General features: G+C 54.5%; 55 protein-coding genes and 4 pseudogenes (1 of these 59 cut by a window edge). 37 read left to right on the plus strand and 22 right to left on the minus strand.

Annotated features, from left to right (window positions below; all coding sequences use genetic code 11):
• Positions 1–232: transposase (locus AC2FIM_RS13500; protein ID WP_496729103.1), on the minus strand; the 232-nt coding region annotated here is incomplete at its 3' end.
• A 130-nt stretch (positions 233–362) separates the two neighbouring features.
• On the opposite strand from AC2FIM_RS13500, the gene AC2FIM_RS13505 reads away from it, so the two are divergent.
• The 5 genes from AC2FIM_RS13505 (at position 363) to AC2FIM_RS13525 (ending at position 6,680) form a co-directional block, all read left to right on the plus strand.
• A complete protein-coding gene (locus tag AC2FIM_RS13505) occupies positions 363–2,093 on the plus strand; it encodes a sensor histidine kinase (protein WP_496678090.1) in 1,731 nt (576 codons plus the stop codon).
• Positions 2,090–3,430: a sigma-54-dependent transcriptional regulator gene (locus AC2FIM_RS13510; RefSeq protein ID WP_142637615.1), complete on the plus strand. Its 1,341-nt coding sequence runs from the start codon at positions 2,090–2,092 to the stop codon at positions 3,428–3,430. The genes AC2FIM_RS13505 and AC2FIM_RS13510 overlap by 4 nt, the downstream gene beginning before the upstream one ends.
• Before the next feature lie 126 nt (positions 3,431–3,556).
• On the plus strand, positions 3,557–4,567 hold the full coding sequence (gene dctP, locus AC2FIM_RS13515) for a TRAP transporter substrate-binding protein DctP (protein ID WP_496678087.1): 1,011 nt from the start codon (positions 3,557–3,559) through the stop codon (positions 4,565–4,567).
• A gap of 68 nt (positions 4,568–4,635) precedes the next feature.
• A complete protein-coding gene (locus tag AC2FIM_RS13520; RefSeq protein ID WP_496678085.1) occupies positions 4,636–5,268 on the plus strand; it encodes a TRAP transporter small permease subunit in 633 nt (210 codons plus the stop codon).
• Positions 5,269–5,279: 11 nt separating this feature from the next.
• Positions 5,280–6,680: a TRAP transporter large permease gene (locus AC2FIM_RS13525; RefSeq protein ID WP_142637621.1), complete on the plus strand. Its 1,401-nt coding sequence runs from the start codon at positions 5,280–5,282 to the stop codon at positions 6,678–6,680.
• A gap of 596 nt (positions 6,681–7,276) precedes the next feature.
• Here the strand turns inward: AC2FIM_RS13525 and AC2FIM_RS13530 are convergent.
• From AC2FIM_RS13530 to AC2FIM_RS13540, 3 genes and pseudogenes are all read right to left on the minus strand, one after another.
• The gene (locus AC2FIM_RS13530; RefSeq protein WP_142637623.1) at positions 7,277–7,762 is read right to left on the minus strand and encodes a GNAT family N-acetyltransferase; all 486 of its coding nucleotides are present in this window, start codon (positions 7,760–7,762) and stop codon (positions 7,277–7,279) included.
• 327 nt (positions 7,763–8,089) lie between these two features.
• Positions 8,090–8,620, minus strand: a pseudogene (locus AC2FIM_RS13535) (HupE/UreJ family protein).
• Positions 8,621–8,629: 9 nt separating this feature from the next.
• Positions 8,630–9,319, minus strand: a complete 690-nt coding sequence (locus tag AC2FIM_RS13540; protein WP_271949858.1) for a hypothetical protein — start codon at positions 9,317–9,319, stop codon at positions 8,630–8,632.
• Positions 9,320–9,732: 413 nt separating this feature from the next.
• Between AC2FIM_RS13540 and AC2FIM_RS13545 the strand changes: the two genes are divergently transcribed.
• The 6 genes from AC2FIM_RS13545 to AC2FIM_RS13570 all read left to right on the plus strand — a co-directional run bounded on the left by AC2FIM_RS13545 (position 9,733) and on the right by AC2FIM_RS13570 (position 18,503).
• On the plus strand, positions 9,733–10,011 hold the full coding sequence (locus tag AC2FIM_RS13545) for a TRAP transporter small permease subunit (RefSeq protein WP_496678082.1): 279 nt from the start codon (positions 9,733–9,735) through the stop codon (positions 10,009–10,011).
• A complete protein-coding gene (locus tag AC2FIM_RS13550; protein ID WP_496678080.1) occupies positions 10,008–11,294 on the plus strand; it encodes a TRAP transporter large permease in 1,287 nt (428 codons plus the stop codon). Before AC2FIM_RS13545 ends, AC2FIM_RS13550 begins: the two co-directional genes overlap by 4 nt.
• Before the next feature lie 389 nt (positions 11,295–11,683).
• A complete protein-coding gene (locus AC2FIM_RS13555; RefSeq protein WP_496678077.1) occupies positions 11,684–13,711 on the plus strand; it encodes an oxidoreductase in 2,028 nt (675 codons plus the stop codon).
• Between the two features lie 479 nt (positions 13,712–14,190).
• On the plus strand, positions 14,191–15,216 hold the full coding sequence (locus AC2FIM_RS13560) for an ABC transporter substrate-binding protein (RefSeq protein ID WP_496678075.1): 1,026 nt from the start codon (positions 14,191–14,193) through the stop codon (positions 15,214–15,216).
• Positions 15,217–17,433: an ABC transporter permease gene (locus AC2FIM_RS13565; protein WP_496678073.1), complete on the plus strand. Its 2,217-nt coding sequence runs from the start codon at positions 15,217–15,219 to the stop codon at positions 17,431–17,433.
• Complete coding sequence (locus tag AC2FIM_RS13570; RefSeq protein WP_271949869.1) at positions 17,430–18,503, plus strand: ABC transporter ATP-binding protein; 1,074 nt, start codon at positions 17,430–17,432, stop codon at positions 18,501–18,503. Before AC2FIM_RS13565 ends, AC2FIM_RS13570 begins: the two co-directional genes overlap by 4 nt.
• A 574-nt stretch (positions 18,504–19,077) precedes the next feature.
• On the opposite strand, the gene AC2FIM_RS13575 is transcribed toward AC2FIM_RS13570, so the two are convergent.
• The 3 genes from AC2FIM_RS13575 to AC2FIM_RS13585 all read right to left on the minus strand — a co-directional run bounded on the left by AC2FIM_RS13575 (position 19,078) and on the right by AC2FIM_RS13585 (position 21,190).
• Positions 19,078–19,869, minus strand: a complete 792-nt coding sequence (locus tag AC2FIM_RS13575) for an inositol monophosphatase family protein (protein WP_271949871.1) — start codon at positions 19,867–19,869, stop codon at positions 19,078–19,080.
• Positions 19,870–20,318: 449 nt separating this feature from the next.
• Entirely contained in the window at positions 20,319–20,666 is a 348-nt protein-coding gene (locus AC2FIM_RS13580) for a cupredoxin domain-containing protein (RefSeq protein ID WP_416383926.1), read from the minus strand.
• Complete coding sequence (locus AC2FIM_RS13585; RefSeq protein ID WP_271949873.1) at positions 20,666–21,190, minus strand: DUF4142 domain-containing protein; 525 nt, start codon at positions 21,188–21,190, stop codon at positions 20,666–20,668. Before AC2FIM_RS13585 ends, AC2FIM_RS13580 begins: the two co-directional genes overlap by 1 nt.
• Positions 21,191–21,329: 139 nt before the next feature.
• Here AC2FIM_RS13585 and AC2FIM_RS13590 point away from each other — a divergent pair, with 139 nt between their 5' ends.
• The 10 genes from AC2FIM_RS13590 to AC2FIM_RS13635 all read left to right on the plus strand — a co-directional run bounded on the left by AC2FIM_RS13590 (position 21,330) and on the right by AC2FIM_RS13635 (position 27,555).
• A complete protein-coding gene (locus AC2FIM_RS13590) occupies positions 21,330–22,283 on the plus strand; it encodes an AraC family transcriptional regulator (RefSeq protein WP_271949875.1) in 954 nt (317 codons plus the stop codon).
• An 81-nt stretch (positions 22,284–22,364) separates the two neighbouring features.
• Complete coding sequence (locus AC2FIM_RS13595) at positions 22,365–22,499, plus strand: hypothetical protein (protein WP_271949877.1); 135 nt, start codon at positions 22,365–22,367, stop codon at positions 22,497–22,499.
• Between the two features lie 83 nt (positions 22,500–22,582).
• A complete protein-coding gene (locus AC2FIM_RS13600) occupies positions 22,583–23,002 on the plus strand; it encodes a group III truncated hemoglobin (RefSeq protein ID WP_271949879.1) in 420 nt (139 codons plus the stop codon).
• On the plus strand, positions 22,999–23,739 hold the full coding sequence (locus tag AC2FIM_RS13605) for a DUF2189 domain-containing protein (protein ID WP_271949881.1): 741 nt from the start codon (positions 22,999–23,001) through the stop codon (positions 23,737–23,739). The genes AC2FIM_RS13600 and AC2FIM_RS13605 overlap by 4 nt, the downstream gene beginning before the upstream one ends.
• Positions 23,740–24,030, plus strand: a complete 291-nt coding sequence (locus AC2FIM_RS13610; protein WP_142637649.1) for a TehB-like domain-containing protein — start codon at positions 23,740–23,742, stop codon at positions 24,028–24,030.
• The gene (gene ccoN / locus AC2FIM_RS13615; protein WP_271949884.1) at positions 24,020–25,639 is read left to right on the plus strand and encodes a cytochrome-c oxidase, cbb3-type subunit I; all 1,620 of its coding nucleotides are present in this window, start codon (positions 24,020–24,022) and stop codon (positions 25,637–25,639) included. Before AC2FIM_RS13610 ends, ccoN begins: the two co-directional genes overlap by 11 nt.
• A 6-nt stretch (positions 25,640–25,645) precedes the next feature.
• Positions 25,646–26,377: a cytochrome-c oxidase, cbb3-type subunit II gene (ccoO, locus tag AC2FIM_RS13620; RefSeq protein ID WP_271949886.1), complete on the plus strand. Its 732-nt coding sequence runs from the start codon at positions 25,646–25,648 to the stop codon at positions 26,375–26,377.
• The gene (locus AC2FIM_RS13625) at positions 26,374–26,541 is read left to right on the plus strand and encodes a cbb3-type cytochrome c oxidase subunit 3 (protein ID WP_271949887.1); all 168 of its coding nucleotides are present in this window, start codon (positions 26,374–26,376) and stop codon (positions 26,539–26,541) included. The genes ccoO and AC2FIM_RS13625 overlap by 4 nt, the downstream gene beginning before the upstream one ends.
• A complete protein-coding gene (gene ccoP / locus AC2FIM_RS13630) occupies positions 26,532–27,404 on the plus strand; it encodes a cytochrome-c oxidase, cbb3-type subunit III (RefSeq protein WP_496678065.1) in 873 nt (290 codons plus the stop codon). The genes AC2FIM_RS13625 and ccoP overlap by 10 nt, the downstream gene beginning before the upstream one ends.
• Before the next feature lie 25 nt (positions 27,405–27,429).
• Complete coding sequence (locus AC2FIM_RS13635) at positions 27,430–27,555, plus strand: hypothetical protein (protein ID WP_496678063.1); 126 nt, start codon at positions 27,430–27,432, stop codon at positions 27,553–27,555.
• A gap of 33 nt (positions 27,556–27,588) precedes the next feature.
• On the opposite strand, the gene AC2FIM_RS13640 is transcribed toward AC2FIM_RS13635, so the two are convergent.
• Positions 27,589–28,053 carry an RrF2 family transcriptional regulator gene (locus AC2FIM_RS13640; RefSeq protein ID WP_496678061.1) on the minus strand — a complete coding sequence of 155 codons (465 nt, stop codon included), beginning with the start codon at positions 28,051–28,053 and terminating at the stop codon, positions 27,589–27,591.
• A 106-nt stretch (positions 28,054–28,159) separates the two neighbouring features.
• Between AC2FIM_RS13640 and AC2FIM_RS13645 the strand changes: the two genes are divergently transcribed.
• Positions 28,160–28,417 carry a hypothetical protein gene (locus AC2FIM_RS13645; RefSeq protein ID WP_496708187.1) on the plus strand — a complete coding sequence of 86 codons (258 nt, stop codon included), beginning with the start codon at positions 28,160–28,162 and terminating at the stop codon, positions 28,415–28,417.
• Positions 28,350–28,979 (plus strand): annotated as a pseudogene (gene katE2, locus AC2FIM_RS13650) (catalase KatE2); the annotation flags it as partial. The gene AC2FIM_RS13645 and the pseudogene katE2, both read left to right, overlap by 68 nt.
• A 124-nt stretch (positions 28,980–29,103) precedes the next feature.
• Here the strand turns inward: katE2 and AC2FIM_RS13655 are convergent.
• The 3 genes from AC2FIM_RS13655 to AC2FIM_RS13665 all read right to left on the minus strand — a co-directional run bounded on the left by AC2FIM_RS13655 (position 29,104) and on the right by AC2FIM_RS13665 (position 31,156).
• Entirely contained in the window at positions 29,104–29,676 is a 573-nt protein-coding gene (locus tag AC2FIM_RS13655; RefSeq protein WP_271949897.1) for a TetR/AcrR family transcriptional regulator, read from the minus strand.
• On the minus strand, positions 29,673–30,191 hold the full coding sequence (locus AC2FIM_RS13660) for a dihydrofolate reductase family protein (protein ID WP_496708183.1): 519 nt from the start codon (positions 30,189–30,191) through the stop codon (positions 29,673–29,675). Before AC2FIM_RS13660 ends, AC2FIM_RS13655 begins: the two co-directional genes overlap by 4 nt.
• A 92-nt stretch (positions 30,192–30,283) precedes the next feature.
• Positions 30,284–31,156: a LysR substrate-binding domain-containing protein gene (locus AC2FIM_RS13665; RefSeq protein WP_496708182.1), complete on the minus strand. Its 873-nt coding sequence runs from the start codon at positions 31,154–31,156 to the stop codon at positions 30,284–30,286.
• A gap of 102 nt (positions 31,157–31,258) precedes the next feature.
• On the opposite strand from AC2FIM_RS13665, the gene AC2FIM_RS13670 reads away from it, so the two are divergent.
• Positions 31,259–32,827 carry a trimethylamine methyltransferase family protein gene (locus AC2FIM_RS13670; RefSeq protein WP_496732065.1) on the plus strand — a complete coding sequence of 523 codons (1,569 nt, stop codon included), beginning with the start codon at positions 31,259–31,261 and terminating at the stop codon, positions 32,825–32,827.
• An 82-nt stretch (positions 32,828–32,909) separates the two neighbouring features.
• Here the strand turns inward: AC2FIM_RS13670 and AC2FIM_RS13675 are convergent.
• The 6 genes and pseudogenes from AC2FIM_RS13675 to AC2FIM_RS13700 form a co-directional block, all read right to left on the minus strand.
• A pseudogene (locus AC2FIM_RS13675) lies at positions 32,910–33,142 on the minus strand (IS6 family transposase); the annotation flags it as partial.
• 139 nt (positions 33,143–33,281) lie between these two features.
• Positions 33,282–34,946, minus strand: coding sequence for a Na/Pi cotransporter family protein (locus AC2FIM_RS13680; protein ID WP_496708180.1), 1,665 nt, complete (start codon positions 34,944–34,946; stop codon positions 33,282–33,284).
• 304 nt (positions 34,947–35,250) lie between these two features.
• Positions 35,251–36,603, minus strand: a complete 1,353-nt coding sequence (gene pbfA, locus AC2FIM_RS13685; RefSeq protein WP_281995489.1) for a (R)-1-hydroxy-2-aminoethylphosphonate ammonia-lyase — start codon at positions 36,601–36,603, stop codon at positions 35,251–35,253.
• A gap of 107 nt (positions 36,604–36,710) precedes the next feature.
• The gene (phnY, locus tag AC2FIM_RS13690; RefSeq protein ID WP_271949908.1) at positions 36,711–38,174 is read right to left on the minus strand and encodes a phosphonoacetaldehyde dehydrogenase; all 1,464 of its coding nucleotides are present in this window, start codon (positions 38,172–38,174) and stop codon (positions 36,711–36,713) included.
• A 3-nt stretch (positions 38,175–38,177) separates the two neighbouring features.
• Positions 38,178–39,422 carry a phosphonoacetate hydrolase gene (phnA, locus tag AC2FIM_RS13695; protein ID WP_496732068.1) on the minus strand — a complete coding sequence of 415 codons (1,245 nt, stop codon included), beginning with the start codon at positions 39,420–39,422 and terminating at the stop codon, positions 38,178–38,180.
• Between the two features lie 19 nt (positions 39,423–39,441).
• Positions 39,442–40,629 (minus strand): 2-aminoethylphosphonate--pyruvate transaminase, encoded by a 1,188-nt coding sequence (locus AC2FIM_RS13700; RefSeq protein WP_496708179.1) that lies wholly within the window; start codon positions 40,627–40,629, stop codon positions 39,442–39,444.
• 119 nt (positions 40,630–40,748) lie between these two features.
• Between AC2FIM_RS13700 and AC2FIM_RS13705 the strand changes: the two genes are divergently transcribed.
• The gene (locus AC2FIM_RS13705) at positions 40,749–41,639 is read left to right on the plus strand and encodes a LysR substrate-binding domain-containing protein (RefSeq protein WP_142637687.1); all 891 of its coding nucleotides are present in this window, start codon (positions 40,749–40,751) and stop codon (positions 41,637–41,639) included.
• A gap of 32 nt (positions 41,640–41,671) precedes the next feature.
• On the opposite strand, the gene AC2FIM_RS13710 is transcribed toward AC2FIM_RS13705, so the two are convergent.
• The 3 genes from AC2FIM_RS13710 to AC2FIM_RS13720 all read right to left on the minus strand — a co-directional run bounded on the left by AC2FIM_RS13710 (position 41,672) and on the right by AC2FIM_RS13720 (position 45,957).
• Positions 41,672–43,693, minus strand: coding sequence for a putative 2-aminoethylphosphonate ABC transporter permease subunit (locus AC2FIM_RS13710; protein WP_142637689.1), 2,022 nt, complete (start codon positions 43,691–43,693; stop codon positions 41,672–41,674).
• Positions 43,690–44,805 (minus strand): putative 2-aminoethylphosphonate ABC transporter ATP-binding protein, encoded by a 1,116-nt coding sequence (locus AC2FIM_RS13715; RefSeq protein ID WP_281973207.1) that lies wholly within the window; start codon positions 44,803–44,805, stop codon positions 43,690–43,692. Before AC2FIM_RS13715 ends, AC2FIM_RS13710 begins: the two co-directional genes overlap by 4 nt.
• Positions 44,806–44,937: 132 nt before the next feature.
• Positions 44,938–45,957, minus strand: a complete 1,020-nt coding sequence (locus AC2FIM_RS13720; protein ID WP_271949918.1) for a putative 2-aminoethylphosphonate ABC transporter substrate-binding protein — start codon at positions 45,955–45,957, stop codon at positions 44,938–44,940.
• A gap of 498 nt (positions 45,958–46,455) precedes the next feature.
• On the opposite strand from AC2FIM_RS13720, the pseudogene AC2FIM_RS13725 reads away from it, so the two are divergent.
• Positions 46,456–46,689 (plus strand): annotated as a pseudogene (locus tag AC2FIM_RS13725) (transposase); the annotation flags it as partial.
• A gap of 49 nt (positions 46,690–46,738) precedes the next feature.
• Here AC2FIM_RS13725 and AC2FIM_RS13730 read toward each other — a convergent pair.
• Entirely contained in the window at positions 46,739–47,578 is an 840-nt protein-coding gene (locus AC2FIM_RS13730) for an EamA family transporter (RefSeq protein WP_496708178.1), read from the minus strand.
• 571 nt (positions 47,579–48,149) lie between these two features.
• Positions 48,150–48,368 carry a hypothetical protein gene (locus AC2FIM_RS13735; RefSeq protein ID WP_496708177.1) on the minus strand — a complete coding sequence of 73 codons (219 nt, stop codon included), beginning with the start codon at positions 48,366–48,368 and terminating at the stop codon, positions 48,150–48,152.
• Positions 48,369–48,657: 289 nt separating this feature from the next.
• Between AC2FIM_RS13735 and AC2FIM_RS13740 the strand changes: the two genes are divergently transcribed.
• The 11 genes from AC2FIM_RS13740 to AC2FIM_RS13790 form a co-directional block, all read left to right on the plus strand.
• Positions 48,658–48,843: a hypothetical protein gene (locus AC2FIM_RS13740; RefSeq protein ID WP_142637697.1), complete on the plus strand. Its 186-nt coding sequence runs from the start codon at positions 48,658–48,660 to the stop codon at positions 48,841–48,843.
• Positions 48,844–48,864: 21 nt separating this feature from the next.
• Complete coding sequence (locus AC2FIM_RS13745; RefSeq protein ID WP_142637699.1) at positions 48,865–50,013, plus strand: TRAP transporter substrate-binding protein; 1,149 nt, start codon at positions 48,865–48,867, stop codon at positions 50,011–50,013.
• A gap of 114 nt (positions 50,014–50,127) precedes the next feature.
• Positions 50,128–50,640: a TRAP transporter small permease gene (locus AC2FIM_RS13750; protein ID WP_281973202.1), complete on the plus strand. Its 513-nt coding sequence runs from the start codon at positions 50,128–50,130 to the stop codon at positions 50,638–50,640.
• 12 nt (positions 50,641–50,652) lie between these two features.
• Entirely contained in the window at positions 50,653–51,981 is a 1,329-nt protein-coding gene (locus tag AC2FIM_RS13755; RefSeq protein ID WP_142637703.1) for a TRAP transporter large permease, read from the plus strand.
• Positions 51,982–51,993: 12 nt separating this feature from the next.
• Positions 51,994–53,301 (plus strand): histidinol dehydrogenase, encoded by a 1,308-nt coding sequence (gene hisD / locus AC2FIM_RS13760; RefSeq protein WP_271949931.1) that lies wholly within the window; start codon positions 51,994–51,996, stop codon positions 53,299–53,301.
• Complete coding sequence (locus AC2FIM_RS13765) at positions 53,294–54,055, plus strand: SDR family NAD(P)-dependent oxidoreductase (RefSeq protein WP_271949933.1); 762 nt, start codon at positions 53,294–53,296, stop codon at positions 54,053–54,055. The genes hisD and AC2FIM_RS13765 overlap by 8 nt, the downstream gene beginning before the upstream one ends.
• Positions 54,052–55,032 carry a zinc-dependent alcohol dehydrogenase gene (locus AC2FIM_RS13770; protein ID WP_271949935.1) on the plus strand — a complete coding sequence of 327 codons (981 nt, stop codon included), beginning with the start codon at positions 54,052–54,054 and terminating at the stop codon, positions 55,030–55,032. Before AC2FIM_RS13765 ends, AC2FIM_RS13770 begins: the two co-directional genes overlap by 4 nt.
• Positions 55,033–55,065: 33 nt before the next feature.
• Positions 55,066–55,479, plus strand: a complete 414-nt coding sequence (locus AC2FIM_RS13775) for a universal stress protein (protein WP_271949938.1) — start codon at positions 55,066–55,068, stop codon at positions 55,477–55,479.
• A gap of 40 nt (positions 55,480–55,519) precedes the next feature.
• Positions 55,520–56,026, plus strand: a complete 507-nt coding sequence (comD, locus tag AC2FIM_RS13780; protein WP_142637714.1) for a sulfopyruvate decarboxylase subunit alpha — start codon at positions 55,520–55,522, stop codon at positions 56,024–56,026.
• Positions 56,023–56,577: a sulfopyruvate decarboxylase subunit beta gene (gene comE / locus AC2FIM_RS13785; protein ID WP_142637717.1), complete on the plus strand. Its 555-nt coding sequence runs from the start codon at positions 56,023–56,025 to the stop codon at positions 56,575–56,577. The genes comD and comE overlap by 4 nt, the downstream gene beginning before the upstream one ends.
• Positions 56,577–56,962 carry the beginning of an alpha-hydroxy acid oxidase gene (locus tag AC2FIM_RS13790; protein WP_271949942.1) on the plus strand. The gene runs 706 nt beyond the window's last position, so 386 of the gene's 1,092 nt are visible here — the first part of the coding sequence; the start codon lies at positions 56,577–56,579; its stop codon lies off the right edge, out of view. The genes comE and AC2FIM_RS13790 overlap by 1 nt, the downstream gene beginning before the upstream one ends.

Here is a 56,962-nt window from a genome sequence, read left to right on the forward strand (position 1 = left end):
CCATCATTCGCGCGAAGATGCCCTTGTCGCTCCACCGTTTCCATCGATTGTACAGCGTCTTGTGCGGTCCATAGGCGGCAGGGGCATCCCGCCACCGCAAACCATTGCGATTGATGAAGATAATCCCGCTCAACACACGCCTGTCATCGACGCGCGGCTTGCCGTGGGGCTTCGGGAAGAAGGGCTCCAGACGCGCCATTTGCGCATCCGTAAGCCAGAAGAGATCAGACATGTTCACCGCTCGTTTTTGAACCGTGAATCACGCCGCAAAACGGAAATCAATGGGTCCTGACCCTAGAACTCTTGGGATGGACGGCTAATACCTACTGTGATCCTATGCTGTCGCAGTTCATGGGCATTCAATGCGATCAGCTTCGTATATTGTAGGTATTTTGGTAGCCATTGCCGCCAGCATTGGCCTTTATTTGGTTTCTTACCAGTACTTCGTTTCGGAGGAGCTTTCGAAAGCTCAGGGCCGGCTCTCTCTCTACCAAAGCTCGGTAAACAGCGAACTCGAACGATTTTCCCACCTCACCTATGTGCTGTCACAGGATTCCTTTGTAATTGGAACAGCCGAAGGAGACGGCACCGGAGCTTTAAACCGACGCCTTGAGGATTTTGCGGAGCGGGCGGAGCTGGATGCTATCTACCTGATGGACGAAGACGGGATCACGATTTCCGCATCGAACTACCGCGACACAGGGAGCTTTGTTGGCCAGAACTACGCTTTCCGCCCATATTTCCAAAGTGCCATTTCTGGTAAACAGGGCCGCTTCTATGCCATCGGGGCGACGACTGGTCTGCCAGGATACTTCATCGCCAACGCAGTGCTTGACGACCAGGGAGATTCAACTGGTGTCATAGCGATTAAGATCGATTTCTCTAATCTTCAGGATAGTTGGAAAAACTCGGGCGAACAGGTTCTTTTGGCCAATGAAGACGGTGTCATTCTGCTTTCTTCGAACTCGGATTGGCAATATCGCGCGTTGACGCCATTGTCAGAACCACAGCGAGAGCGAATTCGAAACGCCCGGCAGTTTCCGGGGCAAGCCTTAGATGCGTTGGATTGGGTTGAGTTGCCGGGAGATCAGGCCAGAATTGCGGGGACGAAGCGCTTGCATCTTGCAGCAACGGATTTGCCTCATGGCTGGTCGCTTCACTATTTTGCAAGTGACGATCAAGCCGTAGCACGCAGTTGGCTTGTAACTGCAGTTTTTGTCCTCTTGGCGGGGCTCACATTTATCTACTTCCAGATACAACGTGCGAGACGCGTCAGCGCTGCTTTGGCGCGGTCCGAAGAGGAAGAAGCAATGCTGCGCAAAGCAAATGAAAGGCTTGCCATCGAAATCGACGACCGCAAGACAGCCGAGCGGAGCCTCAGACGCACCCAGGGCGAGTTGGAGCGCGCAAGCCGACTGGCCGCTCTTGGGCAACTATCCGCGTCGGTCACGCATGAGCTGGGCCAGCCCATCGCGGCGATGCGCAATCATCTGGTGGCTGCAGAGATTTCATCTTCCGGGGAAACCAAGCTGCCACAAAAAATCGGCAGCCTGGTTGACAGGATGGAAGGGATCACACGCCAATTACGGTTTTTTGCACGGTCGGAGAGTGAGGCGTTCGACGACGTAGACTTACGCACTTCGGTTAATGCCGCGTTGGCTCTGGTTGCTCCAAACATCGAACAGGGCAAGGTGAAAATCTCAATTGATGCGTCGACTGGTCCGGCGTTTATCCGGGGCAGTGCCCTGCGGATCGAACAGGTCATCACAAATCTTTTGCGCAATGCCATAGATGCTACGGATGCAGCGGATGCGCCTGAAATCCATATCGCTGTCATGGCTTCTGATGATGAGGTCGTGTTGGAAATTCAGGACAACGGTCACGGGTTGGGCGAGGCAACGCTGGCAGAGTTGCAAGAGCCATTTGTAACCACAAGAGAGAGCGGGAGAGGCATGGGCTTGGGACTGGCCATTTCCACCAGCATTGTCAAAGATCACGATGGCACAATGACGGCCCGAAATCGAAATGGCGGCGGAACAATTTTCCGTGTCACCTTCCCGATAGCCTCAAATACTGAAGAAACGGACGAATGAACCTGCAGCAACCCTTCAAAGTTCTGGTCGTTGATGATGACAAATCGATGCGACAATCTCTTGTCGAGTTGCTTGAAGCTGCCGACTGGTCTGTCAACGCCTTGCCACGCGCGACCCAGGTGACGGAGCATCTGGCCAACGCCTCGCCCGATGTCATTTTATCCGATGTGCGTATGCCCGGCATGTCGGGACTTGAATTGCTGGCCAGCCTGGACAGGCATGTGGCGCCTCCGGTGGTATTGATTTCGGCACATGGTGATATCCCGATGGCGGTTCAGGCCATACAGGACGGGGCATATGGGTTCATCGAAAAGCCATATGAACCACGGCGATTGCTTACGGTGCTGAGGCACGCGGCCGAACAATACCGAATGCGAAGAAGTAATGCCCGCCTCAAAGACCGTCTGTTCAAACTGTCAGGCCTTGACCGCATCCTGCTGGGCCAAACGGACGCCATTACAGACTTGCGACAAGAAGTACTTGATCTTGCTGATACGTCGGTTGCGGTTTTGTTGCAGGGAGATACGGGCACCGGGAAAGAGCTGGTTGCTCATGCTTTACATGATTTGGGCCGCTCGCCGGAGGCACCGTTTCTGGCGCTGAATTGCGCCGCATTGTCGGCCGATACATTTGAAGCGGAAATGTTCGGCGTCGCGGGTGAATCCGACGGAAGGCTTGGGGCGGCATCGGGTGGGACCTTGTTTCTGGATGAAATCTGCTCGTGCCCACCAGCGGCGCAGGCCAAGCTGTTAAGGGTCATCGAAGATCAACAAGTGCTGCCGGTGGGGGCGGTGTCGCCGGTGCCGGTAAGCTTCAGGGTCGTGTCAGCAACCAACGAAGACGTTGTACTGGCGGCCGAGGAAGGCCGCCTGCGTCAGGACCTTTTGTTTCGATTGAATACTGTCGTCCTGTCCTTACCCCCGCTTAGACAAAGACGGGATGATCTGGTTCTGTTGGCAACGCATTTCTTAAACGAATACGCGCAGGTTTATGAGATAGACGTGCCAGAACTTGATCAGGACGATTTGGCGGCTCTGCTTGCACATGACTGGCCCGGCAATGTGCGTGAATTGCGCCATGTCTGCGAACGGCGCATTTTGGCGGCCCGACGCGGAGGCGGTTCGGTGGCGCAGGCTATCCAAAGCGATCAGCACTTCGACGAAGTGCCGGATACCCTGCGCGATGCCGTTGCCGCATTTGAACGCGAGCTCATAGGCAAAGCCATCAAGGCGCATAAAGGCCGCATGGATGCCGCTGCCGAAGCGCTTGGGATTGGCCGCCGGACGCTCAACGAAAAGATCGTCAAACTTGGTCTCGATAAAGAGGCTCTGTTGTAGGCGAAAACAGCTCTGCGGAAATCCGCAGGGCGCCTGGGAAAACGCGCGCATTTTCCTTCATAGTCAGGACGCCGCGCATTCTGAATACTCCGCCCAAACGAATTGCATGATCTGGGAGGAGCCACTATGCGCAAACACCTTAACCGGGCGGCCATTGCCGCCTTGTCGCTGACCGTTGCATCCGAAGCACTGGCTGTCGAATGGAACGTATCCCTGTGGGGCAAGCGTCGTGCTTTCACAGAGCATGTCGAAAAGCTGGCTGAACTGGTGAACGAAAAGACCACCGGTGAGTTTACCCTGAACATCAGTTATGGTGGCCTGTCGAAGAACAAAGAAAACCTCGATGGGATTTCGATTGGCGCGTTTGAAATGGCCCAGTTCTGCGCTGGCTATCACCGCGACAAGAACCCCTCGATCACTGTCTTGGAACTGCCGTTTCTGGGCGTGACATCGTTGGAACAGGAAATTGACCTGTCGATGGCTGTTTATCAACATCCAGCCGTTGTCGAGGATCTGGCCCGCTGGGACGCGACTCTACTGATGCCGTCTCCGCTACCGCAGTACAACCTTGTCGGGGTAGGTGACGCGCCAAAATCTTTGACTGATTTTGAAGGTCTGAGCGTACGGGCGACTGGCGGCATCGGTAAAGCGATGGAGACGGTCGGCGCGGTTCCGACTTCGATGTCCGCATCCGAAGTACGTCAGGCAATGGACAGCGGCATCGTCAAAGCCGTCAGCTTTGCACCACACGCCCATATGTCCTTTGGCACTATTGAGAACGCTACATGGTGGACGACGAACCTGAACCCCGGAACCGTCAACTGCCCGGTCGTCGTGAATACTCTGGCACTGGAAGATCTGTCCGATGAACATCGTAAAGCTCTGCTGGGGTCGATAGACGAAGCGCTGGATCACTACGTTTCCCAATACCAGACCAAAACGATGGAAGCTTGGGGCCCCGAGCTGGATCAACGCGGCATCGAACGGGTCACGTTCAGCGATGAAGAAATCGCGGCATTCAAAGAGGCCGCCGCCGCACCCGCAGCAGAAGCCTGGATTGCGGAAAACACCGAACGCGGTCTTCCGGCGCAAGAGCTCTATGACCTCGTGACCGGCAAGATCGCCAACGGTAGCTAATCCACTCACCACCCGACGTCGGCCAAGCAGGCGTCGGGTGCCTATTCCCCTGATAGCGGAGCACAACGATGGCCGGGTCATCCCTGGTGCTGTCCGACGACAGCCGTCTCAGCATTCTCGATCAACATCTCTACAAACTGGAGAGCTTTCTGGCTTTGATCAGCGGTCTTGCGGTTTTCTCTCTGATGGTCATGGCCGTTGTCTCCGTCGGTGGTCGGAACATCGCCAATGTGCCGCTTCCCGGGTATGTCGACTGGATTGAACAGGCCATGCCGTTGATTGCCTTCATGGGGATATCTTATGCGCAGCGCGATGGCGGCCACATCCGAATGGACATGTTCGTTGGTGCACTTAAAGGCCGAACGCTCTATATCGTTGAATTCGTGACAACCGCCGTCATTCTGGCGCTGATCGTCTTGCTGATCTGGGGGAGCTGGGCGCACTTCGCGCGCAGTTTCGACTATGGTGCCCCACTGTGGAGCCGCGACAGTTCCATTGACATCAGTATCCCGCTGTGGCCCGCCAAGCTGTTGGCACCCGTCGCCTTCAGCGTGCTTTGCATAAGGCTCTTTCTGCAGCTCTGTGCCTACGGTCGTGCAATTCGTCATCCTGACCAGCCGCCTATCGCCGTCCCGTTGATTCCCGATGCCGCCACCCAGGCTGCAATGGAAGCCGAGCATGTCTCGGGCCACGACAACTGAGGTAAATTCTGATGGAACCCATTGAAATTGGTCTGATCGTCTCGGGCGGAATGCTTGTTCTTGTGGTGCTGGGTATGCGCGTGGCATTTGCTGCCGCAACGGCCGGAATGGTTGGCCTGATCTGGATCTTCTGGGCCAAGTTTGGGTACGACCCGGCGCGGTTCGGCAAGGCTGTGACTGTGGCCGTCAAAACAGCGGGGCAGGTGCCGCATTCCAAGATTTCGAGCCAGGCGCTGAGCCTTATCCCGACCTTCATCCTGATTGGCTACCTCGCCTATTACGCGGGCCTGACCAAAGCACTGTTCGAGGCCGCCAAGCGATGGCTGGCATGGGTTCCTGGCGGGCTGGCGGTGTCGACCGTCTTTGCCACCGCCGGGTTCGCTGCGGTTTCCGGAGCCTCGGTTGCCACATCCGCCGTTTTCGCCCGCATCGCCATCCCCGAGATGCTGAAGATCGGCTACGACAAGCGCTTTGCTGCAGGTGTCGTCGCTGCAGGCGGCACATTGGCGTCGCTCATCCCTCCTTCGGCCATTTTGGTCATATACGCGATTATCGTGGAACAGGACGTGGGCAAACTGCTGTTAGCCGGTTTCATTCCGGGCATGTTCTCAGCTTTGATCTATGGCTTGCTGATCATTGGCATGGCTGTTGTGATCAAAGACTTTGGTCCCGCAGTCTCAGGCTTTACATGGAAAGAGCGTTTCATGTCTCTTCCGCCCGCACTGCCTATCTTGTTTGTCGTCGTTACCATCATCTTCTTTGTCTACAACCCATTCGGAGGCGATGCTTGGGGCACGCCAACCGAGGGTGGCGCAATCGGTGCCTTCGTTGTCTTTCTGATGGCGCTATATCAGGGCATGCGTTGGTCCGAACTTAAAGACGCGTTGCTGGAGACGGCCAAGCTAAGCGTCATGATCTTTACCATCATCTGGGGCGTGCTGGTCTATGTTCGTTTTCTGGGTTTTGCCGAACTACCCAGCGCGTTCTCCGACTGGATCACCTCGCTTGAGATGTCACCAATGCTCATTCTGATCTGTATCCTGCTGGCTTATGCTGTACTGGGCATGTTCATGGATGCGATAGGTATGCTGCTGCTGACGTTGCCCGTAGTTTACCCAGCCGTCATGGCGTTGAACGGTGGTGAAGCGGTAAGTGCGGCCGATAGTACCTTTGGAATGTCCGGCCCGATGTGTGCCATCTGGTTTGGCATTCTGGTAGTCAAAATGGCCGAGTTTTGCCTGATCACCCCACCTATCGGGCTGAATTGCTTTGTAGTGGCTGGCGTGCGTGATGACCTAAGCGTTCAGGATGTTTTTAAAGGTGTAACGCCTTTCTTTCTGGCGGATGCAGCGACGATCGCAATGCTCGTTGCGTTCCCTGCTATCGTTCTGTGGCTTCCTGGACAGGTTTGAATTACATGGGATGATTTTTGAGCGCGGTTTGCCGGTGCGGCTTAGACAAAGATGCAAGATGCGTGCCATTCATGAATAAGCAACGGCGACCAATAGCATAGATAGCTGGCGTCATTATTTGTTCAGTCATGTAAAGGCGTGTCGGCTGATTTGGGCCGTTCGCATGATCAGCTATTGGTGGGGCAGGGGACCTTTCTGCAACGGCACCGGAGCCTGTTGTGAGCCCAAAGCAGAATCTTGAGAGATAGTGGAAAGAGCACTCCGCCGTCACCACGGCGAAGTGCTGAATAGTGTGTGTCTAGCTGCCCTTCGTCGAGCGTGCGAAATCCTGTAGAACGGTAACTCACGGTCTGCGGGACGGAGCCGACTTTTGCTCACGCCGCTTTTGCTGACGCAGAAACCCCTCGCAGGCGCGACACGCCATTTGTTGCATCGCAGAGGATTCTTCGTTTGCGGTCATTCATCGGCGCAAAATTCAGCCAATTCCAAACCGCCTTTTCGCTGCAGCTGGGTCCGGCAATCGAGGAGCGGACAAATTGGACTTTCCCATTGAAAATTTGAATGTCCGCTCTGCACGGCTGAGATAATCGGGCAGTTCAAAGTTTCATAGACATCTCATGCCAAGTCATTCCTCCATGGTCAGAAGTCGATGGCTGTAAATAGCTGTATCCAAAATTCTCGTAGAGTGGGACGTGATGCTCTTTGCACATGAGATGGATTGTGGATTTACCCATCCTTTTCATGCGCCCCACGAATTCGACCATCAATGCCCGTGATAGACCCTTGCCCTGATGCGCGGGATCAACAACAACAGACATTATTACGACATTTGGGGCGTCGGGGTCATGGCCAACAAGCTCTTTGAACTCTTCATCAGACATTTCGACTTCATGAGCACATCCGCAATTTACAAAGCCAACTATCTCGCCTTCCACCAAAAGAACTAGGAAGCCATTGGGATAGACCTCAATCCTTTTAGAAATCTTTTCGAGCGTTGCTGCTTCGTCGCCTTCGTAGGCATCAATCTCTATTTCAAAGCAGCGAGTTGCGTCGGCAGGTTTGGCGTTTCGAAATTCTCTCATGTGCCTACACTACTCGGGATGGATAGAGTTGCAACGCCGCCGTTCGTACTCATCGCAGCATTGGTTACTGAGGGCTCACTCCCTGGTTTCGCCGCCTGAAGCGCGAACTATGGCTCCTGATTTCCCAACGTCCGCGCATTGAACAATAAGACACAAGATCAAAGACTTGACCCGATCCTCCTGTGGCCGGTTTCGATCAGCCGATCACAACGGCATTGCCGCGCGAGCATCGGGCCGCGCTGAGCCCAATCTGTCTTATGCTGCAGAACAGTCGAATGTCCGCTATTCTCTCAGGCGATCATCACGGTACGCGCCATCGCAATGACCTTAAGCCAGCGTGGAATAAACCTCGGCAATTCGTTGAAAGGTCCAAAAGCAGGCCATAGCCGCACATCCACCGGCTAAGCCCACTCGTAGGGACATCCACAAACTGGATCTCACGCGCCGACACATTATCAAGGCAGGCCAGAGCGCAAGAATTATGGCGACCTGGCCAAGCTCGACGCCTAAATTGAAAGCAAGCAGGCTCTACCAGATATTTGGGGATGTAACCTGCAAAATCTTGTGCAACACAAAGCTGAATCCAAGACCATGCAAGAGGCCAATCAGCGTTGTCAAAAGTACCATCGCGAATTCAGAACGCGCGCGGTCCTTGAAGCTCATAAACGCCGCTGCGGCTGCAAAAATGATAGAAAGCGCGATCCCGGTTTCGACGGCAGGAACAAACCACACGCCCGACGGCACAAACCCGAAAAACCCCAGCGACAGCGTTACGCTATGCCCCACGGTAAAACCGGTTGCACGCAGTAATAGCGCCCTGAGTGTTTGCGCCCCAATGACCAAACACACAACAAACAGAACATGATCCTAACCTTCGAGGATATGTCGTGTGCCTTCCCAGACAAAACTCAGGAATCCTCCGTACCCTTCTTGCTGAACCTCCACAGGGTCGGTCATCAGACCCCGAGACTGGAAAATCTGCGGTGTGTCAGACGCGTAATCGAGAATGAGGTTCGCCGTTTGGTCCTGATCCGGCAAACCGGGGTCCAGCACGTTGGCAATGCTGTACGATTGGACCGGGCCGTCAGTGTCATAATGCAGGACGAGATCGACAATCGTGTCACCAACAAAAAGCGGTGGCGTTAAGGCCGTTTCGGTGTCTACTGCCTGTTGAGCCTCGGCTAAAGTTGCAAATCCGGGCTCAATTCCAACGCGATGCAAGCGAACGGCCTCAACTGTTCCTCTTAAGCGGTGGTCGTCGATCAACAGGTGCAACCCACCTTCGGCGATTTGCCCCAGCCCGTTGGGATCGCTCATTACAGCTTGCAAGTCGACAAAATGGACCAACTGACTGTTACTCATGGCATTGGTCGTGAATGGTGCAGCATCTGGCAGAGCGTCATCGTCCTGCTCGCCGACCTTGTCCGCAACCAGATAGGGCATGGGTGTACGCATAAAGACGCGCAGATTATCCACGGAATGCTCGACATGCGTTACGCGGACATTGAGATTCAGCAAAAAATGCGCCGAGGCTGACAGCGTCAGTGACAAAATCAAGCTGACAAAAAAATACCGAAAGCAAAAACCTTTGGTCTTAAACACTTATGCATTTGGATCGCGAGCCTCGATTACAGTTAGTCCATCCAACTCCCATTGCCCGGCTTCTGGTATAACTTCAACCAGCGCCCTGAACGTAACGGCGCGTATGTGCGCGTGCCCCCAATGGCCGCCTTCGACTTTCACGGTCAATCTGACCAGAGTGCTAAATCCACCCGGTTTGAGGGTCGGATCAATGCGTTCTAATTTCAGGTCGCTAACATCGGTAACTGTAGCAAGACTGCCTCCTAGCGTTCGGTCGCGAGGCCACGTTCTGAGCAGCCTCATCTGACTGGTCCAAGTTGATTGTTAGTGCATCATTGGCCTGTGATACATTGAGATGGTGGTTTCGGGAGCTGGCGGGCGGTAGCCCAGTGCACTGTGGGGTCGACCTGCTGACTGAACGCGCCGGACCTCGCACTCAATGGCTGGTTGAGGTTTGGGGGATGATTGGTGTGATCCTGGTCGCTGCGGCTGTTCTCTACAGCGCGGTGATTATGGTGCAGTTCTCATACGATTTCGGGATCTATTCAGACGGGTATCTGAGCGTTCAAATGTGGATTCCGCAAGGCTTCCTACTCATCGGCATGATGATACTAATCCTTGCGGCTCTGGCTCGCATCTTTACGCTTCTGACGCTGCGCCGACCATGAGGACGTTTCTTATTTTGGCCGGTCTGATTGTCCTCTTGCTCACGGGCATGCCAATCTTTGCCGGGCTCGGGCTTACATCGCTAATCAAAATGATGCTGACGGAGGGCAACGTGAATAGCGCGGCTGATACGGTGTTTGCCAAACTGAACAACGGACTTCTTACGGCTATACCGATGTTTGCTTTCTTGGCTCACGTGATGATCCGTGCCGGCGTGGTTAAGGACCTTTACGATGCAGCAAATGCAATGGTCGGCCATTTGCGTGGTGGACTTGGGGTCGCCACGATCCTCTCCTGCACCATATTCGCAGCCATTTCCGGTTCGTCTGTAGCCACAGCACTTACTATTGGCTCGACGGCTATCTCGCAGATGAAGCGCTTCAACTACAGCCCCAGCAATTCCTACGGTGTGATTGCAGCGGGCGGTACGCTCGGGATTCTGATTCCTCCCTCTGGGCCTCTTATTCTCTATGCCATTGTAACCGAGGCCTCGATCGGAGCTCTTTTCCTAGCCGGGTTGGTGCCGAGTATCATGATGGCTGTCATGTTCGCGGTTTGGGCGATGGTCAGCGCTGGGTTTGGGGGCACGGCTGTCTCTCAACCATTTGCAGGTATGGGCGTTATTTGGTCACGTATGAGACAGTCGATCTGGGCCTTATTGATGCCACCGGTGGTTTTGGGCGGAATCTACCTCGGAGTATTTACGGCTACTGAAGCAGCTTCTATTGGCTGCCTTTACGCGCTGTTCATCAGTGTAGTTGTTTACCGCAATTTCGGTCTGAACGACCCTTGGGTGACTGCGTTTGAAACAGTGCGCACAACGGCGATGCTGTTCATGATCCTGGCTGCTGCGGCGCTGTTTGGTCACGCCGTAACCATTATTCGCCTGCCCATAAAGATCGTCGAACAAGTGACGGCAATGGGCCTCAGCCCCGCCATGTTTGTCGTAGCTGTTATGCTGCTCATTCTGGTGCTGGGCATGTTTTTGGAGACCATCTCGATCATCCTGATCACGACGCCAATCGTTTTTCCTGTCATGCTGGCATTGGGGATCGATCCAATTTGGTACGGCATCCTGCTAATGATCAACCTCGAACTTGCGCTGATCACACCTCCCGTGGGGATGAATCTCTTCGTCATCAAGGGCATTGCCAAAGCCCCTTTGTACGAGGTCATTCGCGGCGCCTTGCCATATGCAGCGCTAATGCTGCTGGGCCTGATCCTCGTCTTTGCATTCCCACCTTTGTCCACGTGGCTTCCCGAGGCGGCGGGGTTCGGCGGCTAAGCAACGCGTTCATGAAACTCCTTGAGTATTACCCTTTTCATCCTTAACGCCATATCTCAATAGGATTGGACCCCATGGTTAGGGCTCGTTTGAGACACTAACCGTATACTTTCTGGGTCAGAAATGCCCGACGTTTAGGTCAGAATTGAATGACGTGATCCTCCGACTCATTGAGGTTTTGGCTGTCAATTGAGTCAAAGGTCAGTGACGTTCCACCTTTCTTGGTCTGGTCGTCATTTTGTGGATCAGTGTCGGAAACAGTGAACTCTCTCCCCGTATTTCCCAAGTAGCATAGCTTTGACAGCGAACGTTGTCAGTCACAGAAGCTGTCAAACGGGCCCGACCCGGAGCTGTTTTTAGACCGGTGTCATTACCGAAGGGAGTTGATCATGGCGAAACTACTTGATCCGTTTCAGCTCAAGCACCTGACGCTGCGCAACCGTATCGTCAGCACCTCTCACGCGCCCAATTACGTCGAAGATGGTCATCCGCGAGACCGTTACAGGCTGTATCACGAAGAAAAGGCCAAGGGTGGCGTCGCCCTGACAATGATCGGAGGATCGACGAATATCGCTGCCGACAGCCCCTCGGTATTCGGCCAGCTTTATGCCGGCGACGACAGTATCGTTCCCTGGTTTCGGAAGCTCACGGATGGCGTGCATCTGCATGGGGCCGCTATCATGTGTCAAATCACTCATATGGGACGCCGTACTGCTTGGGATGATGGGCATTGGTTGCCGGTTATTGCCCCGTCCGGCGTTCGCGAACGCGCGCACCGCGCCTTTCCCAAAGCAATGGAACAAGAGGACATTGAACGAGTGATCGGCGATTATGCCTCTGCGGCGCGACGTTGTCAGCAGGGCGGGTTCGATGGGATCGAGCTTCTGTCCCACTCGCATTTGCTGGGCCAGTTTCTGTCTCCGCTCACCAACCAACGCGACGATGCCTTTGGTGGCACGTTGAAGAACCGCATGCGCCTGACCCTGCAGGTATTGGATGCGGTGCGCGCCGAGGTCGGTCCGAAGTTCATACTGTCCATGCGCATCACCGGCGATGAGTTGATTGAGGGCGGGCTGAGCGCCGAGGACTGCATTGCCGCCGCCCGGATGCTGGAAGATAGTGGCCATGTCGACCTGCTCAACATCCTGGTCGGGGCACCCTACGATGATCTTGGCCTTGCTGAATGGGTGCGTCCTATGGGGCTGCCAGCCGCTCCGCATATTACTGTGGCTGGACGCATCCGCGAAGCCGTCAACCTACCGATCCTGCATGCAGGCGGCATCGCAGACATTGCAACGGCTCGCCACGCGGTTACAGGCGGCCATGTCGATCTGGTCGGCATGACGCGCGCCCAAATGGCTGATCCTTATTTGGTGGCAAAACTGGCACGCGGGGAAGAGGATCGTATCCGTACCTGTGTCGGCCTCGGGTATTGCGTGGACCGGGTCAATCAGGGCAAGCCCGCCGTGTGCGGACACAATGCCGCCACCGGGCGGGAGCAAACTTTACCCCATGTCATTCCTGCCAGCCGCACCCGAAGGAAGGTGGTTGTCGTCGGCGGCGGACCTGGCGGGCTGGAGGCAGCGCGGGTCAGTGCCTTGCGCGGTCACGATGTGGTTTTGTTCGAGGCGTCAGATCGGCTGGGGGGGCAGCTTGTTTTGGCAGCCAAGGGCGGGACACGCAGGCAGATATGGGGTGTCGCCGATTGGTTGATTTCCGAGGTTAACACCCTTGGTGTTGATCTCCGCATGAATACCTTTGTCGAGGCCGGTGACGTGTTTAGAGAAGCCCCGGATTTAGTCATAGTTGCTACCGGAGGATGGCCCGAGCCAGTATCCATTCCAGGCGGCGATCTGGCGCTCTCCAGTTGGGAGGTTCTGTCCGGAGAAGCGCGTGTTTCGGGCGAAGTTCTATTGTTCGACGAGATTGGAGACCATCCCGCGGCAGTCACGACCGACATGTTGGCAGGCGCTGGCCACAGCGTCGAACTTGTGACCCCCGACCGGGCAATTCTGCATGACCTTGGCCCAACGACCTCTGCCGTTGCTTTGCGCGATCTGGCAGCAAACGGGGTGACCTTTACCTGCCTCCACGAACTCTGTGCTCTAAGCCAAGAGGGAAACCGGGTGTGCGCCAGCCTGCGCAATGTCTTGACCGGTGATATCACCAAGCGTCTTGTCGACCACGTGGTTGTCGAGCAGGGTCTAATCCCGACGGACGCGCTCTATCACGATCTAAAGCCAGGTTCGCGAAACCTTGGGCAGGTCGATCACAAGGCGCTGATCAATGGTTCATTCCCGTTCAGGGAAGACGAGCCGGATGGCCAGTTCTATCTGGCCCGAATTGGTGACGCGATCGCAGGCCGCAATATGCACGCCGCGATTCTCGACGCTATGCGTATTTGCTGTTCAGCCTGAGCTGCGCTCCGAGCATTTTTCATCAGTAGCGGCGAAGGCAAAGCTGTACCTCGGCCCGCATCGAAATACCTTCAGGAAAGCAGAAGTTCGCAGCACTCGCACAGAGACCTAGTTTGCAGGCGAAAAGCAGACCTTAAGTTCGAAATACGATGCTTGCTCTACGCTGGAGGAAGCGGCCGCCCCAGCAAAGGGCTACCTAAACAATGCGGCATCAAAATACGCTCCCGATACTCAAACTTGGTGCTGTAAACAGGCTTGGCGGTTCAAAACCCACCGGTGCAAAAAACCAATGCTCGTTGAATTTTCTTGCGGAACCAACAGTACAGTGTTGAGATTGCTTCTGTCATTGGGAGGCTGGTCGGATGTTGATCTGGCCAACGCAATTAGATCAACTAGCGACTTAGAGCGACCGCCACTAACGACGAATTGACGAGTATCGCGCTGGGAATTTCGGCACGACACATAGGGGAGGAAAGAAATTGAAAAATCTGACGACGACGCTGGCGGGATCGCTGATAGCATTTGCGGCTTCGCTAACTGCGGCCCAAGCTGAAAAGCTGACGTTTTACTGCTCGGCACAGGAAGATTGGTGTCAACTCATGGCGCGCAGTTTCGAGGATGCCACCGGCATAGACGTCAATATGACCCGCAAGTCCTCGGGCGAGACGTTTGCACAAATTCGCGCGGAAAGTTCTAACCCTAAAGGCGATGTATGGTGGGGCGGTACCGGTGATCCCCATTTGCAAGCCGCCGAAGAAGGTTTGACGATGGAGTACGTGTCGCCGATGCGTGACCAGCTTCACGACTGGGCGATCTCACAGGCTGAAAGTGCAGGAAACAAGACCATCGGAATTTATTCAGGCGCACTCGGCTACGGCTATAACTCCGACCTCTTGGCCGCGAACAGCTTGCCCGAGCCCGCATGTTGGAAAGACTTGCTGAAGCCCGAATATAAAGGGCACGTGCAAATGGCGAACCCGAATTCCTCGGGCACCGCTTATACGACGCTTGCCTCGATGGTTCAGATATTTGGCGAAGACGACGGCTTTGAGTTCATGAAGGGCCTGCACTCGAACATCAACCAATACACCAAGTCGGGTTCGGCCCCAATCAAGGCCGCCGGCCGGGGTGAGAACACCATCGGCATCGTCTTTATGCATGATGCGGTCAAGCAGGCCGTATCAGGTTTTCCGGTCAAGGTCGTGGCCCCATGCGAGGGCACAGGCTATGAGATCGGTTCGATGTCGATCATTGACGGCGCTCGAAATGAAGAAGAAGCCAAAAAGTTCTATGACTGGGCGCTCAGCCCCGAGGCCCAGAACCTTGCGCTTGAGGTTAACGCCTTCCAGGTTCCGTCCAACAAAAATGCGGAGACCTCTGAAAGCGCACCTGACATGAGCCAGATCAAGCTTATTGACTATGACTTCAAAAAGTACGGCTCGTCTGACGAACGCAAGCGTCTCTTGCAGAAATGGGACGAAGAGGTCTCAGTACTGCCACAGTAAGTGACTGACACCACACCAAAAACGAACCACCCGGTTCTGATCTTCTGGATTGTTGCCGGGTGGGTTGGTTTCTGTCTGCTGCCATGGTTCATGGTGGAGGATGGCATTTGGTCATTCGTATGGCTGGTCGATGGATATCCGTTCGATGAAGATTATGCGCCCGCTGCTTTCCTGATCGGACAGGGCGAAAAGCTGTGGCTTACACCGCTTTTGGTCCCGCTTACCTTGCCTTTGTTGATACTCGGCAAACCAAAGTCCGATCCACAATATGCACGTATCCTGATTTTGGCTGGTGCCTTGGGTTTTGGCTGGCTGATTGCGCAAGGGTTCTCAATTGGCATTCGCGGGTTCAATTTCGAATGGATGAAGGTGCTGTTCGGAGAACCGAAGATCCGCCAGTTCGGCATGGGATACGGCGCGATGATCTGCGCCACAGCGTTTCTGTTCCTTTTAACTCAGGGTATTGCAGCGCGCGGCGCTATCAACGGCGACGTTTTCGTCGTTAGCGCTATTGGTGGCGTAATCACCATTGTTACAATTTTCGTTTTCTTTCCAATTGCGAAGATGTTGTTTGCCGCCTTCGTTACCGAAGATGGTGTCTATTCAGTTTCGGTTTTTGCCTCGAAGTTCTTTGATGACCGACTTTGGGGCTTGGGCTGTTTTGCCGGTGCCAAATGCGGCGCCGCGTGGAACTCTCTGTTTCTTGCAGTTCTTGTGGGCTTCATCACGACGGCACTTGGACTATGTTTTGCACTTGTCGTCACACGGTCAGGTTTTCGTTTTAAACGCGGGATGCGCGCGCTGACAGTTTTGCCGATTATCACACCGCCCTTCGTGATTGGTCTTGCACTGATCCTGCTGTTTGGGCTTTCCGGTTCGGTCACCAAATTTGTTGCTGAGATCTTTGGTGTGCAGCCTACGCGCTGGCTTTATGGTATGCCCGGGGTGCTGATCGCTCAGACTCTGGCATTTACGCCGATCGCCTTTCTGGTTTTGATCGGGGTGGTCGAAGGGGTGTCACCTTCGATGGAAGAGGCTGCCCAAACCCTTCGAGCCAATCGTTGGCAAACATTCAAAACCGTGTCCCTGCCTCTGATGCGTCCCGGCCTGGCCAATGCCTTCCTGCTTGGGTTCATCGAATCCATGGCCGATTTTGGCAACCCACTTGTCTTGGGCGGAAACTTCGATGTGCTTTCGACTGAGATATTTTTTGCCATCGTCGGTGCGCAATACGATCAGGGCCGGGCTGCTGTTCTGGCCATGGTGCTCTTGTTCTTCACACTTTCCGCCTTCTATGCGCAGCGCGCGTGGCTGGGGAAAAAGAGTTATACCACCGTTTCCGGCAAGGGCGACGCGGGTGTGCACCCCTTGATGCCGCGCGGCCTTGCCATACCGGTTCTGGGCATTGCAATTGCCTGGGCGGTTTTCACTGCCGTGGTTTACGGGATGATCATCTATGGAAGTATCGTCGAACTGTGGGGCGTTGATAACTCGCTGACGTTCAAGCACTACGTCACAGCCTTTTCGGTTCGCTTCGAAGAAGAAGGTATTCGCTGGACCGGAGCCGCCTGGGACAGTTTCTGGACCACAATCACCATTGCTGCCATTGCCGCACCGTTGACGGCCGCCGTGGGGTTGGTCACTGCCTATCTGCTGACACGGCAAAGTTTTGCGGGAAAGAATGCGTTTGAGTTTGGTACGATGCTCTCTTTCGCCATTCCCGGCACGGTTATTGGCGTCAGCTATATCCTGGCATTCAACGTGCCCCCGATCGAGATCACCGGCACAGGCGTTATCCTTGTCGTCAGCTTTATCTTCCGCAATATGCCGGTTGGGGTTCGCGCGGGTATTGCGTCTATGTCACAATTAGACAAGTCGCTTGACGAGTCTTCGCTGACGCTCGGTGCAAATTCCTGGCAGACTTTCAGGCGGGTAATTCTTCCTCTTTTACGGCCCGCTATCCTAGCTGCGCTGGTTTACAGTTTTGTCCGGGCCATGACGGCGATTTCGGCGGTGATATTCCTTGTTTCAGCAGAGTATGACATGGCTACCAGCTACATTATCGGTCGGGTCGAAAACAACGATTACGGTCTTGCAATCGCATATTCCACAACGCTGATCTTCGTGATGTTGGCGGCAGTCGGGATGTTACAAATCCTCGTGGGCCGTGTTCAGATCGGGCGACGTACACAACTCGGGACAGAGAAAACGACATGACCGAAACGACTATAGCAAGTAAAGCCGCGCCTGTTCGTTTCGACGGTGTTTCGAAAGTGTTCGGCAGGGATGTGGTGGCCGTCGACAGCATCGATCTGCACGTCCAAGCGGGCAAACTGGTGACGCTTTTAGGCCCCTCGGGCTGCGGTAAAACGACGACGTTGCGCATGATCGCAGGACTGGAAATGGCGACCTCGGGTCGAATTCTGATCGGCGACCGAGACGTGACCAAATTACCCGCTACCGACCGTGACGTGTCGATGGTCTTCCAATCCTACGCGCTTTTTCCTCATATGAGCGTACTGGAAAACGTCATGTATGGGTTGACCTTTTCCGGCTTCGACAAGCGCGAGTCCCGATCGCGCGCGCTGCATGGGTTAGACTTGGTTGGCCTGAAGGGCTTCGACAACCGTTTGCCAAGCGAACTTTCCGGCGGGCAGCAACAGCGTGTTGCTGTCGCTCGTGCATTGGTTTTGGAGCCACAGGTTTTGCTCTTTGACGAACCTCTCTCAAACCTCGATGCAAAACTGCGCCGCCAAGTGCGCGAAGATATCCGCGCCATTCAGCAAGATCTCGGTTTGACCGTCGTCTATGTGACTCACGATCAGGAAGAAGCCCTTGCCGTTTCAGATGAGATTGTCGTCATGCGCAACGCTGCCATCGCACAGATCGGCACGCCGCGTAAACTATATGATGCGCCGGTTGACCGGTTCGTGGCCGATTTCATTGGTGAGGCTAACCTGATCAGTTGCACTATTCTTTCCGTCAACGGCGATTTAGCCACGATCGAAATCGAGGGCTATCAACACACGCTCCCCTCTCGTGGCCTAACGCCTGGTCCCGCAACGCTGGCCGTGCGCCCGTCACGGATATTGATTGGATCTGATACCGGCATCCCGGCCAAAGTTGCCAAGGCGACCTATGTTGGCGTGCGGATGGAGTACACTCTGGCCGGTGCCTTCGGGCAGGTATTTGCTGTGCAGGACGACGTGGACGAGCCACTGGAAATCGGCTCGGAAGTCAAAATGTCTTTTGCCGAACGTGGCCCCGTTCTGTTGCCGGAAGGGTGACGTGGGTAAACTTTTAGTCGTCTCTCACCCGGAGGTCGTCCTTGAGCCAGAGAAACCAGTCACCGAATAGGGTTTGAGTGAAATTGGCCGCGCCCGAGCCGACACATTTTCACAAAGTAAGACCATGTCTAGCGTGACAGATATCTGGTCCAGTACCGAGCGAAAAGCGTCCGATACAGACGCTATCCTTGCAAAGCCTTTGGGGCTGGTCACGAATTCCGAACCTGGGTTGGGAGAGAACGACCGAAGCACTACCGGGTTCCTTCCTCCCTCGATATTCAAGGTCCGCTGCTTACACCTTCTTCAAGGCACCCAAGTCCAGCTTCTGCAGTTGGGAAACAGCCCATGCTGCGCAACTGCGTATCGTTCGAACAGTCCTGTCAATCGTCAAAAACCACGACAGATAGACTTGGCCATTTTAAACCACGGCGCGGTCGGAACACTGCTTTGATGCCATCTTGCAGGGAAGAAAATCGATCGGCTGTTTGTGCAACCTGGGCAGGGCCACTTCTGGCGCGCGGATATTAAAACTCTTCAACCTGAATTCGGGTCGAGCCCGATTACCTGAACGACGTCATTCGTTCCAAGCGTCGTCGCAGATCATTTTCAAGGTCCCGAACACGGCCGGTGTGCCAGCGATCACGCGACCACCGTCCCGGATCATCCCGTCGGCGTCTTGATCCTCGATCTCGCCACCTGCTTCGGCGATCATCAACTGACCGGCGAGGCAATCCCAGGCGTTCATGTGCTCTTCAATGTACCCCAATAGACGTCCCGCCGCGACATAGGCCAGCGAAAGCGCACCGCTTGCATTGCGATGATAGAGAGCGCCACGTTCGATAAGGGCCGCAATCACCGGAATGACCTTTGATGCTTCGACCCGGTTCGAATAGCCAATTGAGACGGTTCCACTTGCAAGTTCCACGCTTGAGGCAACCTGCATGGCGTGTCCATTCAAAGTGGCACCTTCGCCTCGGACCGCCACGTAAGTTTCACCAACGTTTGGCTCGAAAATCACACCGACCTGCGTCTGACTGTCCGAAACGCCCGCTAAGACAATCGTCCAGGCCGGAATACCATTGACGAAGTTTGTTGTTCCATCAATCGGATCGATCACCCAGTCAAAACCGCTGGAGCCAGCTTTTTCCGCGTGTTCTTCGCCATAAATCCCATCATCGGGAAAAGAGTTCACAATCTTTTGGCGAATGAAGGTCTCGACGTTGCGATCCGCCTCGCTGACCCAGTCTTGCGCGCCTTTTTGATCAATGACCAAGGTATCTCTGGAAGCAAAATACTCTAGTGCAAGCGCGCCTGCCTCTTCTGCTACCGCAACGGCGAAGTTTCTTCGTGCAATGATGTTATGCATAGGTCGGCTCACTTCCTGCTAAATGCAAAACCATCCCTAGTGGATGGGGTGTCAGAACACAAAACAGTGTTTGCCAGACAGAAATCCACTTTCTTCGAGTCGCCCGAGTTTCTGTCGAAAGAATATGCCAATTAAAGCACTCATTCACTTCCGTGCAGTGAAGTCGCCTATTGCTGGTGACCATTGCCGGATTTTGAGAACGCTGCATCGCAGCACTTGAAGTTGCGATGACGGTCCGCTTCGGGCTGCCTGCGAGAGCGGCCCAGAGATATTATATTTCAATGGCTTCGGAGATAGCCTAGGCATCTTCGAGTTCAACACCAAGATACCTGACCGTGCTGTCCATCTTTGTGTGCCCCAACAGAAGCTGGAAGGCGCGAAGCCCAAAGCTCCATATGCTGCGCCCTGCATCATAGTCCGCTTTCGTTCAGTCGATCCAATGAGTCAAATCACATGATCACTATTGTTCCATTCATATGTGGATGAAACGCACAGAAATATTTTGTTTCCATACCTTTAGTAACCTCAACTTTGGCGCTGACACCGTTTGGGATCTCCCCAGTGTCCCATCCGAACTCATCGGCTGTGGCCGTATGTGGTGCCAGATCTTCATTGGTCCATTGAATGGTATCACCAACAGACACGTTCAGAAGCTTTGGCGTGAATGCGAATGCTTTGATCCTAACTTCGTGGACTACGGGTTCTGCCGCCCGGGCTCGCGTTCGGGTTAAAGCGAGAGCGGCCGCCGATGCGACCGCTCCAACCATTACGCGACGGCGTGAATGGGCTTTTCCCATCACTGCAGTGCCTCGACCATCATTTCGGCGTGGCCTTCATGGGCTTTAAAGATCTCAAGTCCCTGCTCGAACAGAGCCTTCACCTCGGCATTGTCGATATTGGGGATCATTGTGTTCTCCACCAGATCATTCACCGCCTGGTGATAGGCCAATTCATTGGCTGCATAAGCGGCATCAAACTCTGCTCCACGCAGCTTGACGAAGCCATCGATGATCTCTTCGGCATTGGCATTCAGCGTTTGGCTGAACGCATTGTTCTGCGCTGACACGCCCAGTTTTTCGAGCAGGCCCAAGGCCGCTTCGTTCACGGCAGTATGGTCGCGGATCATTGTGTTTGCGAATTCATGGATGTCGGGGTTCGACGACAAAGCCAGCGCCAGATAGGCATACCGAATGTCGATGTTGTCGGCCGTATAGGCAATGTGAGCGTATTCGAGATCGCTCATCTCGGCGACGTCCTGCGCAGAGGCTTGAGCGCCAGTCATGGCAAGTGCCACAGCAAATGCGGAAATCAGTTTCTTCATTTTGGAGACTCCACTGAGTGTTACGATGGCAATAGGAGTAATCCGAACCGGGAAGTGAGATATATGCGGGAACGTTCGATTTTCTGTGCAGATCGTTCAAGCTGCTGTACAAAAACGCCAAATACTGCCATGAAAATGCATGCTTGATTTGCTTAGCGATATCCTTACGAAACTGTCTGTTCAAGGCGCGCTCTATTTTCGAACTTCGTTGACCACCCCTTGGGGGATTGAAGTTCCCAGGTTCAATAACGTTGCCCGATTTCATTTTGCTCATAGGGGCAATTGCCTGATCGAAGTTGAAGGATATGAAAAAGTGGTGGCGCTGGAGCAGGGCGATCTGTTGATTGTTCCGCATGGCGCGTCACACAAGTTGTACTGCGCGGCTGAAACAAGAGATGCAGTTTTGCCGCTGGACACGGTAATCGAGCGGTCGGGATACACTGGAACTGGGGTTCTGGTTTACGGCGGCGACGGCGATGAACGTGACACGCAACTTATCTGCGGCCATTTTTCATTCGACCCTCATGCAAAACACATACTGTTGGAACGCCTGCCACCGATCATTCACCTCAGGAATTACGGGGAAACCGCTGGAAAGTGGATGGAGGCGACACTGCGCATGATCGGAGATGAGGCCGGGGGTCTTCGCCTCGGTGGCGATCTCATTGCTTTGAAGATGTCAGAAGCCATTCTTGCGCAGGCCATACGTTCGTTTGTGGAAAGTGACGAATCCTCGAGGTGGGGCTTGAACGGATTCTCTGATCACCATCTGGCTCGGGCTCTTGACGCGTTTCACAAGGATCCAAGCGCATCCTGGACGATAGAAACGATGGCGCGCATTGCCGGCATGTCACGAACAAACTTTGCGGTTCAGTTTCAGAAAAAGATGGCGATGTCGCCAATGCAATACGTAACAGCTTGGCGGCTGGAGATCGCCAAACGCTGTCTTACTGACCCATCAAGTTCTGTTTCGGATGCGGCAGAACGCGCTGGATACGCATCGGATTCTGCTTTTGCACGCGTTTTCAAGAGGGAAATTGGCCTCTCACCTGCCGGCTTCCGTCGGCAGATCACATTATCATCGGCGCAATAAACCGGACGGGATCTGTTGCGAAGTTTTAACTTGCCACAGTGATATCTTTGTACCGGCGAACTAAGCCGCCAGCTCCGTAAATTGCCGAAACGGACAGACACCGGGCGTGATTTGCCCTTTGCGGATTATGTGCACCACTTCTATTCCGTCGAGCGTTTTGCCGTGGTTGTCGACGGCTGGGTAAAGATAGACCCACGCGCCTTTCTCTTGATGTAGGTCGTACCATTCACACTATAATAGGTATTGACAATACCTATTATAGTGCGCAGATAGTGAGGCGTATCGTTAAGGTAGATCCGATGACACGTACCATGCCAATTCGGCCACATATGTTTGACATCACAGCGGAAGAAATCGCGACTTTGGTCAACCGGTTCTATGCGCGCATCAGAGTGCATCCTGATCTGGGGCCGGTATTTGACAGGGCAATCGAAGATTGGCCGGAACACGAAGAAAAGATCGCAGCCTTTTGGCGCGGCGCCATTCTACGAGAGACAGGCTATTCGGGTAACCCGATGCAGGTTCACCTGGCGAACTCTGAAATCCTACCAGAACATTTTCGCCTGTGGCTCGACCTGTTCGAAGACACCGCAAAAAAAGCCCTTAAACCTGCAACCGCCGAAGCGTTCTCTCATTTGGCCAGCAGGATCGGTAAGGGCTTGTCATTCGGAATTGAGAACTTTCGTCGAGAGGCTGACACTCCGCCGGTGTTGTCATGACGGTCTCTGTCTATACCAAAGCTCAGGTCATCTCTGATCCTCCGGCACGCGTTGTCAAACGTTGGCTGCAGGCGGGCTGGGGCGACGTGAAACGCAACCCGGGATATTCCTTGCTTTACGGTGGTTCACTCGTAGTTCTGGGGTGGATTTGCGTTGCGGCCCTGATGCTCAACGATCTCGGTTGGGTTTTGTTGCCTTTGCTAGCTGGCGGCGTTTTGGTCGGACCACTTGCAACGATTGGTCTTTATTCCGTAGCAAGCGGTAAAACAGGGCTCAGAGCGGCCACGGGTCAGATTACGTTGGTGGGCGTCATACTGATGGTTTTTGCTCTCATCTGGATACGCGCGGCCACAGTTATGTTCGCCATAGTCTACGGGCTGCGCCCATTCTCAAGCTTCGCAGATACGCTGCTTTTGCTGATTACTACGCCATCAGGATGGGCGCTGTTGATCGCAGGATCATTCGTTGGCGGGCTGTTTGCGGCATTAGGGTTTGCGGTGTCAGCGTTTTCATTGCCAATGCTGATCGACCGCAAGATCGATGGCTTCTCGGCTATGGGGCTCAGCTTCAACGCCACCACTCACAACTTCAAGCTTTGCTTGTGCTGGGGAGCCATCATCACTCTTTTGACTTTGGTTGGAATACTGTCCGGGCTACTGGGTTTGGTCGTGGTGTTCCCATTGCTCGGGTACGCGACCTGGCATGCTTATGCCGAGCTTTTTCATGGAGATGCATAAATGACCGAAGCGCTTCCAAAAGGCGTGGTGCACTATGCGACCTCGCGGTTCACGCATGAGACATTGCCAGAAAAGCTGCGCAAAGATCACAGCACCAAAGCGGGTGTTTGGGGTCAATTGGCTGTGCAACATGGGCAACTTCTACTGAGCCGGGATGACAAGGGTGATCTGGTTCTGGGCGTTGGGGCCACTGCTGTGTTCGCGCCACAGGAAACTCATTCGGTGAACCCGATTGGCGAAGTTGAGTTTGAAGTACGCTTCCACCGGCAGGAGGCGCCCGATGCAGCGTGAGAGTTTTCTTGAGGATGCTGCCGTCCTGTGTGCCCTTGCTTTGATCTTTGTCGGTGGCGTAGCCATACTTGGCTGGGGGGTTCCTACCGCCTACGTGCTGCACGGTTGGTTGATCGCAATAGCCGCTGGTTGGGGGTTGATGTGGATGATCAACCGTTTGAGCGAGACCCCAAAGGACATCCCTTTAGAATACAATGACAAGGTCATTCGGTTTGGTGTCATCGCCGCGCTGATTTGGGCAATCATAGGGTTCACGGTTGGCGATATCCTCGCCTGGCAGTTGGCGTTTCCAGCACTGAACGGTGATATGTTCTGGTCGAACTTCGGCCGGTTGCGCCCGGTTCATACATCTGCCGTGATTTTTGGTTTTGGTGGCAACGCGTTAATCGCGACGTCGTTTTATGTGGTCCAACGTACCTCGCGCGCCAGATTGGCCAGTGAATCGCTGCCCTGGATGGTGTTCTGGGGGTACAATCTGTTCATGGTCCTTGCGGCGACCGGCTACCCCTTGGGGATCACCCAATCGAAGGAATATGCCGAACCGGAATGGTATATGGATCTGGTTTTGCTGATCGTCTGGGTTGGTTATCTAGGTCTGTACCTAAAGACGCTCTCTCGCCGGGCCGAACCGCATATATATGTGGCTAACTGGTACTACCTGGCCTTCATCGTCGTCATCGCGATGCTGCATACGGTGAACAACCTCTCGGTTCCGGTTTCCATTGCCTATCCCAAAAGCTACTCGCTGTTTTCCGGCACACAGGATGCAATGACGCAATGGTGGTATGGGCACAATGCTGTTGGCTTCCTGCTGACCGCCGGGTTCCTAGGGATGCTGTATTACTTCTTGCCCAAAGCTGTGAACCGGCCAATCTACTCTTACCGAATGTCAATTGTTGGCTTCTGGGGGATCACCTTCCTGTATCTCTGGGCTGGCTCACATCACCTTCACTACACGGCGCTACCGGACTGGGTTCAGTACCTTGGCATGACCATGTCGATCATCCTGCTGGTCCCCAGCTGGGCCTCTGTGTTCAATGGAATCCTTACGATCAACGGGGCTTGGGATAAGGTCCGGACGGATCCGGCGGTCCGGTTTATGATGGTCGCGATTCTGTTCTACGGACTGTCGACATTCGAAGGGTCGTTCATGGCGATCCGTCCGGTCAATTCGCTGAGCCACTACACGGATTGGACCGTCGGCCACGTACATGCCGGCGCGTTGGGCTGGGTCGCCTTCATCACCTTTGGTGCCATGTATAAAATGGTGCCCTGGATTTGGAAACGAGATGGCGTGTATTCATTGCGGCTGGAGGCATGGCACTTCTGGCTCGCCCTGAGCGGGACGCTGATTTACGTCGGCGCAATGTGGAACAGTGGCATCACACAATCGCTGATGTGGCAGACCTATGATGCGGATGGTGCGTTTCTTTATTCCTTCCTCGACAGTGTGATCGCAATGCATCCTTACTATGTCGCCCGTGCGATCGGGGGGCTGCTGTATCTGATCGGAGCGTGCATCGGTGCATACAACATCTACATGACGGTCAGTGGGCCGCGGCAAGCCGAGACCAGGCAATCCGGACCTTTGGTCCAGCCGGCGGAGTAGCAGCCCATGAGTACACAACACCAAAAGCTTGAACGCCATTCACTTGGCTTTGCGATGGCCATCCTGCTGGTTGCATCAATCGGTGGCATTGTTGAAATCGCCCCTTTGTTCACCATCGAAAACACGGTGGAAGAAGTCGACGGCATGCGGCCCTACACTCCGCTGGAACTAGCCGGGCGCGATATTTATGTGCGCGAGGGCTGCTATGCCTGCCACAGTCAAATGATCCGCACCCTACGGTCGGACATCGAACGATATGGGCACTACAGCCTGGCCGCCGAAAGCATGTATGACCACCCTTTCCAATGGGGCTCGAAACGTACAGGGCCGGACTTGGCGCGAGTTGGCGGTAAATACTCTGACGCATGGCATGTGGCGCATCTGGAAGCGCCGCGAGAGCTGGTGGAAGGCTCGATCATGCCTGGTTATGCGTTTTTGTCTGACGCGCGGCTGGAAACAGGCCACCTGCCTGCCTCTTTAAGAGCCCTTAGCCGCGCCGGGGTGCCTTACACAGATGCTCAGATCGAAAATGCGGAAAAGGATGCTGCATGGCAAGCAGATGCCGAGCAATATTATGAAGGTGAACTGCAAGAAAGTTACGGTGAAAACGTTCAGGTCAGGGATTACGACGGGCACCCGAGTGAGTTGACGGAAATGGATGCCCTTGTGGCCTATCTGCAGGTTCTTGGCACATTGGCCGATCTGGATTCGTTAAACCTTGAGGAGGTTCAGAGATGACACATGATACGGTTCTCGTTTTCTCCAAGACCTGGGGTGCAATCTACCTGCTGGTCGTCTTCCTTGCCGCAGTTGTCTGGACCTACTGGCCCTCACGGCGAAAAGTCTACGATGACGCTGCGCAATCTCCGCTGGACGATCAGGAGGATCAGCCGTGGCGCTAAAGGAAAAGGATCCGGTTTCCGGTACTGATCTGACCGGCCACGAGTGGGACGGTATCAAAGAGTTGGACACACCTGTTCCCTGGGCGGCCCGATGGGCTTTGTGGATCAGTATCATCATCGCAGCACTGTTTTGGGTGTTCTACCCATCCTTCCCAGGTGCGCGCGACTATGCAAAAGGGCTGTTGGGGTATTCATCCCGATCAGAGGTTGTTGCAGAACTTCAGCAAGCGAATGCTGATCGTGAAATGACATTTGCGCCTTTTGCGTCACAGGATCTCGAAGAACTGGCCGCAGACCCAACACTGGAGGCAAGGTATAGCGCGTCGATTTCCAAGCTTTACGCTGACAATTGTGCCGCTTGTCACCGGAATGATCTGAAAGGGCAGCCTGGTTTTCCCAATCTGGTAGACGGACATTGGCTGTGGTCAGGCGCACCGGAAGAGGTTGAGGCGACCATACGCTATGGGATCAATGCGCAGCATGACGATACACGGATTGCACAGATGATGGCGTTTGGCGCAGACGGTATGATCGAAAAGCAGCAGGTTGAAGAGGTTACAGAATTTGTCTTGGCCCTCTCTGGAAAGCAGCATGATGCGACGGCGGCTGGCGCCGGTAGATTGATCTTCGAAGAAAACTGTGCGGCCTGTCATGGCGATGACGGGCGCGGGGGCTATGAAATCGGCGCGCCCGATCTGGGTGATGAACGCTGGATCTATGGAGGCGACCGGGATGAGATTTACCATAGCATTTATTACGGTCGGCAAGGTGTGATGCCTGCGTGGGAAGGACGTCTGAGCGACGCCCAGATTCGAATGCTCACGTTGTATCTACTGTGGAATGCAGAAGATGCACCAAGTTGAAGAAAATCCACGATTCCGAAGGGCAATGTATCTGATGATACTGGCCCTTCTGGTCGGCTACATCGGGTTCAAGGCATGGCACCTTTCCGTGGCTTTCGAGGCATGGGAAGGACAGGCGATTGTAAAGGCTGTGCCTGGCGCGGCCAAGTAACAATCAAATTATTATAGGACTACAGTTTGCGTATTAATCGCTTGATGCCAGCGCATGACTGACTTCCAACGCTCGGATCAGGTTTTTCATGCCACGGTTTCCTTCCAATACGTCCTGTAAAGTCTTGGTGTCCAAGGCAGCAAAAAACGCCTCCTGAGCTTCGTTCAGAATTGGCAACAATCCACAAGCGGGCGTCATTACACAACAGCCGCCGTCTTCCTTCATGCATTCCACCAAAGGTGTGCCGCGTTCGGATTTTCGTAGTAGGCCGCCAATCGATATCGCATTGGGAAGTAGGGCCATACGCATGCCACCGTTGCGCCCACGCATGGATTCTACATAGCCCTCGTGTGTAAGCCACTGCGAGATCTTGGCCAGGTGATTGAAGGGCAAGTTTTGCATAGCCGCGATCTCACGCGTCGACATCAACCCTTCTTCGTGGGTGGCAAGATGGATCAGGATGCGCAGGGCATAGTCGGAGAACTTGGTAATTTGCATAGTTATTCTTCCCATAAAAAATAGGCTTTGAAAATGCCTATTTTATTGACATCTTTTTCTTGCCCTTATAATAGGTATTTAGAATGCCTAATAGGAGAGATGGCTCATGCAGCCCGTTGTGTTATTGATCTCGCTGATCCTGATGGCAGTGCTGTCACTTGTCTTCTGGTTGGCCGTGCGGGCTTCTGATGGGCCGGAACCCGGACCCAAGGGCAACTCGAAACGTTCGGGCTTGATCTGGGCAATGACGATTGTCGGCGTAATTGTTGCGGTTGGCACATTGCGACCGTGGCCACATGCCGTACGGTACATTCACAGTGACCCACGACATCACCCGCTATACACGCGCCAAATTGTTCTCTGATGTTGGCAAGAAAACGGATCTCTTCCTGCGCTTCTCGACCGTTGCAGGAGAACGCGGCGCAGCGGATGCGGAACGGGACATCCGAGGCTTTGCGGTAAAGTTCTACACTGAAGAGGGCAATTGGGATCTAGTTGGGAACAATACCCCTGTGTTTTTCCTTCACGATCCGCTGAAGTTTCCCGATCTTAATCATGCCGTCAAACGTGATCCGCGAACGAACATGCGCGGTGCGGAAAACAATTGGGACTTCTGGACTAGCCTTCCCGAAGCTTTGCTTCAGGTGACGATTGTCATGTCTGATAGGGGGCTTCCTGCAACCTACCGACACATGCACGGCTTTGGCAGCCACACATTCAGCTTTATCAACTCGGATAACGAACGTTTCTGGGTCAAGTTCCATTTCAAAACCCAGCAAGGGATCAAAAACCTCACTGATGAGGAAGCCGCGCAGATCATCTCTGGTGACCGTGAAAGCCATCAGCGTGATCTTTTCGACGCTATCGAAGACGGTGATTTTCCCAAATGGACGCTCTATGTCCAAGTCATGCCAGAGAAGGATGCGGGTAAGCCTTAGCTTCGATGAAAGTTAGTAGCCTTGGGGCAGAACTACTTGACGTTAGGGTCAGAATCGAATGACGCAAACTGCTCATTGCTTGAGGACACCCTCTGATGGGCATGTTTTCATATCACGTCTCCGCGAAGTCACCCGCCGCTTGCGCAAGAATCCAGTCAACCCCACGCAGAAAATCGTCTATTGTCAGGGGATTGTCTTCTCCGCTCGAGGCTGAGAGCACAAACCCATGTGCATAGTCGATCAGCACGTGAACAAGAACATCACCGCCATCGCTGTTTTCGAGTTGGTCCGTGCTGACCTTTAATTCCTCGGCCACGTTCATGAGGTCCGCGCTCATGAGCGTTACATCGTCTAGGATTGCACGGAGTAGATTGGCGTTCTTCAAAGCGCAACCATAGTAAGTCGCCATAATGCAGCGGGCGCGTTTGACCGGGTTGCCACCATTCACTCCATCCAAGACGCCTGCAAAGGCAAGTTCCACCAGATCGGACAATAGTTGCTTCTTGCTACCTGCGTGATAGGTCACGGCCATCGGAGTGACGTCAAGCTGATCGGCAAGTATGCGAAACGATAGCGCATCAACACCTTTGCTTTGGGCGATCGGCAATGCGGCCTGCAGGATCACTTGCTTCGAAAGGCGCTGTGCAGCCTTTGACGGTCGCCCTGGTGGCGAAGCTTTCGTCACCTGGTTTTCAGTCTGTAATCGAGATCTACCAGACCGGAGGAAAAGCTGCTGACCGAAACCAACTCCAGATCAACGTCACCTTCTGTTTCACCAAAGATCCGAATGCCTTCACCAATCAGAATGGGAACCAAGGTAATCCGCATGTCCTCAATCAGCCCGGCTTTGAGGAAGGATTGGATGATTGCACCGCCATCCACATAAACTCGATTGTAACCACGCGCGCCAAAGTCCTCCATCAAATCGGTGGGTGTTTTGTCTGAAACTTCAACTCTTTCGCGCAGCTCATCTGGAATGCCTGAGGTTTTCATTGAGCGACTGAGAACCACCACCGGTTTCGTGTAAGGCCACTCTCCAAATCCCAGAACTGTCCGGTACGATCCGGACCCCATCACGATCACGTCGACGCTACTCTGAAACGCGGCAAACCCGTGATCTTCGTCTGCAGTGGGTTGCTTTTCCAACCAGTCCAGCCTGTGATCTGGCCTTGCGACAAAACCGTCTAGGCTCATTGCCATCATGATATGTCCTGTGGGCATCCTCTGGGTCCCTGTAATTTATTTATATGCCGTATAATAATGGCTCTGAGGATACTCAAGGGGAATGACTGCTACGATTGACCCAGAATCCAGTCCGAGAAGGACTGTACTGCGCCGGTTGGTGCGGAGCTATACGGTTGAACCAAAAAATACCCATAGTCGGGCAGATCGGTTTCCGACAACCGAAACAGTCTTTCAGCTTTTAGATCGTCCCGAACCAGATCATCCATCAAAGCTATTCCCTGTCCGTCGATGACTGCTTGCGCCCGGACATTTGGGTCAGGAACGATTAGCGCATCTCTCCTTGATTGTCGGGGAAGCTTTGCGACGTTCAGCCAATCAGACCAGGCGTTGCTGTCATCACGATCTCTCAGCAGCGTAAGATGCGATATTGCCTCTTTCATTCCTAATTCTATCACTAGGTCAGCTGCCGCCCGGTCACCCACAGGATAGGGCGGCATGGGCATGAACGGAGTAACGGTGCCGCCGATCCGATTCCCGTTACCCCACCTGATTGCAAGATCCACATCCTGCATCTCAGCTTCTGAAAACTCGATCATCGGTTGAATGCGAATCTGCACGTCCGGGTGGCTTTGCATGAATGACATCAGGCGTGGCGACAGCCAGCGCGCAGCGAAATAGGTCGAGACGCCAACGGTTAGAGAACGCGTTGAAATCCCCTTTAATGCATGAATTTCAGCTTCGATTTCTTCGTATCGGGTCTGGCAGATCGCGAGCAGTTTTAATCCTTCACCAGTGAGTGTGACTCCACGCGATGTGCGCTGGAACAGGATCATCCCAAGATCGGCTTCAAGCGTTTTGATCTGATAGCTTATGGCGCCCTTAGTCATGTTGAGTGCCGATGCTGCCGTCGAGAAGCTGGAATAACGAGCAATCTCGGCAAATAGCCTGAGTAAGTCATGGTGATGAAATCGGGTACTCATATCTTTAGTGTACAAAATTTCTAAACGCTAAGAGTAGTTTTTTTCGATTTTCAAATATGTTTTTAAGGTCGAAAACTGCATTCAAGCTCGTGGAGCGATGAAATGAAGTTGGACTTGTTGAACGCAAAAGCAAAAACACCGACACCGGCGGAGCACCGCGGCCGCGCGCGCAGGCGCCGCTTGGCCCGTAGTATTGCCCCTTCTGAGAGCACACAGTTCACGGGTCGCAGGATACCTGCATACAATCTACTAAGTGAAACGGTATTGGCCCGGATCGAAGATCAAGCCGACTGGATTCTAAGCAATATTGGCGTCGAGTTTCGGGGGGATCGAACGGCACTGGATCACTTCGCCCGAACGGGTGCCCGCATCGATGGCGAACGTGTGCGGTTTGAACCGGGTCACGTCCGTGCGCTTTGCGCTACGGCCCCAAGTGAATTTCAGTTGCATGGCCGAGACCCGGTCAGAACGGTGACACTTGGCGGTGACAACGTTGTGCTGATGCCGGGATACGGCTCTCCCTTTGTCAGCGATCTGGTGAAGGGCCGACGATATTCGACGCTGAAGGATTTCCGCAATTTCGTCAAACTGGCCTACAGTGCGGCCGCCTTGCATCATTCCGGCGGCACGGTTGTCGAGCCGACAGATGTGCCGGTGAATAAACGGCATTTGGACATGATGCTGGCGCATCTGACACTCTCAACCAAGCCCTTTATGGGCTCTGTTACGGCACCCGAGCGCGTGCGTGACAGTATCGAGATGGCACGCCTCGTCTTTGGACGGGACTTCATGGAGCACCACGCGTTGATGCAGGCAAATATCAACGTCAATTCGCCGCTGGTTTATGATGATACCATGTCGTCGGCTCTGCGTATCTATGCGGAGGCAGGCCAATGTGTCTGCGTCTCCCCTGCGATTTTCGCGGGTGCCATGGGGCCGCTTTCGCCGGCGGCGGTGGCGGCGCAAACTCTGGCAGAAGCGATGGTTGGCATTGCGCTTGCGCAACTGGTGCGCCCCGGTTGTCCGGTGGTGTTCGGCTCGTTCCACTCCACAATGAACTTGCGCACGGGCGCTCTAACCTTTGGATCGCCCGAGGCGAACATGACCACGATGGCGCTGACACAATTGGGACGAAGGCTTGGCGTACCTGTGCGCTCTGGCGGTGGGCAGATCACCGCCTCCAATGCGCCAGATGGGCAAGCGATGCAGGACAGCACCGGTGCCATGTGGTCCACGCTTCTGTCCGGAGCCCATCAGGTCTGGCATGCGGCAGGCTGGCTCGAAGGTGGGCTTGTGATGTCCTACGAGAAATTCATCATGGATCTCGACCACTGTGGCGCGATGCTGAAACTGCTGAAGGGCTTCGAAACGAATGAGGAGGCATTTGGCCGTGATGCCTATTTTGAAACGGGCCCGGGCGAAAATTTCCTGTCGACCAATCACACGCTGCGCCACTATGCGGCAGCGAATTTTGAGCCACAGATTTCTGACGCCGGGCCATTCGAGACTTGGTCTGAAAATGGTGCTCTCACGTCAGACCAACGCGCCACGGCGCGGTGGCATCAGATGTTGAACGATTACCAGCGTCCTGAAATGAAACCTAGCATACAAGCCGCGCTTGAAGACTTCGTGTCAGAGCGCAAAGCGCGAATGCCGGATGAATGGTACTAGAACGGAATACCCAAGACCCAAGAACTCTGCCGGGATTGCCAACTTGCTTGAGCCCGATTGAAGAACGTCGGCGCCTATGTCGTCAGGAGGACATTTCGCGGGCATAACTGATCCAAAACTGGAAGGCATCTGATCGGGCATGGTGGTATAAAGCTGAAGCAAGTTGATAGCGGGGAGACGGGAGCTGATGGTGATCTGGTCATGGGCAACCAGAAATCTCTGAGCCTGCCAGAGTGACTTGTTCGGACCGATGATCTTTTCGCGTTTTCGGGTTGATTGGTGGGATCCTTCAATCCGGTTACTTAGACCCTTGTGCACTGCGCAGTGCTGGGCTCAGATTTTGGAAGACACTGAACAATTTCAAAATTTGATTTCGAGAACGAACTCACTTCGGTGTTTCCAGTCGCCTTTGTTCTCGCTCTTTTCTTGTCTTCGCATTGAGACCGGCTCGGGCCTATTCAGCAATTTCGTTGATCAATCGTGTCTCTAGAAGTTGACCGTTCTGGTAAAGGACCGGGTAAGCAATCGATGCAATATGACTGTTGAACTCCCGGAAAGCCCGCAATGTCTCTAGATGAATATCACTGGTTTCGAAGCTTTCCGTTGTTCCATGCTGCAACCGGCGCAGGTGACGCTTGCGGCTTTCACGTTCCACGCGTTTGATTTCGGTTTTCTCAAGGCTGAGAAGCCGGGCGCTTTCCAGATCGTCTGAAACAAGTACATTTGATGCCAGTTTCATGTTTGCAAGAATACCTTCATGCATCTGAACAAGTTCGGACCAGCCATCTTGCGAAAAGCTAGAGCCTTTGGCCCGCATTTCACCGGCCAATACAGTCAGGCGTTTGGCGACAACGTCACCCGCCGTTTCAAGCCTGATCGCAAACTCCATAAGGTCGCGCGCGGTTTTAGCATCGTGTTTTTCATATAGCTCAGGGGGTATCGCGGCGACGAAGGCTCGAATACCCGAGAGGCACCGGTTTACGTCCTCGTCAATGGCCTGAACTGACCGGATCTGTTCTTTGTCTCCGCTGCGGTAAAGTTCAAGAGCAGGACGGAACATGGTTTCGAGAAGATCGCTCATCCGCAGCAGCTCACGCTTGAGGCTCGGCAAGGCCTGATTGGGATTTGCCACGTCTTCCATGTCCAATGCGCTGACCGGTTGTGCGGGTTGCGACTTCTGTACTTTCTGTTGGTCTGGCAAGAGCCTTTCGAGCAAGTTCTGCCAGTGTCCACAAAACGGAAGGGCTAAAACCAAAAGCGACAGGTTGAAAGCAAGATGCACGTTGACTAGCATTTGCCCCCCTTGCGGGTCGCCCAAAAGCCCGGTTCGTAGGGCAAAATTTGCTACAAACAAACTAGCCAACGCCCAACTGCCTCGCAGCGCCAAATTTGCATAGGGTATTCGTCGGGCAGTCACTGGCATTCCTCGGGTTAGCCATACCGGAATGAAGGCCGAGCCAAAGTTCGCGCCAAAAACCAAAGACATTCCGGCGGCAAATGGGATCGCTCCAATTTGCACAAGTGTCACACACATAAGGATGGCCGCAACCGAGGAATGCATGACGAAGGCTAAGGCACTCCCGACAAGAAATGCAGTGATATAGTCGCGCGACAAGTAATCCGCGACTGTGGGTAAAAATGCACTGTCCCGAATTGGGTCCATCGCCTCACGAAGGAACCGAAGTGAGATCAGGATAAAGGCAACGCCCATCAGAATGCGCCCTAGTTGTCGGGCTTTTTTGGCTTCGGTCTTGACGAATAGATAGCCTCCAATCGCCAGCAGCATTGGAATAAGCCAGTCCAACCGGAACGTAAGAATCTGGATGATCAGTGCTGAACCTAGATCGCCTCCGAGCACAATCGCCAGACCGGCAGGAAAACTCAACATTCCACTGGCAGCAAACCCAGAGGTCAACAGCGCCACTGCCGCCGAACTTTGCAGTACAACCGCCATCATCAGACCCACAAGTGAGGCCTGCAGGTAACTGTGCTGTCGCGTCAAAACGCGCTGGAACGACGCTCCATAGCTGCGCTCAATTCCAGTGCGTACCATTCGAACTGCAAAAAGTAGCAACATCGTCGCGCCAGCAAGGCTGATTAAAAAGCTGACTATCGCCATGCTCTACCTCACTCCCAGGGTTTGCTTGGAATAACAGGGTGCGCTGCAATCCTGCCAACCAACGACCGGAGACCGACCCGGTGATTTTGCGGACGAGTAATTTCGATAAAACGCTCAGCGCCCGAGTTTGCTGAAAAAAATCGGACGCGCCTGTTCCACCGGGAAAACGCATTCACTTTCTTGGTGGTAGGCAGTGGCCCTTGGCGCCATAATTGAGAATTGATCTCCACGTCCATTGACCACTGTTTTCCTGGAAGCAGAGAGAGCAACGGCGTGTTTTGCTCTAAAGGTATGGCCACAAAGATTAACATTCGTCCTTAATCGCGTTGACAACAATGTCGATTGCACAGTCGAGATCCTTGCGCGTGATCGTTAGCGGCGGTGACAATGTAAGCACACACCCCTGACTGATTTTGTAGCTTAGGCCAGCTTCCAAACAAGCATAATAGATCCGCTCGGCTCGTGCATTTCCAGGTGTCTTGTCGGCACGGTCATCGACAATTTCGACACCAAACATCAGACCACGGCCGCGAATGTCACCGACGATCGGGATATTCTGAAGCTCACCCATCAGACGATCCATAGCGTGCTCGCCCAACTCAGCCGCCCGGTCAACCAACCCCTCATCTTCGATGATTTGTATTGTGGTAAGCGCGGCGCGTGCAGTCACCGGGTTTTTTTCGTGTGTATAATGTCCAATGGCAAAGTCTCCGCAGACGTCCAGTTTGGTTCGCGCGATACAAGCTGCAATCGGCAGGATGCCTCCGCCAAGTGCCTTACCCAAGGTGACGATGTCAGGGATAATCTCGTCATGCTCAAAGGCAAACATCTTGCCGGTCTTTCCAAGCCCCGTGGGAATCTCGTCCATGATCAAGAGAGCCCCGTGACGATTACACGCCTCCCGCACAGCTTTCCAGAAGCCCGGTGGCGGCACATAAGGCACCGCGCGCATAGGCTCAGCGATGACCGCAGCTACGTCTCCCTCGCGTTCTAGAACGAACTCGACCATTTTTGCACAAGCCAACCCACAGGTATCTGGGCCGGCGTGATTGTACGGGCATCGGTAACAGGCAAAAGGTGCCACGTGCTCTGCACCCGGGAGAAGCGGGCCGGCTATATGGCTGCGAAATGTCGCCTCGCCGCCGACGCTTGCGGCGCCAAAACCGGCACCGTGGAAGGCATCCCAGAAGCTAATTGTTTTGAACCGACCGGTGGCAGCGCGCGCTATCTTGAGAGCGACCTCGTTTGCATCAGAGCCGCCGGTCGTAAACAGCATTTTCCCAAGGTCGTCTGGCGCGATTTCGGCGAGCTTTTCGGCCAATTCAACCGCGGGATCATTAGTGAAGCGACGGGGTGCGAAAGACAGGTCATCCAGTTGCGCCTTGATCGCGGTGATCAAACGGGGATGTCCGTAACCGATATGATGCACTGAATTGCCATGGAAATCCATGTAACGGCGGCCGTCCAGGTCTTCGACCCAAATCCCCTCAGCTTTGGCAATGGTGCTAACGCATGGCGAGGACAGTGACTGGTGGAGAAACGCGTTAGCGTCGCGTTTCAGCAAGGGTCTAGATTTAGGCCCTATAGATTCCTTCATCCATGCTTTTCGCGCGCTGGAAGTATTGGATTCGCCTTCCGTGTGGACGATTTGTGACATGCTTTTTCCTCAACGCCGCTTGTGAAAAAATGCGGACCTCGCAAAGTCCGCCAGTACCAGGGAGGAACTTGTGGTGCCCCGACCCGGGTCGGGACGGGGCACAAAAACTAGCGTGGCCAGGGCAGCGAGTAAGTTTTTACGTTAGTAAAAAACTTCATTGCCTCGATGACACCTTCTTTAACCCCATTACCGCTGTCCTTGATGCCTCCGAAGGGGGACATTTCGATACGGTATCCGGGTTGTTCCCAAATGTTGCAGGTGCCCACGTTCAGACCGTTGATAAAGGCAATCGCACGGTTCAAGTCGTTCGTACAGACGCCTGAGCTGAGGCCGAATTCGGTACCGTTCGAAATACGCATCACCTCGTCGTCATTGTCCGGAACCCGAACGATGGGCACAATGGGGCCAAAGGTTTCTTCCATCACCAGCTCGCTGTCATGGGGGACCTTATCGACCACGATGGGCGGCAGTAGTGCACCCTGACGGCCCGGATGATAGAGGATTTCTGCGCCGTCGGCCTCGGCCATGTAAACGCGTTTTTCGAACAGTTCAGCTGCCTTGTCATGGATGACACAGCCCAGTTCGGTCTCGGGGTCTTGTGGGTCGCCGAACTTGATCTTCTTCGCCTTTTCCAGAACCAATGGCACAAACTTGTCGGCCACGCTTTCTTGCACCAGAATACGTTTGATCGCAGTGCAGCGCTGACCCGAATTGCCGGTGGCGCCTGCCACAGCAATGGTCGCGGCCTTCTCAAGGTCCGCGTCAGAAAGATCGTTCAAAACGATCAGAGGGTCATTGCCCCCCAGTTCCAGAGCTTGCCGCTTGTAAACGCCTTTTTCGGCGATCATCTTACCCACCGGCACGCCGCCGGTGAATGTGATGATGTCGATGTTTTCATTGGTGATCATCTCGTCGCCAATGTCACCTGGCCAGCCGGTAACCACTTGGAACATCTCGGGTGGTAGACCCGCGTCGTAGAGGATGTCAGCTAATGTCAGCGCCGTCAGCGGCGTCAGTTCCGTCGGCTTACACACCATGCAGTTGTTGGTCGCGATTGATGGCGCGATCTTGTGGCTGACCATGTTAAGTGGATGATTGAATGGTGTGATTGCCGAAATCGCATTCACCGGCTCGCGCATGGTGAATATTTTTCGATCTTTGCCATTATGGGTCAGGTCGCATGAAAAGATCTCGCCATCATCCTTCATCGCCTCAGCGGCGGCGAATTGATAGACATCTTGCGCACGCTTGGTCTCATAAATCGCATGCTGGTGACAGATACCCAGTTCCAACGTCAGCCATTTGGCAAGGTATTCACGACGTTCACCAATCAACTCGCCCGCACGCTGCAGGATCTGGCTGCGCTCATACCGTGTGAGCTTTGGAGTGTAATTCGCCGCGACTTCGAACGCTTTGCGCGCATGTTCTGCCTTGCCGGCGGGTACATGCCCGACAATCTCGTTTGTGTATGGGTACAGAACCGGCACCGTTTCGTCGGTAAAGACGATCTCGCCCCCGATGCGCATTCCTTCATTGCGGATTTCGATTTTAGACATGGTTTGATCTTTCATGGATTACTGCGCCGCCGCTGTAGTTGCATAGAAAAACGCATCAAAATTGCGCAACTCGGGCGCAGTCCCCAAGTCGATAACCCGGTTTACGATGAATGGAACTTCCTGCTCGGTCAGTCCACCGTGGCTGCGCAGCGGCTCGTTGAGAGCGGCCAGATCGTGGCGGTCTTCAGAGGTACCGATACAGATGTTTTCACCCGAGACCATCACGATATCACCAATGCGGTCACCGGGCAGTTCAAAACGCTTGATCGCTTCTTCCTTGGTCAACACGTGGGTGATGCCGGGTGTAGCTTTCAGTTTGCCGATGATGTCGTTGCGATCCGCGTCTTCGGGCAGATAGCAGGTGGCAAACGACCCGAGTGCGCCGTGGTGCACCACATAGGGGTCCGTGATCGGCAAGATGACACGGGCCGCGTCCTTGCCCAGCCATTCATCCACCAGATCCTGCACATATACCACGCTGGGCGAGCCATCGGCGTGGTGCTTGGGCTTCATGCCGTGGTCGGCGGTGACCACGATGGCAGCGCCCATGGCGTCCAGTTCGGTCAGATATTTGTCAAACATCTCATAGAATGCCTTGGCCTCGGCCTGATCGGGTGCGTATTTGTGCTGCACGTAGTCGGTGGTGGTCAGATACATCACATCTGGTTTCCACTCTTTCAGCAACTTGACACCCGCAGCAAAGACAAACTCGGACAACTCTGCCGAATAGACCTCGGGTTGGGCCATGCCCAACCATGCGCTTGCTTTCTCCTGACCATGCTCAGCCAGGGTCGACGTGTCGGACTTTTCCGCAGAGAAACATTTGGCCCGGTCGTCGTCGAACTTCAGACCCGCCCCCAACAACGCGCGCAGCTTGTCCTTCGCGGTGACTATGGCCACCTTGGCGCCAGCGTCATAGAACTGCTTGAACACGGTCGGTGCACGCAAAAAGCGCACATCGTTCATCATCACTTCTTCACCACTGTCCGGATCAATCAGATAGTTTCCACAGATGCCGTGCACGATAGGCGGACGGCCAGTCGCAATGCTGAGATTGTTAGGGTTAGTAAACGACGGGATCACCGAATGGGCCAGCCGGTCAGTGCCGGTTTCGCGCATCCGCTTGAGCGTCGGCATCAGACCGTCAGCAATAGCTTTGTCCAGGTATTCTGGCTCACAGCCGTCAAGGCAGATGGCAATGGCGGGAACTTTGGGCATCGGGTAGACACGCTCGTTGGCTTCAACAGGGGTGTGGATGGTCATTTGGTTTGTTCCTTGATCCTTAAGCGGCCAGTTTGGCGCGTTCTTCTAAAGCTTGGAGAGGAGGTGTGGCACTCGACACACCCATTTTTTCCAAAGTTTCCTTGGCGGCAATTACAACTTTCCGCATAACCTTGTCGTCCATCTGACCGATGCACCCAACGCGGAAGCTGTCGACGACGGTCAACTTGCCCGGGTAAATGATGAACCCTTTTTCTTTCATCAGACTGTAGAACTGATCAAAGACAAAGTTTTCATCGGCCGGGCAGAAGAATGTTACGATGATTGGGCTCAGCCAGCGATTGTCGAGCAGAGTTTCGAAACCCAGCTCACGCATGCCGGCGACCACAACATCCCTGTTGCTGGTGTATCGGGCTCCGCGACCGGAAACGCCGCCCTCAGCCGCATGTGCCCTGAGGGCTTCGATGAAAGCGGCAACCACATGGGTGGGCGGCGTAAATCGCCATTGACCGGTTTTGTTCATATGCGCCCACTGCGCGTGAACGTCCAGAGACAGCGAATGACTGTTACCCTTGGCATCCTCAAGCTCGTTCTTGCGCGCGATTATGAACCCAAACCCCGGAACACCCTCAATACACTTGTTGGCGGACGAAACCATTGCCTCATAGCGGACTTCCGTAGGCTTCAACTCGATCGCACCAAAGGCTGACATCGAGTCGACAAGAAGCTTGCGACCAGCGGCGTAAACCGCCTCCGATATTTCCTCTACCGGATTCAGAATGCCCGAGCTTGTTTCGCAGTGGATAGCAACGACATGGGTGATCGCGGAATCATTCGCCAGAATCTCGGCAACTTCTGAACCACGCGGCGGCAGATAGTCGCCCTTGTCCAGGACAACATGATCGCGTTCCAGATACTCGAGCGTTTGCGCCGAGCGTTGACCGTAAGCACCATTGGCCAGCACCAATGCCTTGCCATCGCGCGGAATGAACGAAGCCAGCATCGCCTCTACTGAAAACGATCCGCTCCCCTGCATCGGTACACAGTCAAACTCATCGGCGCCCTCGCCAAGCAATGCCAAAAGACTGGAGCGCAACTCCTGGGTCATACCCCGAAAGTCATCATCCCAGCTTCCCCAATCCCTCAACATGGCTTCTTTCACGGCGTTTGACGTGGTCAAGGGGCCAGGAGTTAGTAGATAGGGCTCGCCGAGACGCGGTTGTTCAATTTGAGGAAAAGAAGACGTCATAACCAAGCTCCAGATCAACGTTTCAAAGACACAGTTGCAGCAACCGCAGCTATATGTGAAATTGCAAATATCAATCTAATTATAAGCTCAGCCTATGCTCGAACCTTCAGGAGTTTGAAATGCGACATAGCCAGCTCAAAGCCTTTCATTTCGTGGCCAAATATGGTGGGTTTTCGCGTGCTGCGGAGGCGCTTTTTTTGACGCAGCCAGCAATCTCAGAGCAGGTTCGCAAACTTGAGCAGGATCATGATTTGTTGTTGTTCAAGCGTGAGCGAAAAAGAGTGAACCTAACCCCGGAGGGGACGCAGCTTTACCGGTACACCAAACAGTATTTTGAGATCGAGGATCAGATCGAGGACTATCTGTCAGAAACGAGGGCTGCGATCGACGGCGAGCTGCGGATCCTTGCCGATTCCGCGCACCACTTGACCGACTTTCTGGGACCGTTCCGAGAAAAATATTCGAACATTACGATTACCGTCCGCGCTGGCAACACCGAGGACATTTTGGAGGAGCTCAGATCTTACAATGCAGAAATTGGTGTTGTTGGCAGCGTGTCTCCCGGCAAGGACATGAGTGTTCTTAGCCTCGGTTCGACCGAGATCGTGGCATTCACGGCCCGCAGTTTGCTTCTCGCCTCAAAACCTACATTGTCCCTCGCAGAGCTGGCGGAGTTGCCTCTCATCTTCAGGGAACAGGGATCAAAAACACGCCAAAAGCTCGAAGATGAAGCCAGTAAACGAGGGGTGCCGCTGAAACCGGCAATTGTGGCCGAAGGAAGAGAGGCCGTCAGAGAGTTGGTGGCATCAGGTGCAGGTATCGGGTTCGTGTCCCAGGCAGAATACGGTCACGACGACCGTCTCAGACAAATCAAGCTGCAAGACGTCGACCTGCAAATGGGAGAAAGCATGATCTATCTCTCCCAACGGCGTGAGGTGAAGACCATTCGCGCCTTCATGAAATTCGCCAATTCTGTTCTAGAAGAAAAACAAAACCCCACCAATCAGTGATCGGTGGGGAGATGCCTAAATGGGTTTTCTTGTCAGCGGGTTCGCCAGGCTTGCGTGCGACCGAGGACGCCTTTGGAAGCAATCAGGTGGATGATCCGCGCCGCGGCGTTTGTGTAGAAGATCATCATCCCCATTGCGGCAGCCGGCGCAATATCGCCCGCATCGTCCATGTTTAGCACTGCAATAGATGCCAACGTGGTTTTGGGCGAGTATAGGAACACAACCGCAGATACCGTCGTCATTGCGTTTACGAACAGATAGATTGATATGTCCAGCACGGCTGGCAGGCAAACAGGGACCGTGACACGGGCAAACAACTTCATCGTCGGTTGCTTGAGCGAGGCTGATACCGACTCGAATTCTCTGTCCATCTGCTTGAGCGCTGTCACTGCCGTCAGGTGCGACACAGTATAGAAGTGTGTCACCGTACAGATCACCAAAATTGCCATTGTTCCGTAGATACCGTTCAGCGGATTAGACGGGCTATTGAAGAAGAAGATGTATGACAGGCCCAGCACCATGCCCGGGATCGCCATTGGCAGCATCGCGAACATCTGAAAGATCGATCGACCTGTTCTGAACCCGTTCGACTTTTCAACCAGATAGGCACCAAAGAAGACGACTGAAGTACCGATCACCGCCGTCAAAAGCGCCAGCTTGATCGAGTTAATGTAAGAGCCCCAACCGCCACCATCCATCTTGTTGAAATCGTAGTTCTTCAGGCTCAGGCTCAGGTCGTAGGGCCAAAACTTGATTAGCGCCGCGAATTGGCACACAGCCAGCAGCCCAACGATGAACAGACCGATCAGACAGCAATAGACTAGAAAGAACCGATCTGCCTTTCGATTTGGGGTTGGCTGGTACGGGACCGACCGGGCCGACAATAAGGCAACCTGCTTTGATTGCACCATGCGGTCGATCGCGAACGCCAGGATTGCGGGGATCACCAGAACGACCGAGACTACGGCACCCATTTCAAAGTTCTGCTGGCCGATCACCTGCTTGTAGATATCAACCGCCAGAACGTTGAACTGACCTCCAATCACTTTTGGCAGACCAAAATCAGTTATGACCAGATTAAATACAACGAAAGCGGCCGAGATCAGACCATATCGCGCGCCAGGAACGGTGACCGTCCAAAAAGTACGCCACGGCGTCGAACGCAGGCTGACTGCAGCTTCGTATAGTCGTGCATCAGAGATCGCCAGCGCCGTTGAAATGATCAGGAAGGCGTGCGGGAAGGTGAAGAACACCGAGCCTATCACGATGCCAATCGGACCATAGATACTGGCGCCGAACAGCAACTCTTTTATCATGCCCTGATTGCCGAACAGATAGACCAGCGCGATCCCGGGTAACAGCGAAGGCACCAGGATCGGAGCCATCGCAATCAGACGAAACACACCCTTGAACCGCATGCAACTCCGGTTCAGCGCATAAGCGAACCAGAACGCCAAAGTTACTGTGACAATGGTGCTAATTACAGAAATCCAAAGGGAATTCTTGATAGAATTGAACAGTGCCGGGGTTGAGAAGTAGTTGACGAAATTTTCCAAGCCTCGCGACTGAACTGGCCTCAGCTGAACCCGCCGGAACTGATTGGAATCGAGCGTGACCCAATCCGTATTGTCTTGCAGCGTAGAACCGACAAGAAACCGCCCGGTGTCGCTCGTGTTACGGATTTGGTACATGACCGGACTGCGAAAGCTGAAATCGGGAAAAAGCTCGGTTACTGATAGCCGCCCGTCTGAGCCGGTAGACAGTTCGGTACCTGAAAAAGCCCCGATTTGTTCGTTCAGCGTGTCGGCCGACAGGATGGTTCCGTCAAATTGCCCCGCTTCGTCACTGACCTGAAACTCGTATTGCGACAACTCCATCCGATAGGTCGAGAATGACTTGGAAAGCATCGTGTAAAGCGGCAGGACCAACGTCGCGACCAGATAGAGTGCGATCACGATCATGCTGCCGCGCATCAGGATGTCATCCCTGCTGAGCTTGGGTTTGATGTCAGGCCCGGCTGGAAGAGTCCCCGGGTTGGTTGAAATCTCGCTCATGCTGCCGTCTCCGGAACATCAAAGGCCATTAGCCGGTTTTCGGGCAGCTCAATCACCATGGTCCTACCCTCTTCCAGTTCTAGGCGGCGCACGGCATTGATCGAAAAATCTGCGATCAGTTCCGAAGATCCAAATCGCTCGTTGCTCAAGCGGCATCGCCAGAATGAACCGAGGAATTCCATTTCATCGAGAGTGACGTCGATGCAGTTCCTGTTGCCGCCGGTATCGAGATAACCAGCCTCATGCGGGATGATATCCTCGGGTCGGATCGCCGCAATCGCTGGCATTCCGTCGTTGAACGTGTGGCTGAGGCACGCAAAGGTCTTTTCGCCGACACTCAGTCGACCACCCTTGGTGACCTGAGACTGGATCTGGTTCATTTCCCCGATGAAGTCTGCCACGAACAAGTTTGCGGGTTCTCGGTAAATTTCTGTAGGTGACCCCACCTGCTCGATAACCCCATGATTCATGACCACGATCCGGTCCGCCATCGCCAGCGCTTCTTCCTGATCATGCGTAACCATCACAGTAGTCACACCCAGTTTGCGCTGCAGCTCTTTGATTTCGTGACGTAGATGGACGCGCACCTTTGCGTCCAATGCCGAAAGCGGCTCATCCAGCAACAAGAGACCGGGGTTGGTCGCAATGGCGCGGGCCAACGCAATCCGCTGCTGCTGGCCACCGGACAATTGCGCAGGATACTTTTTGCCTTGTTCAGGCAACCCAACCAAATGAAGCAGTTCGCTGACACGAACGGCAATATCCGATTTGCTGCGACCAGTGTTTTCCAAGCCGAAAGCAATGTTCTTTTCGATCGTCAGGTTCGGGAACAAGGCGTAAGACTGAAACACAATCCCGAAATCACGCTCTGACGGCGGCAGATTTGACACATCCTTGCCGTCTTGCATGACAGTGCCCTTGGTTTGCAGATCGAGACCCGCAATCGCCCGGAGCAAGGTTGTTTTGCCGCAACCCGACGGCCCCAGAAAGCAGACAAATTCGCCTTCGTTGATTTCGAGGGATATGTCCTTGAGTGCAAGAAAGCTGCCGAACGCCTTCCACAAATTCTGGATGCTTAGATACAGTTCACCGGGTGGGGTTTTCTGAAGCACGGGAGCGGTCCTCATATCTGCACCTCGGGAACGGCCGATCTGGGCCGGTTGAAGCCGGGCGCGCTGGTCGCGTTGTTTGGAAAAATAGAGTGGTGTGCAGAAGAGGTGCTTACACCTCTTCTGCAGGTTGGTTTACTTCGCTTCAGACTTCCCGTCATAGCGAGACTGCCATTCTTTCAGTATCGCCGCGCGGTTGTTGGCGGCAAATTCAAAGTCGTTGTCGATCATCGCATCCAGAAGACCTTCAGGGAAGTGCTCGACCGGTTTTGCGACGCCAGGATAGGCGACAACGGCGTACCCTGTGTTGTACATCTCGTTGGCTTCCTTGGTGACGGTGAAATCAACCAGTTTCTGCGCGGCTTCGAGATTTGCAGTACCGGCAACAATAGCGGTCGCTTCCATGTCCCAGCCGACACCTTCTGACGGGACAATGATCTCAAGCGGCGCACCATCAGCTTTCGACTTAGCACCACGGAAAGCAAAAGAGATGCCAATCGGGATCTCACCTGCAGCAGCCAGTTTGCACGGCTTTGAACCAGAGTGGGTATATCGCGCGATGTTCTCGTGCAATCCGTCCATGTACTCCCAGCCGCCTTCTTCGCCGAACATCTGCAGCCAACTTGAAACATCAAGGAAACCAGTGCCCGACGAGTTCGGATTTGGCATGATCACCTGATCCTTATACATGGGGTCTGTAAGATCCTTCCACGAAGTTGGTGGCTTCAGTCCCGCCTTCTCGGCCTCGACGGTATTGTAGCAAACTGCCGCAACCCAAGCGTCCATGCCAACCCACGCCGGAGGATTGTCGCCATCGACAAATTTCGCGTCTAGGTCGCCAACACCCGCAGGCGCGTAAGGCTCCAGCATACCTTCGGACTTGAGCAACAACAGCGAAGTGGCTGCGAGACCCCACACGACGTCTGCCTGAGGGTTGTCCCTCTCGGCCAACAGTTTGGCGGTGATGATCCCGGTCGAATCCCGCACCCAGTTGATTTTGATGTCCGGATTGCTCGCATTGAACGTCTCAGCGTAGCGCGCCAGGTCTTCAGCTTCGACGGCTGTGTAAACTGTCAATTCGGTTTCAGATAACGCAACTGTAGCAGTCAAGGAGCTTACGGCCAGGGCTGCAAGAAATTTGGTCTTATGTTTCATCGTGATCCTCTGTCGGTTGATTATTCTCGGGAACGCCATTCTTGAGCAGCGCTTATTTGCAGTTCCATGCCCTGGCAGTGTGACAGATAAATAGATCAAGAAAAATCGATTATACCTTCCACATCATAAGCAAAACCTATGTAAGGCAATCCGCCCTAGCGCTCGGAATTGAGTGTCATACCCCATTGATATGAGATAGGAACTCTCCCTGCGCCAGTCACCCAAGAGTTCCGTTCAAATCAGTGCGCTTCGGCATTGGCCCGTCGAACGGGCGGTGGGCTACGAAATCCGAGGCTACATACTGCTACCTGTCGACTGGACAGCCGCCAATCGAACATGACGGTCATAGTGCTCGCAAATACCTTCGCAAATGTCTGACGTCAGCACTTGCGGGACAGTTCAGGTCGATTTGATAAGAGAGATTTTCTGGCACATCGTACCCGCCAAGGAGTGGAGGTGAGATAGAAACCCAGAACACGTAAGAGCCACGGCTAAAAGATCGTCAAGGATATCCGTCGTGCTACCCGCAAGCACTATTCAGCGGAAGAGAAGATCTGGATCGTTCTGGACAAGCGCAAGGGCGAAGGCAGCATTGTGGAGCTGTGCTGCCGGGCAGGCATTGCTCAGAGTCTGTACTATAGCTGGTCCAAAGAACTCCCTGAAGCTGGCAAGAAGCGCCTCGCGGGCTATAAGATACGTGCGGCGACCTTATCCGAAGTTAAAGACCTGCGCCTTGGACTCGTTATCCCGCAACTTCCTTCTCCTTAGTCCAACTTGTACGTCATCTTGTTAGGGCCAGAACCACAATTCCAACTGCCACGATTATCGCCGCCAGGAGCCTGTTGGATTTTGGACCCTCTCCAAACCACATCACACCAATTATTGAAGCGAAGATGACCGAACTTTCTCGGAGCGCCGATACGACACCCAACGGTGCGAAACTCTTAACATAGAGCACCAGACCATAGGCTAAGCCGGAAATGATTCCTCCTGCTAAGCCTGACCAGACATATCTCTTTGGAAGTGCGATGAGGCGCTCCCATCGGGTCGAGAAGATGAACCCCGCCACGAAGATCTCAGCCACGAACAATACCGTGATATATCCAAGCGTATTCCCTGACAGTCTCACGCCAATACCGTCGACTAAAGAGTAGGTAGCAATCATCAAACCTGTTCCGAATGCCGCCGCGATACCTACCCAGTTCGTGCCCTTTCCAAGTCCGCCAAAAGACAGGCAACCGATGCCGGCCGAAATGCAGACAATACCGATCCACGCGCCCGGAGGAAGGAATTCACCGGCAAGAAAGACCGCTCCCAACGCCACTAATATGGGCGTTATCCCGCGCGATATGGGGTACACCACCGATAAATCGCCGTAACGGTAGGCCGTGTTGAGAAACCAGTAGTATCCCCAATGAATCAAGGTGGAACCAATAATGTATGGAATTGCAGCCATTACTGGAAAGCCCGTAAAAGGAAGCACGGCAAGCGCAGGTATGGCATGCCCGATCGAGATTAATCCCAACATAATGGCCTTGTCAGGCGCGCCCTTTACGACCGCATTCCACAGCGCATGAAGGAAAGCCGCAAACAGTACGATGAGGATCGCATGTACTGTCATTGCTCGTCGCAATCAGCGAAAACGCCTTGTAGACACATATGATTTTGCACCTCTATGCGCTCTGCTTCATGCGCTGATCGACTGGCGTTCTACTAAATCTTTGCTTGTATCGCTGCGAAAGCGTCGTACAGGAAACAAATCCACAGGCCAATGCAATTTCTGTCATATACAGGTCAGTGAATTCGGCGATGGCATGAGCCTTCTCCAACCGCTCTGCCATATAGTTTGGCTTTGAGTTCGTCATGGTTCGTAACGTGGTTAGGCATTGACTGGCGGTCAAAACTGTCAGGCTTCCGTGTCTTGAGAGAATTCAATCAGAATTGAAGAAAACGTATTATATTCGAAATGAACGCCGCACGGCCTTGTACCCGCCGCACGGCCAAATCCGTTAACCATATTCAACACGCCAGCAGGCAGGATATCCGCGATCAGTTCACTGAAAACCATTATTGTCGCTGGCGTTGCTTGGCCGGATTCAGGGCCACGCAATAGCCGGCAGCTCCAGATTGTCTTCCAGCTTTTGCTCTATCCGCATGAGAACATTCGCGCGCTCGGTCACGCTGGTCGAACCTCAGGTATCGGCAGTCGAATGCGCTGGGTCCAGCGCGGCCTCAACGTCTGAAGCATCAGACCGTGCGATCTGGCCAATGGGCTGGACGGGAATCGGGCTTAGATTTTCAAAATACCGGCCTGCCTTTGGCTTGCAAAAGTCGCCTCCGATCAAATTGTCATAACGGGATGCAGGGGGCGAGATACTCGTTACCGCCTGCAGCTTGGTCATCTCATTCATTGATTTTCTCCATAAGTTCACGGTCGGGGCTTTTGATATCCCGCGCATCGGCTGATGCAGCGGTGCGGAACCCGGCCTACCGTTCTTGTTGTACGGCGACTTGGCTAACATGATGAATTTTTGGAATGTATCCGAGCACAATAGTAATACTTTGGTCGCTGCTTGGGGTCTTCCTTTCCGCAATCGCCGAGAGCGCCAAAAAATGTGCCTCAAATGTAAGCGCTTGCACGAATCAAATGTAAGCGCTTACAGTGTCGCTCAGAACTGCAACCTTTTCGGATCCTGTTTTATGTTCCTTACCGCCTCGCTGATCGTCTTTGTCATCTACTTCGCCAACGTCGCTCTGGGGGCCTTTGCAGCAAGCGCATTCCTTGGGGACGTGGGCGAAATGCTGGTTCTGTTTGCCGCGTCGATATTGTTTGTCGTCGCCATTCTTCAAAAAGAGGCTGACCGAAACAAAAAGAACGGCAGCTAAGGATTTCTGGGAGGAAACATAATGGACAAAGATCGCAAGGACCTTGCCTCGGCAGCACGCCGAAATTTTCTGAAATTGACGGCAACAGGCGGCTTCACGGCGGCCATGGTAGCTGGTGCTGCGGGGACGTTGTGGTCAACTGAAGCTGCAGCGCAAAGTGCCAGCGAAGAGCGCGACCGTGAGGCTGCTGCGGACCATATCATGGTTCTTGCAACTGCCTATCCGGTCGGTGCGTCGCGTGGTTATCCAATCATGCAGCTGGACCTGAAGGAAAACATCCAGAACGCGACCAACGGCAAGGTCTATGTCAAACTCGCGCCTGGCGGGCAGCTGGGTGCAGGCGGCGCGCTGGTGCAGGCGGTGCAGGGTGGCACAATTCAGGCAGCACAGCATTCGCTTTCGAATTTCGCGCCGTTTGCGTCGACCGTTGACCTGATCAACATGCCGTATCTGTGCGGGTCAAACCAGCGTTTCACAAACCTCGTCAACTCGCAGTTCTGGAAGGACACGGTCGAGCCGAAGGTTGAGGAGAACGGCTTCAAGGCGCTGTTTTATATCAACATCGACCCCCGTGTCGTTGCCATCCGCAAGGGTGGCCCCGGACCGGTCCTGACACCTGGCGACCTGTCCGGCGTCAAGTTCCGCGTTCCCGGCTCGAAGATGCTGCAGCAATACTACCGCATGGTTGGTGCGAACCCGACGCCTGTGGCGTGGGGCGAAACCCCGTCGGCCATCAAACAGGGTGTCGCTGACGCGCTTGATCCGTCCGTGGGTGCGCTCGAAGTCTTTGGGTTCAAAGATATCCTGAGCCATGTGACCTTCACTCAGGCCGTGCCGGACAGCCAAGTTTATTCGTGCAACCTGGAATGGTTTAACTCAATGCCCGCCGACGTGCAGGAAGGGATCATGTGGGGGTCCGAGATGACCTCGCACCAGAACCTTGCCAAAGTGCCATCGGCCCGCGCCTACGCTATGGCCGAACTGATCAAAGCAGGTGTCGAATTCCACTCGCTCAGCGAAGAGCAACTGGCCGAATGGAAAGCCGCTGGTGGCTACCAACGGTCCGAATGGGACGAGTTCAAGATCGATCTGGCCGGGTCCATGGACAACTTCGCCAAGATGGAAGAAGCCGCAGGTACCCAAGGCAAGTACTACGTGCATGACGCTTAACTGTCGGGTCGGGCGTGCCTCCACGCGCGCCCGATCACCAATATTCTCCCGCCTCAGTAAAATCCAAACGCGTCAGCGCGGTTTGTTTTGCTAGGCAAATCAGCAGGTTCTCACATGAGCTTTTTGCGCCGAATTGATAGAGACGCCGAGCGCTGGTTGCTTCTGGTCTTCTACGTGATGCTTGTCATCACCATGGCGATCGAGGTGCTGCGCCGGGAAATATTCTCTTTTTCCTCGATCTGGGGCGAAGAAATTGTGCGGTACTCCTTCATCTATCTCGCATGGATTGGTGCTGCGGCTGCAGTGAAAGAGCGCGCGCATATCCGCATTGACGTGCTGATGCACTACCTTGGGCCGCGTCCGAAGGCTTTGCTGTATATCTTTGGCGACCTGGTGATGTTCGGTGTTGCTGTGATTGCCCTCTATTGGTCCTACGAAGCCGTGCATGTGTCTGCCAAATTCGGGTCGGTCACGGACGGGCTGCGCATTTCCAAAGTATGGTTCCTGATGGCGGTTCCATTGGGGTTCGGCCTGATCATATTGCGGCTGATTCAATCCCTACTGCGCGACATCCATTCTCTCAGAACGGGCAAACCCGTTTTTGAGGGCGACACACTCTTTGATTGAGGGATGATTTGAATGCTTTGGCAAACCTTTGATCAAACCGTCGAGCTGGGTTGGGATTTCTATCTGCCCGTTATCATATTCGTCTCGCTGATTGCACTGGCGGTTCCGGTTTGGGCCGCCATCGGGACCTCGGCGATCCTGATGTTGGTCATGTCCGGCGACCTTCCCCTGAGCCTTGTTGGTGAAAAGCTGTTCACCGGCATTGATGCCTTTGCGCTGACCGCGGTGCCGCTGTTTATCCTGACAGGGGACGTGCTGGTCCGAACCGGGCTCAGTCGAAAATTCCTTGATGTTGCCGAGGCACTGACGTGTTTCACCAAGGGTGGTTTCGGGTCTGCGACGGTTCTTGTCTGTGGCATGTTCGCGGCCATTTCGGGATCGGACGCAGCTGGTGCGGCCGCGGTCGGACGTATGACTATCGCACGCTTGGTCGAAAGCGGCTATCCGCGCCCCTATGCCTGCGCTCTGGTGGCGGCGGGCGCCTGTACCGGCATTTTGATCCCACCGTCGATCGCCTATATCATCATCGGCCTTGTTCTGGGGATATCCGCATCGACCTTGTTCCTTGCAGCCTTGATCCCGGGGATCGCGATCCTGTTGTCGATCCTGATCACGAACCTGATCGTGAACCGCATCTACGCCTATGAAGGTGGCGGACAGATGACGATGGCCGAATGGTTGGGTAATCTGGGCCGTGCTCTAAAATCCGGTTGGTATGCGTTTATCGTGCCGGGCATCATCTTTTACGGCATATTCTCGGGCCGCCTGACACCAACAGAAGCGGGTGCAACGGCGGTCGTTGTGACAATCATCATGGGCTTTATTCTGCGGACGCTGTCCCTTGCGGATTTTCCCGCCATGCTGGTCAGTTCAGCAAAGGTGAACGGCGTCATCCTTCCCATAATCGCTTTCTCGGCTCCGCTGGCCGAAGCGCTGGCCATCATGGGCGTGCCGCAAGGTTTTGTGACATCGGTGACCGGGCTGACGGATGAACCATGGTTACTTATCCTGCTGATGATCGGAATCCTAATCGCCGCCGGTTGCGTTATGGAAACCACGCCGAATATCGTGATCCTTGCGCCTATCCTGAAACCACTCGCGGACAACATCGGCATGAACGAGATACAGTTCTGCATCATGATGATCACAGCTCTTGGCGTAGGCTTCATCACGCCGCCATTGGGGCTCAACCTGTTCGTGGTGTCTGGCATAACCGGGGAATCCATCCTCAAGATTGCCGCCCGTGCCGTTCCCTTTGTTCTTTGTATGTTCTTAGTTGTGTTGCTGATTGCTTATATGCCAGCGATTTCGACTACGTTCTTGCCCGAAATCTACAAGTAGGACCTCGCTAAGATGAAACGTGAATACCTGAAAAAAGCGACCCTAACCGCTAAATCGGATGCTTCCGAAGTCCACGAGACGGTCAGGACAATTCTGGCTGATATCGAAACGGGCGGAGATGCAAAGGCTCTGGAATACGCAGCCAAGTTCGACCGTTACGATGGCAATGTCCTATTGACCGCCGAGGAAATCGAGGCTGCAGCCGCGCTCGTGCCGGAAAAGCTGAAAGCGGACATCCGGTTTGCACATGACAACGTCAAACGGTTTGCCGAGGCGCAAAAGGCCACGGTATCCGATGTCGAGGTTGAGATCGTACCGGGCATGGTTGCGGGGCAAAAGGCGATCCCGGTTGATGCGGCGGGCTGTTATGTGCCCGGTGGTCGCTATAGCCACATTGCGTCAGCCATCATGACGGTGACAACGGCCAAAGTTGCAGGCTGTGGTCACATCACCGCTTGCTCGCCCCCCCGTCCGGGTGTGGGTGTTGCTCCGGCCATCATCTATGCGGCGCACCTGTGTGGTGCGGACAAGATCATGGCGCTGGGTGGCGTTCAGGGCGTGGCCGCAATGACGTTCGGACTGTTTGGCCTGCCCAAGGCCAACATCCTTGTGGGGCCGGGCAATCAGTTTGTCGCAGAAGCCAAGCGTATTCTCTTTGGCCGCGTAGGGATCGACATGATCGCGGGCCCAACGGACAGTTTGATCCTGGCAGATGCGACCGCTGATCCACATATCGTGGCAACGGATTTGGTCAGCCAGGCCGAGCATGGCTATAATTCGCCTGTTTGGCTGGTCACAGATGACCGGGTGTTGGCCGAAAAGGTGATGGAGCTTGTGCCTGCCCTGATCGATGATCTGCCCGAAGTGAACCGCGACAACGCCTTTGCCGCCTGGCGCGACTATGCCGAAGTGATCGTATGTCCAGACCGCGAGGAAATGGCCGCGTGCTCCGATGATTACGCGCCCGAACATCTGACGGTACAGGCCGAAGATCTGGATTGGTGGCTTGATCGGCTCACCTGTTACGGCTCGCTGTTCCTTGGGGAAGAGACAACCGTTTCCTATGGCGACAAAGCGACGGGTACCAATCATGTGCTGCCAACGTCAGGGGCCGCCAACTATACTGGCGGTTTGTCAGTCCACAAATACATGAAGATTGTCACATGGCAGCGTGCAACGCGCGAGGGTGCCAAGCAGGTTGCCGAAGCTACCGCGCGCATTTCCCGCCTTGAAGGGATGGAGGGGCACGCCCGTGCTGCGGATGTTCGTCTGGCCAAGTATTTCCCGGATGAAGCGTTCGACCTGACCGCAAATGGCTGATCCAAGATCTCTGTTTGACCTGACTGGCCGCGTGGCCTGTGTAACCGGCGCCAGCTCCGGCCTCGGGCGGCGTGCGGTCATCGCACTGGCAAGTGCCGGGGCCCGCGTGGTGGGCGTAGCCCGGCGCGAGGACGCCCTGCAGCGCTTGCAAAACGAGGTCGGCGAAGATGTGGACTATGTTGCAGCGGATGTCGCCGACCGTGATGCACTCCCACACTTGGTAGAAGCGGTCAGCGCACCGTTCGGAGCGCCAGACATCATTGTGCACGCCGCTGGCATCAACATCCGTCAGACGGCGGATGACGTGACACCAGAAGGTTGGGATCAGACCGTGGCGCTGAACATCTCGGCTCCGTTTTTTCTGAGCCAGGCGTTGGTGCCCGCGATGAAGGCCAAGGGGTGGGGGCGGATCGTGAATTTTGCATCGCTCCAAACCACGCGCGCTTTTCCCGGTGGCATCGCCTATGGGACGACCAAGGCGGGCATTGCCCAACTGACCCGCGCTATGGCCGAGGCGTGGTCGACCTATGGCATCACAGCCAATGCGATTGGGCCTGGGTTTTTTCCGACAGAACTGACCGAGGCCGTCTTTGCCGATCCGAACCGAGTCACGCGCAATGCCGTCCAGACCTGCATCGGACGCAATGGCCGTTTGGAAGACATGGACGGCCCCATGCTGTTTCTCTGCTCGGACGCGTCCGGTTACGTGACCGGTCAAACCTTGATGGTCGACGGAGGGTTCACAGCAAAATGAAAGCGTTGGTCTACGAAGGTGTCGAAACGCTTGGTGTGCGCGAAGTCCCCAACCCGACGGTCGGCCAGGGCCAGTCGCTGGTTCGTATCGAGGCCTCGGGCATCTGCGGGTCGGACATGCACGCCTACCTCGGCCATGACGACAGGCGTCCTGCGCCCTTGATTCTGGGCCATGAGGCTGCGGGTGTGATTGAGGGCGGCGCGCGTGACGGCGAACGGGTCACGATCAATCCGATGGTCAGCTGTGGCACTTGTCCCGCATGTCGGACGGGCCGAGATAACCTGTGCCCGGACCGTATGATCATCTCCATGCCGCCGCGCGAAGGGGCCTTTGCTCAATATGTGGCAATGCAAGGCAGCAATCTTATCGTGGTGCCGGATCATGTTCCGTTGCAAAAGGCTGCACTGGCCGAACCTCTGGCCGTCAGTTGGCATTCCATACGGTTGGGGCTGACGGCGCTTGATCCGGGTGCCAGCCGCACCGCGCTTGTACTGGGGGGCGGGGCTATTGGTCTTGCCGCGGCCCTTGCCCTCAAGGCGCAGGGGGTCGATGACGTAACTGTTGCTGAACCAAGCGACAAGCGACGCACATTCCTGGAAGATCAATGCCTAGTGAAATCTGTACCCGCAGGGGCAGGGCAGTACGGCATCGTGGTCGACGCCGTCGGATACGCGGCAACACGCGCGGCAGCTTCTGCCATGGCTGAACCGGGGGGTGTCATTGTCCACATCGGCCTGGGCGAAGACACGGGTGGCCTCGATATCCGGCGGATGACCTTGCAAGAGGTGACGTTCATTGGAACCTATACCTACACACCGGAGGACTTCCGGGATACCTGCACCGCGCTTTTCGATGGTGCGCTTGGCCCGCTAGACTGGGCAGAACATCGCAGCCTGAATGATGGACCGCAGGCATTTGCCGATCTACGATCGGGAGTGGTTGCAGCCCCCAAGATCATCCTCGACCCGTGGGCCTGACACTTATGATCACCAACTAAATGGAGACACTTCATGTACCATAAAATCCTCGTCCCGATGGCGCTGGACCATGGCGTGTCGACTCATACACTTGAGATAGCCAACGCGCTGCGTGCAAAGGATGCCCAGATCTTCGCCCTTCACGTTCATGAGGCGCCCCAAGGCTCTGTCAGTGCATATCTGGACGAAGAGATGGTTGCCGCCGGGTTTGAAAAAGCGCGTGCTGATCTTGAGGGCAAATTGTCTGGACATCCCGGTGTCACGCCTGTGATTGTAAATGGACATTCGGCCCGCACTATCATCGACTATTCCGAGGCGCATGGCATCGACTGCATCGTGCTTGGATCCCACAAACCTGGTCTGAGAGATTATTTCCTGGGCTCCACAGCTGCTCGCGTCGTGCGGCACGCAGGCTGTGCCGTCCATGTGCATCGCGCGTCCTCTTGATGACGCTCTCCTCTCCTTTCAAGAAAGGCCCTTCTGCAACATGAACATAGACAAGAAGATCACCGATGATCTTGTCGCGAATGACATCTCATTCGTGACGACGGTGCCCTGCAAACAGCTTGCGGGCGTTATCGAGGAAATAGACCAACACCCCGATATCTTCCATATTCCGTCGAACAAGGAAGACGAGGGCATGGGCCTGTGTGCCGGTGCGTGGATGGGTGGAAAACGCCCTGCGATCATCATGCAGAACACAGCCATTGGGGTGACGATCAACACTCTTGCGACGTTGATCCAGTATTACCGGATGCCTCTGCCGATGTTGATCAGCTACCGCGGAGAGCTCCGCGAACCTGTGGCTTGCCAGGTGGAAATGGCGGTGCATACCAAGGCGCTGCTGGCGCAGATGAATATCCCCACCTACCACTTCCATCACCAGAAGGATGTGGAAGAGCTGGATATGATCCTGAAGTATACCTTTATGTGCAACAAACCCGTGGCAATCCTGACCGATGCCAATTTCTGGGGAGGCTATGGCGACCAATGATCCGTTCTGAAATCCTCAAGGAAATTGCACCTCAACTTCGTGATCAACTAGTGGTCTGCAACATTGGCATCCCCAGCCAAGAACTGCATGCCATCGACGATCAACCAACGAATTTCTACATGCTGGGCACGATGGGCCTTGCCTCGTCCATCGGGCTGGGTTTGGCGCTGGCGCAGCCTAAAACCGTGATCTCCATTGATGGCGACGGGTCGGTGTTGACCAATCTGGGCACTTTACCGACCATCGGGAACAATATGCCTCCGAACTTTATCCTGATGATCATCGACAATGGATCATATGGATCAACCGGTGATCAGCCGACCTATACCGGGCGCAAGACCGACTTGGCGGGCATGGCGCGTGCGGCCGGATGTGACAATGTCGTTGAAGTGCAGGATGTTGATACCGGGAAAGCATTGCAAGAGGCGATGGACGCGCAGGTTGGCACCGTCATGATCGTGAAGTGCGACAGTGGAAATGCCAAGATGCCGGTCATCACGATGGACCCGGTGATCATCAAGGATCGCTTTATGAAAGCGGTGGCTGGTTGATGAACCGCGCCGCGCGAATTCATTCCAGTGAGGATGCGCGGCGTTTGGCCAAGGCACGTCTGCCTTGGATGGTGTTTGACTATATCGATGGGGCCGCAGGGTCAGAAACGGGGGCTGCGCGTAACCGCGCTGCTCTGGATAGCATTTGCCTTGAACCCCGGATACTGAAAGATGTCAGCCATCGGTCTTTGGACATGCCGCTGTTTGGCAAGATTGCCAAGCGGCCCTTTGGCATTGCGCCGATGGGGATGTGCAACCTGTCCAGACCTGGTGCCGATCTGATGCTAGCGCGGTTGGCCGCGCGCGAATCCGTGCCTTTGGGGGTCTCGACCGTGGCCTCAACCCCGCTGGAAAAAATGATCGAGGTTGCCGAAGGGCACGCGTG

This window comes from Ruegeria sp. CDSC052 (assembly GCF_059610685.1).

Bases quoted from the DNA above. Each gene is read 5' to 3' on its own strand.
- AC2FIM_RS13505 (WP_496678090.1), top strand. From the start codon at position 363: ATGCGATCAGCTTCGTATATTGTAGGTATTTTGGTAGCCATTGCCGCC.
- AC2FIM_RS13510 (WP_142637615.1), top strand. From the start codon at position 2,090: ATGAACCTGCAGCAACCCTTCAAAGTTCTGGTCGTTGATGATGACAAA.
- dctP (WP_496678087.1), top strand. From the start codon at position 3,557: ATGCGCAAACACCTTAACCGGGCGGCCATTGCCGCCTTGTCGCTGACC.
- AC2FIM_RS13520 (WP_496678085.1), top strand. From the start codon at position 4,636: ATGGCCGGGTCATCCCTGGTGCTGTCCGACGACAGCCGTCTCAGCATT.
- AC2FIM_RS13525 (WP_142637621.1), top strand. From the start codon at position 5,280: ATGGAACCCATTGAAATTGGTCTGATCGTCTCGGGCGGAATGCTTGTT.
- AC2FIM_RS13530 (WP_142637623.1), bottom strand. From the start codon at position 7,762: ATGAGAGAATTTCGAAACGCCAAACCTGCCGACGCAACTCGCTGCTTT.
- AC2FIM_RS13550 (WP_496678080.1), top strand. From the start codon at position 10,008: ATGAGGACGTTTCTTATTTTGGCCGGTCTGATTGTCCTCTTGCTCACG.
- AC2FIM_RS13555 (WP_496678077.1), top strand. From the start codon at position 11,684: ATGGCGAAACTACTTGATCCGTTTCAGCTCAAGCACCTGACGCTGCGC.
- AC2FIM_RS13570 (WP_271949869.1), top strand. From the start codon at position 17,430: ATGACCGAAACGACTATAGCAAGTAAAGCCGCGCCTGTTCGTTTCGAC.
- AC2FIM_RS13575 (WP_271949871.1), bottom strand. From the start codon at position 19,869: ATGCATAACATCATTGCACGAAGAAACTTCGCCGTTGCGGTAGCAGAA.
- AC2FIM_RS13580 (WP_416383926.1), bottom strand. From the start codon at position 20,666: ATGGGAAAAGCCCATTCACGCCGTCGCGTAATGGTTGGAGCGGTCGCA.
- AC2FIM_RS13585 (WP_271949873.1), bottom strand. From the start codon at position 21,190: ATGAAGAAACTGATTTCCGCATTTGCTGTGGCACTTGCCATGACTGGC.
- AC2FIM_RS13590 (WP_271949875.1), top strand. From the start codon at position 21,330: ATGCTTGATTTGCTTAGCGATATCCTTACGAAACTGTCTGTTCAAGGC.
- AC2FIM_RS13600 (WP_271949879.1), top strand. From the start codon at position 22,583: ATGACACGTACCATGCCAATTCGGCCACATATGTTTGACATCACAGCG.
- AC2FIM_RS13605 (WP_271949881.1), top strand. From the start codon at position 22,999: ATGACGGTCTCTGTCTATACCAAAGCTCAGGTCATCTCTGATCCTCCG.
- AC2FIM_RS13610 (WP_142637649.1), top strand. From the start codon at position 23,740: ATGACCGAAGCGCTTCCAAAAGGCGTGGTGCACTATGCGACCTCGCGG.
- ccoN (WP_271949884.1), top strand. From the start codon at position 24,020: ATGCAGCGTGAGAGTTTTCTTGAGGATGCTGCCGTCCTGTGTGCCCTT.
- ccoO (WP_271949886.1), top strand. From the start codon at position 25,646: ATGAGTACACAACACCAAAAGCTTGAACGCCATTCACTTGGCTTTGCG.
- AC2FIM_RS13625 (WP_271949887.1), top strand. From the start codon at position 26,374: ATGACACATGATACGGTTCTCGTTTTCTCCAAGACCTGGGGTGCAATC.
- AC2FIM_RS13635 (WP_496678063.1), top strand. From the start codon at position 27,430: ATGTATCTGATGATACTGGCCCTTCTGGTCGGCTACATCGGGTTCAAG.
- AC2FIM_RS13640 (WP_496678061.1), bottom strand. From the start codon at position 28,053: ATGCAAATTACCAAGTTCTCCGACTATGCCCTGCGCATCCTGATCCAT.
- AC2FIM_RS13645 (WP_496708187.1), top strand. From the start codon at position 28,160: ATGCAGCCCGTTGTGTTATTGATCTCGCTGATCCTGATGGCAGTGCTG.
- AC2FIM_RS13660 (WP_496708183.1), bottom strand. From the start codon at position 30,191: ATGGCAATGAGCCTAGACGGTTTTGTCGCAAGGCCAGATCACAGGCTG.
- AC2FIM_RS13665 (WP_496708182.1), bottom strand. From the start codon at position 31,156: ATGAGTACCCGATTTCATCACCATGACTTACTCAGGCTATTTGCCGAG.
- AC2FIM_RS13670 (WP_496732065.1), top strand. From the start codon at position 31,259: ATGAAGTTGGACTTGTTGAACGCAAAAGCAAAAACACCGACACCGGCG.
- AC2FIM_RS13680 (WP_496708180.1), bottom strand. From the start codon at position 34,946: ATGGCGATAGTCAGCTTTTTAATCAGCCTTGCTGGCGCGACGATGTTG.
- pbfA (WP_281995489.1), bottom strand. From the start codon at position 36,603: ATGTCACAAATCGTCCACACGGAAGGCGAATCCAATACTTCCAGCGCG.
- phnY (WP_271949908.1), bottom strand. From the start codon at position 38,174: ATGAAAGATCAAACCATGTCTAAAATCGAAATCCGCAATGAAGGAATG.
- phnA (WP_496732068.1), bottom strand. From the start codon at position 39,422: ATGACCATCCACACCCCTGTTGAAGCCAACGAGCGTGTCTACCCGATG.
- AC2FIM_RS13700 (WP_496708179.1), bottom strand. From the start codon at position 40,629: ATGACGTCTTCTTTTCCTCAAATTGAACAACCGCGTCTCGGCGAGCCC.
- AC2FIM_RS13705 (WP_142637687.1), top strand. From the start codon at position 40,749: ATGCGACATAGCCAGCTCAAAGCCTTTCATTTCGTGGCCAAATATGGT.
- AC2FIM_RS13710 (WP_142637689.1), bottom strand. From the start codon at position 43,693: ATGAGCGAGATTTCAACCAACCCGGGGACTCTTCCAGCCGGGCCTGAC.
- AC2FIM_RS13720 (WP_271949918.1), bottom strand. From the start codon at position 45,957: ATGAAACATAAGACCAAATTTCTTGCAGCCCTGGCCGTAAGCTCCTTG.
- AC2FIM_RS13730 (WP_496708178.1), bottom strand. From the start codon at position 47,578: ATGACAGTACATGCGATCCTCATCGTACTGTTTGCGGCTTTCCTTCAT.
- AC2FIM_RS13735 (WP_496708177.1), bottom strand. From the start codon at position 48,368: ATGAATGAGATGACCAAGCTGCAGGCGGTAACGAGTATCTCGCCCCCT.
- AC2FIM_RS13740 (WP_142637697.1), top strand. From the start codon at position 48,658: ATGTTCCTTACCGCCTCGCTGATCGTCTTTGTCATCTACTTCGCCAAC.
- AC2FIM_RS13745 (WP_142637699.1), top strand. From the start codon at position 48,865: ATGGACAAAGATCGCAAGGACCTTGCCTCGGCAGCACGCCGAAATTTT.
- AC2FIM_RS13750 (WP_281973202.1), top strand. From the start codon at position 50,128: ATGAGCTTTTTGCGCCGAATTGATAGAGACGCCGAGCGCTGGTTGCTT.
- AC2FIM_RS13755 (WP_142637703.1), top strand. From the start codon at position 50,653: ATGCTTTGGCAAACCTTTGATCAAACCGTCGAGCTGGGTTGGGATTTC.
- hisD (WP_271949931.1), top strand. From the start codon at position 51,994: ATGAAACGTGAATACCTGAAAAAAGCGACCCTAACCGCTAAATCGGAT.
- AC2FIM_RS13765 (WP_271949933.1), top strand. From the start codon at position 53,294: ATGGCTGATCCAAGATCTCTGTTTGACCTGACTGGCCGCGTGGCCTGT.
- AC2FIM_RS13770 (WP_271949935.1), top strand. From the start codon at position 54,052: ATGAAAGCGTTGGTCTACGAAGGTGTCGAAACGCTTGGTGTGCGCGAA.
- AC2FIM_RS13775 (WP_271949938.1), top strand. From the start codon at position 55,066: ATGTACCATAAAATCCTCGTCCCGATGGCGCTGGACCATGGCGTGTCG.
- comD (WP_142637714.1), top strand. From the start codon at position 55,520: ATGAACATAGACAAGAAGATCACCGATGATCTTGTCGCGAATGACATC.
- comE (WP_142637717.1), top strand. From the start codon at position 56,023: ATGATCCGTTCTGAAATCCTCAAGGAAATTGCACCTCAACTTCGTGAT.